Source organism: Salipiger bermudensis (assembly GCF_019801965.1).
Taxonomy (GTDB): Bacteria; Pseudomonadota; Alphaproteobacteria; order Rhodobacterales; family Rhodobacteraceae; genus Salipiger; species Salipiger bermudensis_A.
Genome location: NZ_JAHVIA010000005.1, coordinates 1 through 56,628, shown reverse-complemented (window position 1 = coordinate 56,628; position 56,628 = coordinate 1). Strand labels below are relative to the sequence as shown.

Here is a 56,628-nt window from a genome sequence, read left to right as displayed (position 1 = left end):
CACCCGGCCTCGCGCTTCGTGGCCGAGTTCATCGGCGAGACCAACCTGCTCACCGGCGAGCTGCGCGGCACCGACGGCAACGCGGTGGTGATGGACTGGTTCGGCACGACGCTCCGCGGCCACGCCCCGGGTGGCGTGCCGCAGGCTGGCGAGTCGATCACCGCCTCGGTGCGGCTCGAGCGGCTGGGCTTCCACGCCGAGCGCCCGGCGACCGCCAACGCGGTGCAGGGCAGGGTGGTCGGCAAGACCTTCCTCGGCAGCCGCATGGCGCTCGACCTGATGGTCGAGGAGGCCAATGGCGCCACGCTCAAGGCCTATGTCGACGCCGATACCGGCCAGTCGGTGGGCGAGGCCCCGGTCTGGATCGGCTGGGACGAGAGCAGCATGGCGGTGCTGCGCGACTGAGTGCGGGGCGCAGGTTGGGAGACTGGAAAGGCGGGCCGTGTGGTCCGCCTTTTTCTTGTGAAGCCGAGGGTGGCCGTCGCGCCCATCGCCGGCGCGCGGGATGGCGATCTGCGTGGAGAACCTCTCGATTTATCCGAGCCAGATCCGAAAGACCTCGACAGGTCGCGCAGGTGTCACCAAATCGCCAGCCCGTCGGGGCGGGCCGGCGATGGGCGCGGCGGCTTGCTGCCTTGATTCCGCGCCGCGTGCATGGATCGAACGCTACGAGGATCGTCAAAAAAGCAAAAGCGGACCCGAGGGTCCGCTTCTCCATCTCTCTGTCGAGAAGGCCGGCTCAGCTGGCGCGGCGCTCGTCGAAGCTCAGCGCGATGAACTCGGGCATGTGATCGCCCATGCCCACCACGTTGTTGTCGGACTTGGAGCCACGGCCACGGCCGCGATCCGAACGGCCACGGTCGGAGCGACCCTTGTTGCCGTCGTTCTTGTCCGATGCGCTCTTTTCGGAGCTGACCTTTTCCGATTCAGCTTTTTCGGGCGCGGCCGTCTCGACCGGAGCCTCGGTCGCGGGGGCCTCTGCCACGGCGGTCTCGGCCGGTGCGGCGCTCTTGTCGGACTTGCGCGAGCGCGAGCGGGTGCGCTTCGGCTTGGCCTCGGTCTTCTCTTCGTCGGCCGCGGCGTCGGACGCCTCGGGCGCCTTCACGCCCGGCAGCTCGACGCGCGGGATCTCCTTCTGGATGAGCTTTTCCACATCCTCGAAGTTCTTCTCGTCGCGCGGGACCACGATGGTGAAGGCCTTGCCCTCGCGCCCGGCACGACCGGTGCGGCCGATGCGGTGCACGTAATCCTCGGCATGGCCGGGGACGTCGAAGTTGAACACGTGGCTGACGCTCGGCACGTCGAGGCCGCGGGCCGCCACGTCGGAGGCGATCAGCAGCCGGATCGAGCCGTCGCGGAAGCCGTCGAGGGTGCGCATGCGCTGCGACTGGTCGAGGTCACCGTGGATCGGCTCGGCGTTGTAGCCGTATTTCTTCAGCGACTTGGCGACGATGTCGACATCGACCTTGCGGTTGCAGAAGACGATGGCGTTGGTGCACTTCTCACCCTCGCGGTCGATCAGCGTGCGCAGAACCTTGCGCTTCTCGCTGCCCTCGCGGTCTCGGCGCGACGCCTTGAAGAACACGGCACCCTGCTCGATGGTCTCGGACGCGGTGGCCTGACGGGCCACCTCGATGCGCTCGGGGTTCGACAGGAAGGTGTTGGTGATGCGCTCGATCTCGGGGGCCATGGTGGCCGAGAAGAACAGCGTCTGGCGGGTGAAGGGCGTGAGCGAGAAGATGCGCTCGATATCCGGGATGAAGCCCATGTCGAGCATCCGGTCGGCCTCGTCCACCACCATGACTTTCACGTCGGTGAGGATCAGCTTGCCGCGCTCGAAATGGTCGAGCAGGCGGCCGGGGGTGGCGATCAGCACGTCGACGCCCTTGTCGATGAGCTGTTCCTGTTCCTTGAAGCTCACGCCGCCGATCAGCAGCGCCTTGGTGAGCTTCACGTATTTGGCGTAGGTGTCGAAGTTCTCGGCGACCTGGGCGGCCAGTTCGCGCGTCGGGCAGAGCACGAGGCTGCGCGGCATTCGGGCGCGGGCGCGGCCCCGGGCCAGCGCGGTGATCATCGGCAGCGTGAAGCTGGCGGTCTTGCCGGTGCCGGTCTGGGCGATGCCGAGAACGTCCTTGCCCTCGAGAGCGTGGGGGATGGCGCCCGCCTGGATCGGCGTCGGCGTCTCGTAGCCCGCTTCTTCGATGGCCTTGAGAACCTTGGGGTTCAGGTTGAGATCAGAAAACTTTGTCATGCGTGTCCGTTTTGGGGTGCGGACACTGAGACTTGGCCCGCGCGTATGGTCCTGGATCGGGCCCGTCTGGCCCCATGCGTGATGGCGAATGCGATCCCGATGTGGCGCCTTTTACCGGAATCAGCGGGGAAACGTCAATCAGCGTGCCATTTCAGAGGGAAAATCGTGGGCTGAAGGGGACAGTCGCCCGTGGGTTGTTCGGAAAACTGGGACAGTTGCGCCCGACTGGCCGCATCCGCCGCGGCCCTGCGGCTCATATGCCGGGGAAATGCCGCTGGCGCAGGGCGGCGAGTTCCATGCGGTGGCGGCGCAGCAGGCCGCGCTGCGAGAGCTGCTCGAGCAGGGCGGGCCGGGCGGTGCAGACCTCGTCGTAGAACAACCGCAGCGCATCCTCGCCGCCCGCGTCTTCGATCATCGCGAAGAGCGTATGGAGGTTGACCGCGCCTTCGCCGCGGGTCTGCGGCTTGAGCTCGGCGCGGTAGGAGCCCTGCGCCAGGCGGAAGCGGTAGAGGCGCAGGAAATGCTGCCAGTCGGCGGCGTGGAAATGGCCGAGCTCGAGGCTGGTCAGCTCGACCTGGCCGGGATTGGTCTGGCCGTCGAGCTCGACATTGTGGATGCGGATCTTGAGGCCCTTGGTGCCGGCGCGGAAGAACAGCTTGCCGGCGACATGGCTCAGGAATCCGCCCGAGAGATGCGCGCCCCAGGTGGGAAAGCAGGCTTCCGCCGCCTGCTGCCGTTGGGTCTGGTCTAGGGGGAAGGCCTTGAAGGCGGTCTCGTCGTCTGCGCCCAGCGGGGCCAGCGCCTCGACCGGGCGGACGCGGGCGCAGAGGCAGCTTTCGGGCAGGGCGGCGAGGGTCTCGGCGACCGGCCGGGAGGGCAGCAGGAACTCGTCGGTGTCGATATGGGCGAGCCAGTCGACCTCCGGCTTGCGGTTGTTGGCGTGGCGCGCGTTGGCGCCTTGCCGGACCTGATGCTTCTTCGGCCGCCCGTTGCGCTTGGCCCACCAGGCGTCATCGGTGCGGAAGACCCGGATCTTGGGGTGGGCGGCGAGCCTCTCCTCCGCCTCAGGCGAGTCGTCGTCGAGATAGAGATAGAGCCGGTGCGCGCCGAGCTCGATATGCCAGGCGGCGAAATCGAGGATCTCGGGAAGCGATGCGTTGGTGGTGGTGACCGTGCCCCAGCGGGTCATGGCAGCGGCCCGAAGACGCGGGCCACCGCCGCGTCGGGATCGAAGGCACGGGTCAGCAGCATGTCGTGGGCGGCGAGGCGGGCGCGCAGCCCGGGCGTATCGGCGCAGACCTCGTCGAACAGCATCCGGAGCCCGTCCGCGCCCTCTTCTTCCGCAAGGAAGGCGATCAGGTTGGCCTGGCCCATCTCGGACCGCTCCGAGCGCGCCCGGTAGGAGCCCTGGGTGCGCCGGAAGGCGAGGTGATCGCGGAAGTGATCCCAGCTCGGGGCGTGCAGGTGGGCGAGGTGGATGCCCTCGAGCTTGGCGCGGTTGCTGGCATCCTCGCCGCGGTATTTCAGCGTGTGGATGCCGAGCCGGGTCTCGGGGATGCCGGTGCGGGCGAAGACCTTGCCCGAGGTGTGGCTGAGGAAGCCGCCATAGAGATGCAGCCCGAAGGTCGGGTAGATCTCCTGCAGCACCGCCTTCTTGCGCCCGGCATGGTGATGGGTGCGCTTGAAGTGCTGCGGCCAGCCCTCATTGACTGCCAGCGCCTCGGCGGGGGCGACCCGGGCCAGCGCGTGGCCGCGCGAGACGGCGGCGAGGATCTCGCAGATCGGCTTGTCGGGGAGCAGGAATTCGTCGGCATCGATATGGCCGAGCCAGTCGAGGCTGCCGCCCGTTTCGCGCAGGGTGCGGGTGGCGTTGTGGGCCTGGCGCAGCTGGTGGGCTTCTGGCCGCTCCTTGCCGGTGTCCCGCCACCACGCCGCGTCGCAGCTTGTGACGTGGATCTTCGGGTGGCGGGAGAGGAAGGCGGCGGTCTCGGGCTCGGGGGCGTCGAGATAGATATGCAGCGCGTGGGCGCCGAGGGCGAGGTGATGCGCGGCGAAACGCGCGATGACGGGCAGCGGCGCGCGGATCGTCGAGACCAGCCCCCAGCGCAGGGTATCGGCCGTCAGCGTGGCCGCCGCGGCAGGGACGGGCGCCGGGTTGCCGGGGCGCTTGGCGGGCTCGGCGGCCTGCGTCTGACGGGCCTTGCGGCTGCGCATGGTCATCAGACGGCGAAACAGCGTCCGGTCGTCGTGGATCAGTAGATCAAGCAGGTGATGGGCGAGGGGCCGGATCACCGGGTCGGCCTCGGCCTCCATCCAGAGCCGCCCGATCATGTTGACGTCGAGCCCGCCATTGACGATCGAGTAGGCATCCATCTCGAGCGGCAGCCGGCCGCCGGCCTTGCGGTCGAGCGCGAAGGGGCGGTCGGCGGGCTGACCGGAATAGAGCCGCTCGGATTCGTAGAGCTTCATGGTGCCGAAGAGCACGGTCAGCGCCAGACCCACCGAGCGCTGGGTGGCGGTGAGGCCGTGATCGCCGAAGGTGGTGATGGCGGAGACCAGCCAGCGTTGGTCGAGATTTTCGAGCAGGTGCGCGCCCTGTTCGGCCCAGAGCCTGTGAAAGAGTTCGGGCAGGTGAGCGGGGAACTCGCGCTTGCGCAGGTGGGCAATGAGCAGCCCGTTGAGGAAGACCAGCTCGCTCTGGCCCTGCAACTCGCGGCGCAGGTCGAAGCGCTTGCGGTGATAGCTGGAGCGGAAGGGGCGATCCTCGGCGGGATCGTCCTCGGGGTTGCCGACGATCTGCAGGGCCAGCGGCGCGAGATCGAGATCGGCGGGCGGCGGGGCCTCGCCCTCGGCATAGGTGATTGCATCGCGCCGGCCCTCCATCTGGGTCAGCACGGCATCGATGCCGCCGGGCCATGTGGGGCGCCTGTCGCTGCCGCTCTCGGACGTGCTCTCGGGCTCGGCCCCGCTCGGGGCCGTGGTCTCGGCGTCGGTTTTGGCGTCGACCGGGGGCACGGCTTTGCTGTCTGCCCCGGTTGCGGCTCCGGGGGCTGTCCCGGTCTCGGTGTCGTCGCTGCGGTCGGTCCTGCTCATGGCGCGGAGAGTGGCGCGGGACGGCGCGCCACGCAATCGTGGCGGCGCGCTCTCCGGGCGGTTTACCGGCGGGTGTGGTGCGGGGGGGACGCGGGCGCTAGAGCCGCTCGTAATCGCCGAGCATGGCCGGGCAGCCGCGATGCGCGTTGGTGAGGCCGGCGCTCGCGCCGTTGTGGATCAGGTGCCAGGTTGGCTTGTAGCCCGGCGCCTGCGCCCGCGAGTAGGAGCAGCCGCCCGGGGTGACATAGGTCTGGCCCTGGTATTCATCGCCGGGATGCGGGTTGGCCGCGTCGGCGCGCAGGCTGCGATTGGTCGTGCTGGTGAACCAGGAGCCGGCCTCCGCGGCGGGCGGCAGCGCCATGAGCGGCAGGGCGAGCGCAAGGGAGAGGGCGAGGGGCGTCGAGCGGCGGGTCATGGGGGGGCCTCGTGTTGGGTGGGGGCCGGGCGAGGATCGGCGCAAGGCGTAAACGCGAGCTGTAGAATTACAATGCGAGGCACTTCCGGTCGCCGTTTCGCCGCGCTGCCGCAGCGGCGGGGCGCAGGCATGCGGCTGCGGGCTTGGCAAAGGCGGCGCTTTGGGGCAGAGCAGGGAGCATGAGCACCACCTCCTTCACCCTCCACGCCACCGACGGCAAGGCGCGCACCGGTGTGATCTCGACCCCGCGTGGCGAGATCCGCACCCCGGCCTTCATGCCGGTGGGCACCGCTGCCACCGTCAAGGCGATGCTGCCCGAGCAGGTCCGCTCCACCGGGGCCGACATCCTGCTGGGCAACACCTATCACCTGATGCTGCGGCCCACCGCCGAGCGCATCGCCAAGCTCGGCGGGCTGCACAAGTTCATGAACTGGGAGCGTCCGATCCTGACGGATTCGGGTGGCTTCCAGGTGATGAGCCTCGCCGATCTGCGCAAGCTCACCGAGGAGGGGGTCAGCTTCCGCAGCCATATCGACGGCTCCAAGCACATGCTCACCCCCGAGCGCTCGATGGAGATCCAGCGGCTGCTCGGCTCGGACATCGTCATGTGCTTTGACGAATGCCCGGCGCTACCCGCCGACCGCAAGCGGCTCGAGCAGAGCATGCGCCTGTCGATGCGCTGGGCCGAGCGCTCGCGGGAGGCCTTCGGCGACCGGCCCGGCCACATGCTCTTCGGCATCCAGCAGGGCGGGCTCGAGGCGGATCTGCGCCAGGAGAGCGCCGAGGCGCTGAAGGCGATCGGCTTCGACGGCTACGCCGTGGGCGGGCTCGCGGTGGGCGAGGGGCAGGAGGCGATGTTTGCCTGCCTCGACCATGCGCCCGAGCACCTGCCGGTCGACAAGCCGCGCTACCTGATGGGCGTGGGCAAGCCCGACGACATCGTCGGCGCCGTCAAGCGCGGCATCGACATGATGGATTGCGTGCTGCCGACCCGCTCGGGGCGCACCGGGCAGGCCTTCACCCGGCGCGGTGTGGTCAACATCAAGAACGCGCGCCACGCCGACGATCCGCGGCCGCTCGACGAGCAGTGTACCTGCCCGGCCTGCACCGGCTATTCGCGCGCCTACCTGCACCATGTCTACCGCTCGCACGAGATGATCTCGGGGATGCTGCTGACCTGGCACAACCTGCAATATTTCCAGGACATCATGGACGGGATGCGCGGTGCCATTGCCGAGGGCCGGTTCGAGGCCTGGGAGGCGGATTTCCACGCCGGCCGCGCCGAGGGGGATATCGAGCCGCTCTGAGGGGCGGTCCACGGGCTGCGGGGCGGGCGGATTGCCCGGCGCGTGGCTCATGGACTTTTAGGGTGTCCTGCAGGGGCCAACGCCTCGTGGCGGGCCTTCCGGGGAAAGAGCGGCAAGGGGCGTATCGGCGCTTGCTGTCGGACGCCTTGTCGGAGGCTCGGAGGACGCTTGCCCGGGGGAAGCTCTAGGACTCGGCGAGGGCCCAGCCCGAAGACGTGACAGGGCTGGCGGGATGGCACTAGGCCGAGCGCGCAATGCCGTCACCTCGGTGCCGGACAGCGCCGCGCACCCCCCCCTGGCTCAGTGGCAAGTGTCATCCGGCCGAACCCGCGAGCACCCGACCTCAGTGCCCGACCGAAGCGCCCTCGGCCCGCAACCGACTGCCCTCAAAACAAAAACGCCGGGCGCTGGGCCCGGCGTTCTGTCATTCTGTAGGAGGCTGGGCTCAGCTGCCCTGGCCCTGCGGTGCTGCCGCGGCCTGCTGCTGGGCCGGTGCTGCCGCCGGAGCGCCCTTGCCGCGCGACGACAGCGGGTCGTCCTGGCGCTGCACGGAGCCTTCGAAATGGGCGCCGCTCTCGATCGCGATGGTCTTGTGGATGATATCGCCCTCGACCCGCGCGGTGGCGGTCAGGCGGACCTTCAGGCCGCGCACGCGACCGACGATGCGGCCGTTGATGACGACGTCGTCGGCGACGACCTCACCCTTTATCGTGGCGCTCTCGCCGATGGTCAGCAGGTGGGCGCGGATATCGCCCTCGACCGTGCCTTCGACCTGGATGTCGCCGGTGGTCTTGAGGTTGCCGGTGATGTGCAGATCGCTCGACAGCACCGACGCCGGCGGCTTCGCCTTGGGCGGAGTGGCCGGCTTGAAGTCGCCGCCGGATGCGCGCGGGGCTTCTGCGGCCGGCTTCGGTGCGTTGTCCTCGGCCTTGGGGCCGGGCTCGTTGATCTTGCTTTTAGAAAACATCGTTTGCAGCCTTGATGTAGATCATGGGGTTCACGGGTTCGCCTCCGACGCGAACTTCGTAGTGAAGATGCGTCCCGGTCGACCGTCCGGTATTTCCCATATCACCAACACGGTCCCCGCGCGAGACCCTTTGGCCGACCTTCACGCGGATTTTGGACATGTGCGCGTAGCGGGTCTCGATTCCGAACTCGTGCTTGATCTTCACCAGGCGACCGTAGCCCGACATCCAGCCGGCATGGGTCACCACGCCGTCTGCGGTGGCGTAGATCGCGGTGCCGTGCGGCGCGGCGAAATCGGTGCCGGCATGCAGGCGGCCCCAGCGGCGGCCGAAGCCCGAGGTGAAGCGGAACGGATCTTTGAGCGGCACCGCGAAGGGGGCCTTCTCGGCGGCGATGCGGTAGAGGTTGAGCTTGTCCATCTCGCCGAGGATGCGGTTGGCGCGCTCCATGTCGGCAGAAGGCTCCTCGCCGCGGGTCGAGAAGGTCAGCGGGGTCAGCGGGCCGCCCTGGCCGGAATAGCCGCGGCGGACCTGGCTGATGATGCGGTCGGGATCCATGCCGGCATCGGTGAACATCTTGTCGAGCGGCTTGACCGAGACCGTCATCGCCTCTTCGAGCTGGCGGAAGATGCGATCGTTCTTCTCTTCCATCAGGCGCAGCTCGGTGGCCATCTCGTCGGCGCGCACCAGCGCGTCCTGCGCATCGGCGACCACCTGGTCGCGCTCCTCGGCGGTGCGGGCCAGCGCCTCTGCCAGCAGGTCGAGCGTGCCGTCGGCATCCTCGGCCCCGGCGACGGCGATGTCGCCGCCCTCGATCTGTGTCTCGAGCGCGGCGAGGCGCTCGTTGATCTCTTCGCGCTCGCGCATGGTGTCGCGCAGCGTGGCCTGGATCACGTCGATCCCGGTCTCCAACTCGCGGCGGCGGGCCTCGCTGTCGAGCAGCTTGCCCTGCATCGCCGAGACCTGCTCGAGCGCGGTGCTGAAGCGCTCCTGCGCCGCCAGCGACTCCGCGGTGCGGGTGTCGCGCTCCTGCGAGAGCTCGTTGAGCCGGCGCTGGTAGGTGATCTGGTCACGCTTGGCCTGCTCGCGGAAATTCCCGGCGCTGATGCTGTCCATCAGCAGGATCGCGGTGGCGACGATGGTCCAGGCGACCAGCAGGCCGGCACCGAGTGCGGCGACCGCCTGCGTCTCCGACCGAAGCCGGATGAAGCGTGTGTCGGTGTCTGATTTCAGAAACACCCGACGTTCTGGAAAGACGCGCTCGAGCAGCGCATGGGTTCTGATCGCGAAACGCGTTCTCACCGTTTTTGTCCCCTGTTCCCGTGCAAGTTCCAACGCGCCGGTTCCCCACCCGACGTCTGGCCATTGGGGTAAAGAGACCGCGACATGATCGCAACAATTTTGGGCTTCCTGTGCTTTTTCTGCGGCGGAATCGCGCTGGACTGGCGAAAAACCGCCGACCTCAACGGGTTCCGGGTGCTCAATTTTCCGTCATTGTTGCCCGGATCGTTTGCCTGCGAGCGGTCATTCTTCGGCCAGCGGCCAGTAAAAATCGAGCGGCAGGCCGGCCTCGGCGCGTTTCTCGTCGTTGAACGGTGGCTTGAGCGTGCTGTGAAAATAGCGTCGCACGAGATCGTGGAACACGTCCTTCGGGTCGAGCTCGTGACGGCCGCAGAGGAAGTGGAACCACTTCGAGCCGTAGGCCACGTGGCCGACTTCTTCGGCATAGATTGTTTCCAACGCGGCGACGGCATCCTCGGCCTTGGCGCGGCGGAACAGCTCGATCATGCCGGGCGTGACATCGAGCCCGCGCGCCTCGAGCACCATCGGCACCACGGCAAGCCGGCCCATCAGGTCTTCGGCGGTGTCCTCGGCGGCGCGCCACATGCCGGCATGGGCGGGCAGGGCGCCGTAGTAGCTGCCCTGCGCCTCGAGGCAATCGCACATCAGGTTGAAGTGTTTCGACTCCTCGTCGGCCGCCTTCACCCAGTCATCGTAGAAGCCGAGCGGAAAGCGGGTGTCGGTGAAGCGGGCGATGATGTCCCAGTGCAGGTCGACGGCGTTGAGCTCGATATGCGCCACCGCGTGCAGCAGCGCGATGCGGCCCTTCTCCGAGCCGGGCTTGCGCTTGGGGACATCGCGCGGATCGAGCAATTCGGGCGCATCGGGGCGGGAGGGGCGCAGCGGCGGCTGCGCCGTGCCGAGGGGGATCGGCGTGCCGGCCTCGCGGGAGGCGCGCCAGGCGCGTGCATGGGCATGGCTCAGCGCGGTCTTTTCGCGCCCGTCGGCGGTGGTGAGCACCTCCACCGCCATCTCGCTCAGCGTCTTCGTCATGCCGGCCTGTCCTTTCCTGTCCGCGATCCGTCTTGTCAGAGCGCCTTGGCGGCCTCGAGCACCTCGGCGGCATGGCCCGGCACCTTCACCTTGCGCCATTCCTTCGCGATCTTGCCCTCGGCATCGATCAGGAAGGTGCTGCGCTCGATGCCCATGAAGGTCTTGCCGTACATTTTCTTCTCCTTGAAGACGCCATAGGCCTCGCAGACATCGGAGCCCTCGTCGGAGAGCAGCGGCACGGTCAGCTCCTTCTTCTTCATGAACTTCTCGTGGCTGGCGAGACTGTCCTTCGACAGGCCGAAGACCTTGATGCCGGCGGCCTCGAACTCGGGCAGCAGGGCGCTGAACTCCTGGTTCTCCTTGGTGCAGCCCGAGGTGTCGTCGCGCGGGTAGAAAAACAGCACCACGGCGGCCGGGCGCAGGGCGGAGAGGGTGACGTCTGCGCCGTCGGTCGAAGGCAGGGTGAAATCGGGGGCGGTATCGCTCATGGGCAAGGCTCCGGTCTTGCTGTTTCTCTATTGCTGACCTTCGGTGTAGAACGCCTTGAGCACAAAGCAAAGCAACGGGCCGGATCGCCAGTGACCACCGACAGAGACGAGACGCCGGAACCCGCCGCGCCGGCCCCCCGCGCGCCACGGCGGAGGCGCGTGCGTCGGCTTGCCAAGGGCGCAGCCCTGCTGGCACTGCTGGCGCTGGTTCTGGGCGTCGCCGGGCTGGTGATGGTTGGGCGGGCGGTTTCGGCGCCGGACTGGCTGCGCGAGCGCATCGAGGACCGGCTCAGCGAGGCGCTGCCGGGGCTGACCATCAATTTCGGCGACATGGCGGTTCTGGTGGAGCGCGACGGGCTGGCGCGGGTGGTGCTATCCGACGTGGATCTGCAGACCAGCGAGGGTGTGCCGGTGGCGACGCTGGCAGACCTGCGCGCCGGGCTCGATCCACTGCCGCTGCTGCGCGGCGAGCTGCAGCTCGGCCGGGTGAGCCTCGCCGGGGCCAGCATGAGCTTGCGCCGCGACGAGACCGGCAAGGTCGGGCTTGCGCTCGGCGACGCGTTTGCCTCCGGCACGCAGGCGCCAGACATCCCGACGCTGATCGCGCAGGTCGACGCCGCGCTGTCGGATCCGCGCTTCGAGAGCCTGCGCCGGATCGAGGCGGAGGCGCTGACCATCCGCTACGAGGATGCCCGCGCCGGACGCGGCTGGACCGCCGATGGCGGGCGTCTCAGCCTGAGCCGTGAAGACGGCACGCTGCGGCTGGCGGGCGACGTGGCGCTGCTCGGCACCGGCGACGTGGCCGCGACTCTGGCGATCAGCGCCGAGAGCGTGATCGGCGCGCAATCGGCGCGCTTCGGGATGAATCTCAGCGCCCTGCCGGCGCAGGACATCGCCACCCAGAGCGCGGCGCTGGCCTGGCTCGGTGGCCTCAGGGCGCCGATCTCGGGGGCGCTGCGGGGCGCCATGACCGAGACCGGCGATCTCGGCGCGCTGAACGCGACGCTTCAGATCGGCGCCGGCGTGCTGCAGCCCAACGCCCGCACCCAGCCGATTCCGTTCGACCTGGCGCGGACCTATTTCTCCTACGATCCCGCGCGCTCGGAGCTGAGCTTCGACGAGATCGCGGTCGCGAGCGCCGTCGGCACGGTGATCGCCGACGGTCGCGCGGTGCTGCGCGGCGCCGAGGCGGGCCTCCCCGACGGCATGACCGGGCAGTTCCGGGTGAGCCGCTTCGAGGCGGATGCGGAGGGCATCTTCGACAGGCCCTTCACGCTTGACGGCGCCGAGCTCGACTGGCGTCTCGGCTTCGCGCCGTTCCATTTCGAGCTGGGCCGGTTCCGCAGCACCGATCCGGCGTTGCCGCTGCGCCTCTCGGGCGCGCTGAGCGCCGAGAGTGACGGCTGGCGGCTGGCGCTCGACGGGCGGCTCGAGGAGATGGATCACCAGACGCTGCTGTCCTACTGGCCGGAGCGCATCCAGTCGAAGCCGCGCAAATGGGTGGCCGACAACGTCCATGCGGGCGGCATCGAGCACGGCATCTTCTCGGTGCGCAAGGCGCCGAACGAGAAGCCCGAGACCTATATCGACGCGCGCATTACCGGCGGCGCGCTGACCTATGCCCGCAACCTGCCGCGCCTGACCGAGGCCGAGGGCCAGCTGACGATCTACGACCACCGGCTCGCGGTCACCGTCGAGACCGCCAAGGTCACCCCGCCAGAGGGCGGCGTGCTCGAGGGGGCGGGCAGCCGCTTCGTGATCCGCGACATGCGCGAGAAGCCGGCCACCGGCGAGCTGACGCTGAAGGCGGAGGGCCCGCTGGTGGCGGCGCTGTCCTATATCGACAGCCCCAAGCTCGAGATCATGCGCAAGGCCGGCCGGCCGGTGGCGCTCGGCGAGGGGACCGCGGAGGTCGAGGGCACCATCGTCATGCCGCTGAAGAAGGGCGTGAAGCGCGAGGACATGGCGATCGACCTCACCGGGACGCTGCGCGACGTGGTGAGCGATCAGGTGGTGCCGGGCAAGACCCTCGGCGCCGAGCGGCTTGCGCTGGCGGTGGACGATGCACAGGTGGCGATCTCGGGCGCGGTCGATTTCGACGGCGTGCCCTTCGAAGGCAGCTGGACGCAATCGCTGGAGCCGGGGGCGGGCAGCCGGGTCGCGGGCGAGATCGTGCTCTCGGAGCCGGTGGCGCAGGCGCTGGGCCTGACACTGTCGCCGGGGACGATCTCGGGGCAGGGGCGCGCGGCGCTGAGCATCGATCTCGCGCCGGGCGAGACGCCGCGCTTCGCGCTCAGCTCGTCGCTGGCCGGTGTGGGGCTTGCGCTGCCGCAGATCGGCTGGCGCCTGTCGCAGCAGCAGACCGGGGCGCTCGAGGTGACGGGGGCGCTGGGCAAGCCGGTGCAGATCGAGCGGCTGGCGCTGTCGGGGGCCGGACTCGAGGCCGAGGGGCGTGTGCGGCTCAACCCCGACGGCAGCTTCGGACGGCTCGAGCTGCCGCGTCTGCGGGTCGGGGGCTGGCTCGACAGCTCGGTAGTGCTGACGGCGCAGGGCCGCGGTGCGCCGCCGGCGATCACACTCAGCGGCGGTCGGGTCGACATGCGCAGTGCGCCGTTCGGGCAGGGCGGCGGAGGCGGCGGCAGGGCGACCGGGCCGATGCAGATCAGCCTCGAGAGGCTGCAGGTTTCCGACAGCATCGCGGTCACCGGTTTCGAGGGGCGCTTCCGCGATGCCGGCGGGCTGACCGGCGATTTCACCGCCGATCTCGGACGGGCCGAGATCGAGGGCGCGCTGGTGCCGCAGAACGGCGGCAGCGCCATCCGCATCCGCGCCCGCGATGCCGGCGACGTTCTGGCCGGAGCGGGGGTGTTCAACAACGTCAAGGACGGCACCTTCGACCTGACGCTGGTGCCGGTGCGCGGGCAGGACGGCACCTATGACGGCAACCTGGTGATCCGCGAGACCCGGCTGCAGGACGCCCCGGCGATCACCGGCCTGCTCGACGCGATCTCGGTGGTCGGGTTGCTCGACGAGCTGAACGGCGCGGGGATCTACTTCTCCGAGGTCGAGGCGCGCTTCCGGCTGAGCCCGCGTCAGGTGGTGCTGACCCGCTCCAGCGCAATTGGCCCCTCGATGGGCATCTCGATGGACGGGTTCTACAACCTCGCCGACAAGCGGATGGACATGCAGGGCGTGCTGTCGCCGATCTACATCCTTAATGGCATCGGGCAGCTCTTCGCCCGCAAGGGCGAGGGGCTCATCGGCTTCAACTTCAACCTGCGCGGCGCCGCCAGCGATCCGCAGGTCTCGGTCAATCCGCTTTCGGCCTTCACCCCGGGCATCTTCCGTGACATCTTCCGCCGCCCGCCCCCGAGCGTCAGCCAGTAAGACCATTCCCGACCCGAGAGGATCCATGCACCTGAGCGATTTCGATTTCGATCTGCCCGACGAGCTGATCGCGACCCGCCCCGCCAACCCGCGCTCCTCGGCGCGTCTGCTGGTGGCCGAGGGCGACACGATCACCGACGCGGTGGTGGGCGACCTGACGCAGTGGCTGCGCCCCGGTGACCGGCTGGTGCTGAACGACACCAAGGTGATTCCGGCGCGGCTTTCGGGGCATCGCACGCGCGAGAGTGCGCAGGGGGTGACGCAGGCGCAGATCGAGATCACCCTGCTCGAGCCGCGCCCGGGCGGGCTCTGGGCGGCGCTGGTCAAGCCGCTGAAGAAGCTGCGCGAGGGCGAGACGGTGGTGTTCTCCGAGGCGCTCTCGGCGACGCTCGAGGCGCGCGAGGAGGGGCAGGGGCTCATGCGCTTCAACCTCGAGGGCGAGGATTTCGACGCCGCGCTGGCCGAGGCCGGCGCCATGCCGCTGCCGCCCTACATCGCCGCCAAGCGTGCCGCCGATGCGCAGGACAAGCGCGATTACCAGACCGTCTGGGCCGAGAAGAAGGGCGCCGTGGCCGCGCCGACCGCCAGCCTGCATTTCGACGCGGAGCTGCTGGCCGCGCTCGAGACGCACGGGGTCGCGTTCACCAAGGTGACGCTGCATGTCGGCGCCGGCACCTTCCTTCCGGTCAAGGTCGATGATGTGACCACCCACAAGATGCATGGCGAATGGGGCGAGGTCAGCGAGGCCGCCGCCGCCGAGATCGCTGCCACCAAGGCGGCGGGCGGGCGGGTGATCCCGGTGGGCACCACGGCGCTGCGCCTTCTGGAGACCGCGGCGCGCGACAGCGGCGCCATCGCGCCGTGGCAGGGCGTCACCGACATCTTCATCTACCCGGGCTTCGCCTTCCGCGTCACCGACGCGCTGATGACCAACTTCCATCTGCCGAAATCCACCCTGATGATGCTGGTCTCGGCGCTGATGGGGCGCGAGCGGATGATGGGGATTTACGAACATGCCATCTCGGAGCGCTATCGTTTCTTCTCCTACGGCGATGCGTCTTTGCTGATTCCTTAGGCGCTCTGTGCTTGCGTTTGACGGGGCGTGATGCGACGGCTCTGGCGAAACGGAATCGCCGCATCGCGCGAGCACGACGCTGGACGCAAGACGACGCAAGAAGGGGAGCCGCCATGCTCGACGTTCTGAAACATTCCTGGGCGCTGCTTCTCGGGATGCTGCTGCTGATGCTGGGCAACGGTCTGCAGGGCTCGCTGCTCGGTGTGCGCGGCTCCGGCGAGGGCTTCTCGGCCTTCTCGATGTCGGTCGTCATGTCGGCCTATTTCGCGGGCTTCCTGATCGCCTCGCTGCTGACGCCGGGGATGATCCGCCGCGTCGGCCACGTGCGGGTCTTCGCCGCGCTGGGCTCGTTCATCTCGGCGGTGCTGATCCTCTACCCCTCCTTCCCCCATCCGGTGGCCTGGACCATCGAGCGCATGATCATCGGCTTCTGCTATTGCGGCGTCTACGTCACCGCCGAAAGCTGGCTCAACAACTCGACCTCGAACGAGAGCCGGGGCCAGGCGCTCTCGGCCTACATGATGGTGCAGATGCTGGGCATCATCGCGGCGCAGGCGATGCTGCTGGTGCCCGATCCCTCGGGCTTCCTGCTCTTCGTCATTCCCTCGGTGCTCGTTTCCATCGCATTCGCGCCGATTCTTTTGTCGGTGAGCCCGACGCCGGCCTTCGCGACCACCAAGCGGATGAGCCTGCGTGAGCTCTACGGCGTGTCTCCGCTGGGCTTCGTTGGCATCTTCCTGCTGGGCGGCGTGTTCGCCGCGCAATTCGGCATGGCGGCGGTGTTCGCGGCAGAGGCCGGGTTGCGGCTGACCCAGATCTCGATGTTCGTCGCCTCGTTTTATGTCGGCGCGCTGGTGACCCAGTATCCGCTGGGTTGGCTCTCCGACCGTATGGACCGCCGCCAGCTGGTCGCCGTGGTGGCGCTGATCGGCGGCATCGCCGCGGTTTTCGCAACCGTCATGACCGGCCAGTTCGTCGTCGTCCTGGCGGCCGCTTTCGTCATCGGCGGGGCGTCCAACCCGCTCTATTCGCTGCTGATTGCCTATACCAACGACTATCTCGAACATGATGACATGGCCGCCGCCTCGGCCGGCCTGCTCTTCGTCAACGGGGTGGGCGCGATCGCTGGCCCGATCATCACCGGTTACGCCATGCAGGTGTTCGGACCGGGGGCCTATTTCGCGCTGATCGCGGTCTTGCTGCTGAGCCTCACCGGCTACGCCTTCTTCCGCATGACCAAGCGCGCGGCCCCCTCGGTGGACAGCACCAGCGCCTATACCGCGGTCTCGCCGAGCGCCTCGCCGGTCGCCGTCGCGGTGGCGCAGGAAGTGGCCATCGAGACCGCGGAGGCCGAGGCGGAAGCGGAGGCCGATGCCCTGCGGGAGGCCTCCTGAGGGGCCTCGCACTGCCGGAATGTCGTAATTGACAGAATATTTTACTTTTGCTCGGTTCTAAGTGGAATGTAACCTTTACATGACGCTCGAACAGGGGCGAGGCGAGAAGGAGCATGTGGCCATGAAGGGGCCCGAGGAGATACTGACATTCTGGCTCGACGAGGTCGGAGAAAAGCGCTGGTACGCGCAGGACGAGGCGCTCGACGCCCGCGTGCGCGAGCAGTTCGAAGAGACCTGGGAAGCCGCGATGGAGGGCCGCTTCGGCCTGTGGCTGACCTATCCGAGCGGGGCGCTGGCCTATATCATCCTGCTCGACCAGTTCCCGCGCAACATGTTCCGCGGCAGCGGTCGGGCCTTTGCCTCCGACGAGATCGCGATGGCGGCGGCGAAGCAGGCGATCTGGCGCGGCTGGGATCTCAAGATCGATGAGCCGGCGCGGCAGTTCTTCTACCTGCCGCTGATGCATTCCGAGAACCTCTGCGATCAGGATCGCTGCATCCGGCTGATGAAGGAGCGGATGCCCGAGAGCGGCGCATCCAACCTGCTGCATGCCCGCGCCCACCGCGAGGTGATCCGCGATTTCGGGCGCTTCCCGACCCGCAACGCGGCGCTGGAGCGCGCCTCGACCGCGGCGGAGCGCGCCTATGTCGAGGGCGGCGGCTACGGCGCCACGGTGCGCAAGCTGCAGACCGAGGCCGCCTGAGCCCTCCGTTAGCGACGGACAACTTGGGCTTTTCATTTCGGCAGGGCCCGTGCGATGGTGATCGCGCGGGCCCTTTCGCTGCGCCGTCCAAGGCGCTTCGCGGGGGAGCACGGAGGATTCCCGCTGCCCGGCTTTGCTTTGCGTTGAAGCATTCCGGAAAATGGTTTAATGCCAAACTAATTTGACACGGACGGAGAGAGCCATGGCTTCGCAAAGCTTCGACATGATCGTGATTGGCGCGGGACCGGGCGGCTATGTCGCCGCGATCCGCGGCGCCCAGCTCGGGCTCAAGGTGGCCTGCGTGGAGCGCGAGCATATGGGGGGCATCTGCCTCAACTGGGGCTGCATCCCGACGAAGGCGCTGCTGCGGTCTTCCGAGATCTACCACTTCATGCACCGCGCCAAGGAATACGGCCTTTCGGCCGAAAAGATCGGCTTCGATCTCGACGCGGTGGTCAAGCGCTCGCGCGGCGTGGCCAAGCAGCTCAACTCGGGCGTCACCCATCTTCTGAAGAAGAACAAGGTGACCTCGATCATGGGCGACGCCAAGATCACCGGGAAGGGCAAGGTCTCGGTCAAGACCGAGAAGGGCACCGAGGAGCTCACCGCCAAGAACATCGTGATCGCAACCGGCGCCCGCGCCCGCGAGCTGCCCGGCCTCGAGGCGGATGGCGATCTGGTCTGGACCTACAAGGCGGCGCTGCAGCCCAAGCGCATGCCGAAGAAGCTGCTGGTGATCGGTTCGGGCGCCATCGGCATCGAGTTCGCCAGCTTCTACCACACGCTCGGCGCCGACACGACGGTGGTCGAGGTGATGGACCGCATCCTGCCGGTGGAGGACGAGGAAATCTCGAAATTCGCCAAGAAGCAGTTCGAGAAGCAGGGGCTCAAGATCCGCGAGAAGACCATGGTCAAGAAGCTCGACCGCGGGCAGGGCAAGGTCACCGCGCATATCGAGCAGAACGGCAAGACCACCACCGAGGAGTTCGACACGGTGATCTCCGCCGTGGGCATCGTCGGCAATGTCGAGGGGCTCGGTCTCGAGGAGCTGGGCGTGAAGGTCGAGCGCACCCACGTGGTGACCGACAAGCACTGCCGCACCGGCATCGAGGGCGTCTATGCCATCGGCGACGTGGCGGGCGCGCCCTGGCTGGCGCACAAGGCGAGCCACGAGGGTGTCATGGTGGCGGAGCTGATCGCCGGCGGCCATCCGCACGCGGTCGATCCCGACAGCATCGCCGGCTGCACCTATTGCCACCCGCAGGTGGCGAGCGTGGGCCTGACCGAGGCGCAGGCCAAGGAGGCCGGCTACAAGGTCAAGGTCGGTCGCTTCCCGTTCATCGGCAACGGCAAGGCGATCGCGCTCGGCGAGCCCGAGGGCATGGTCAAAACCGTGTTCGACGAGAAGACCGGCGCGCTGCTGGGCGCCCACATGGTCGGCGCGGAAGTGACCGAGCTGATCCAGGGCTACGTTGTGGGGCGCCAGCTCGAGACCACCGAGGAAGACCTGATGAACACCGTCTTCCCGCACCCGACCCTGTCGGAGATGATGCACGAGAGCGTGCTCGACGCCTGGGGCCGTGCGATCCACTACTGATCCGGTTCTGATCCGGGGGGCGGAAGATTTTTCCTGCGAAGGATCTTCGGCCGCTCGGTGCCTGACGCAAGACATGGGCCAAGACTTTTCGGATGAAAAGTCTTGGCCTTCTTGTATGTGCCGCTCAGCGCCGGGCGAAGAAGGCCTTGACGCGCGGTGCCAGCCAGTCCCAGAGCGCCGGGGCGCCGTGCCGGATCCTGGGGCCCATACGGGCCTCGAACACCTCATGGGTGACGTTGTAATCGTCCCAGCTGCCGCCGCCGGACGCGAGGTTGAGATTGGGCGGCTGGAAGCGGTCGAGCGACTTGGCGAAGCGAGCGTCCGGGGTCTCGTTGGCCTCGAACTCGTGCCAGAGCGCCAGCAGCTCGGCGCCCTGCGGGTCGGGCAGCAGTCCGAAGAGCCGCTCCGCCGCGGCGGTCTCCTCGGCCTCTTTCGCGGCCTCGTCGACCTCGCCGAAGAACGGCGCATCGCCGGCGTCGATCTCCACGAGATCGTGGATCAGCAGCATGCGGATCACCCGCTCGACCGAGATGCCTTCGGGTGCGTGCTCGCCCAGCACCAGCGCGAAGAGCGCCAGGTGCCAGCTGTGCTCGGCCGAGTTCTCGAACCGGCCGTCATGGTTGCGGGTGGCGCGGGTGATCGCCTTGAGGCGGTCGGCTTCCATCAGGAAGGCCATCTGGGCGTCGAGCCGGGTGGGCTCGCTCTGAGCATCGAGCCGCGCGGTCTCGATCTGGGGGGAGGTCATCGGGCCGGTCTCCGTCGGTCTGGGATGAGCCGCCGGCCCGGATCACCGGGCGCTCAGGCGCCCTTTTCGCGGGCGATCTCGGAGAGCCGGTCGGTGATGAAGCGGCGCGCGCGCTGCTCTGCGAGGCGCACGCGCACGGAGGTCAGGAAGGCCTCCTCGAGCGTCGTCGAGGAGGCGCCGATGACCTTGGCCACTTCCATGTAGAAGCGCTCGTCGCCGGTGGCCTTCATCACCTTGAAGGTGTCTTCGGCCAGCTTGTCGGCAAGCTCCTGGGTCAGGGACATCGGCGGCGGTTCCTCAGCGGGTGCTCTCGGTCAGGCGACGCTTCACGTAGCCGGTCACGCCGTCGATCATGGTCTCCATGTGGGGCTCTTCGAAGAAGTGCCCGGAGCCCTCGATCTCCTCGTGGGTGATGGTGATGCCCTTCTGCTCCTTGAGCTTGTTGACCAGCGCGGTGGTGTCAGCCGGCGGCGCCACGCGGTCGGCGGTGCCGTTGATGATCAGGCCGGAGGCCGGGCAGGGGGCGAGGAAGGTGAAATCGTACATGTTGGCCGGCGGCGAGACCGAGACGAAGCCAGTGATCTCGGGGCGGCGCATCAGCAGCTGCATGCCGATCCAGGCGCCGAACGAGAAGCCCGCGACCCAGCAATGCTTGGAATTGTTGTTCATCGACTGCAGGTAGTCGAGCGCCGAGGCCGCATCCGACAGCTCGCCAACGCCTTGGTCATACTCGCCCTGGCTGCGGCCGACGCCGCGGAAGTTGAAGCGCAGCACCGTGAAGCCCATGTTGTAGAAGGCATAGTGCAGGTTGTAGACGACCTTGTTGTTCATCGTCCCGCCGAATTGCGGATGCGGGTGCAGCACGATGGCGATCGGCGCGTCGCTTTCCTTCTGCGGGTGGTAGCGGCCTTCGAGGCGGCCTTCGGGTCCGGGAAAAATCACCTCGGGCATAGGTGCGGTCTGCTCCTCAACAGGTGCCCGGCGGCTTGACGCCTGATCAGGGGCACTTTAGAACGTTTCTAAATTCCGGTCTTGGGCCGGGGGTCTCCGATTGCAGATAGGCAATTGGTCTGGCAAGGTCAATCTTTGCCGGTGGTGGGCGGCCTTGCAGGCCGCGGGCCGCTGCGGGATTGCGCGGGTCCGGGGCCGGGCCTATGACGGTCGCGATCTGTTGGGGCCGGGGATCTGCGGCCGATGAGATGGAGGGCAGGGCGTGAAGCTGAGTACCAAGGGGCGCTACGCGATGGTCGCGCTGACCGATATCGCGATGCAGCCGGAGGGCGTTCTGGTGACGCTGGGCGACATCTCGAAACGGCAGGACGTGTCGCTGCCCTATCTCGAGCAACTCTTCGTCAAGCTGCGGCGCGCCGGGCTCGTCGAGTCGGTGCGCGGCCCGGGCGGCGGCTACCGGCTGGCGCGGCCGCCCTCGGAGATCCGGGTGGTCGACATCCTCGGCGCCGTGGACGAGACCGTCGATGCCATGCACAAGGGCGCCGGCGCCTCGGGCGCGACCTCGGGCAGTCGGGCGCAATCGCTCAACAACCGGCTGTGGCAGAGCCTCTCGGCGCATGTCTACGTGTTCCTGCACCAGACGCGGCTGTCGGACGTGGTGGGCAATTCGCTGGCCCCGTGCCCGGCGGTGCCCTCGCTCTTCGCGGTGGTGGACGAGGCCTGAGGCCCGGGCGTCCGGGAAGAGAGGGGGCCGGGAAGAGAGGGGGCGCTGCCCCCGTCCGCGCAAGCGCGGACTCCCCCGAGGTATTTTTGAACCAGAGAAGATCATGGGGCCCGCTGGCTGGCCCGGCTAGGAGCTAGATTTGACGCGCGCCTATCTCGACTGGAATGCCACCGCTCCGCTGCGCCCCGAGGCGCGGGAGGCGATGATCGCGGCGATGGACGTGGTGGGCAACCCGTCCTCCGTGCATGCGGAGGGCCGCGCCGCCAAGGCGCTGATGGAGCGGGCGCGTGGCCAAGTCGCGGCGGCGTTCGGGGCCGAGGGGGCGGATGTGATCTTCGTCTCGGGCGCCACCGAGGCGGCGGCGCTGGCCTGTGCCGGACGGGGGCTGGTCGGCGCGCCGGTGGAGCATGATGCGGTGGCGGCTTGGGTCGAGCCGTCGCTTGCGGTCGACGGGCGTGGCCAAGTGCAGGTGAGCGCGCCGGAGCGGACCGCGCTGCAGGCGGCGAATTCCGAGACCGGGGTGATCCAGGAACTGCCGCAGGGGCTGGCGGTGGTCGATGCCACGCAGGCCTTCGGCAAGATCCCCTTCGCCTTCAACTGGACCGGCTGCACCGCGGCGCTGGTCTCGGCCCACAAGCTCGGCGGGCCCAAGGGTATCGGCGCGCTGGTGGTGAGGCGCGGCACCGACCTTCAGGCGCAGCTCCGGGGCGGCGGCCAGGAGATGGGCCGGCGCGCCGGCACCGAGAATCTGATCGGCATCGCCGGCTTCGGCGCGGCGGCGGAGGCCGCGGCGCGCGACCTCGAGCGGGGCGTCTGGGAGCGGGTCGAGAAACTTAGAAGCGTTCTAGAAAATATCGTTGCAGACGGCGCGAAAGAGACTATTTTTGTCGGGAAGGACGCGCCGCGCCTGCCGAACACCTCCTGCTTCGCCTTGCCCGGCTGGAAAGGCGAGACGCAGGTGATGCAGATGGACCTGGCGGGGTTTGCCGTGAGCGCGGGCTCGGCCTGCTCCAGCGGCAAGCTGCGCCCGAGCCATGTGCTGCAGGCGATGGGCCATGACGAGGAAACCGCGCGCTGCGCGATCCGGGTCAGCCTCGGGCCGCAGTCGCGCGAGGAAGAGGTCCGGGGCTTTGCGGAGGCCTGGCTGAAACAATACCGGCGGCGGACGGGCTGAGCGACGCGCGCGCGACGCTTGTGGCTGCCGAGCCTGACGCGAGGGGCTAGACCGGCCCGCGTCGTCGAGGAGAGCGCCGCAAGGCGTAACGAGATGACCGCGCTGGTAGGCGCAGGGTGAAATGACCGCGCCGGTAGGCGCGAGATGAGAACAGGCGGCGCCCGGCGCGCCGATGGACGCACGAGACACGCGCAGGACGCGTGATGACAGGAGAAAACGCATGGCAGCCTTTGACAACGTGACGGTCAAGGAAGGTGTCGAGAAGGAGACCGTGGACGCGGTCGAAGCGATCTCGACCTACAAGTACGGCTGGGACACCGACATCGAGATGGAATACGCCCCGATGGGCCTCGACGAGGACATCGTGCGGCTGATCTCGAGCAAGAACAACGAGCCGGAATGGATGACCGAATGGCGCCTCGAGGCCTACCGCCGCTGGCTGACCAAGAAAGAGCCCGACTGGGCGATGGTCGAGTATCCGGAAATCGACTTCCAGAAGCAGTATTACTACGCTCGCCCGAAGAGCATGGAGACCAAGCCCAAATCGCTGGACGAGGTCGATCCCAAGCTGCTGGCGACCTATGAGAAGCTCGGCATCCCGCTCAAGGAGCAGATGGTGCTGGCCGGCGTCGAGGGCGCCGAGGATGCGCCGGCGGATGCCAACGCGCCCGAGCGCAAGGTTGCCGTCGACGCCGTCTTCGACAGCGTCTCGGTGGGCACCACCTTCCAGAAGGAGCTCGAGAAGGCCGGCGTTATCTTCTGCTCGATCTCCGAGGCGATCGAGAAGCATCCGGAACTGGTGAAGAAGTATCTCGGCTCGGTGGTTCCGGTGTCGGACAACTTCTACGCCACGCTCAACAGCGCCGTGTTCTCGGATGGCTCCTTCGTCTACGTGCCGCCGGGTGTGCGCTGCCCGATGGAGCTGTCGACCTATTTCCGCATCAACGCCGAGAACACCGGCCAGTTCGAGCGCACGCTGATCATTGCCGACAAGGGCTCCTACGTGTCCTATCTCGAGGGCTGCACCGCGCCGCAGCGCGACACCGCGCAGCTGCACGCGGCGGTTGTCGAGATCATCGTCGAGGAAGATGCCGAGGTGAAATACTCCACGGTGCAGAACTGGTTCCCCGGCGACGAGAACGGCAAGGGCGGCATCTACAACTTCGTCACCAAGCGCGCGGATTGCCGCGGCGACCGGGCGAAGATCATGTGGACCCAGGTCGAGACCGGCTCGGCGGTGACGTGGAAATACCCGTCCTGCATCCTGCGCGGCAACGAGAGCCAGGGCGAGTTCTACTCGATCGCCATCGCCAACAACCATCAGCAGGCCGACACCGGCACCAAGATGATCCACCTCGGCAAGGACACCAAGAGCCGGATCGTGTCGAAGGGCATCTCGGCGGGCGTGGCGCAGAACACCTATCGCGGTCTCGTCTCGATGCACCCGAAGGCGAAGAACTCGCGCAACTACACCCAGTGCGACAGCCTGCTGATCGGCGACAAGTGCGGCGCCCACACGGTTCCGTATATCGAGGTCAAGAACAACTCCTCGCGCTGCGAGCACGAGGCCACCACCTCCAAGGTCGATGACGACCAGCTGTTCTACTGCCGCCAGCGCGGCATGGACGAGGAAGAGGCCGTGGCGCTGGTGGTGAACGGCTTCTGCAAGGAAGTGCTGCAGGCGCTGCCGATGGAGTTCGCCATGGAAGCGCAGGCGCTGGTCGCCATCTCGCTCGAAGGCTCGGTGGGCTGACATTGGGCACGGGTGGGCGGCAAGCCCACCCTCTCGGGAGAGACCGGAGATGATCCAGCAACTCGCCATCCAGTCGCTTGGCACCGGCATCGGTGTCTTCATCGGCGTGCTGATCGGGCTTGGCATCCGCAGGCGCAAGGGCAAGACCGAGGGCCTGCTGGGCGGCTCGGTCCTGCTCACGGCGAGCGCGGCGGCAGGGCTCGCCATGCTCGTCATGATGGCGATGAAATATTTCACCGCCGTCTGAGATTTGTCCTGCAAGGGGCTGGAGAGAAACGATGATCGTGACCACGACCAACAGCATCGAGGGCCATCGCATCACCGCCTACAAGGGGGTGGTGGTTGGCGAGGCGATCATGGGCGCCAACGTGATGCGCGATCTCTTCGCCTCGGTGACCGACATCGTCGGCGGCCGCTCGGGCGCCTATGAGCGCAAGCTGCAGGATGCCCGCGAGGTCGCCTTCAGCGAGCTCGAACAGCGCGCGGTGGCGGCGGGCGGCAACGCCGTGGTGGGTGTCGATATCGACTACGAGGTGGTCGGCAACTCGATGCTCATGGTCTCGGCCTCCGGCACGGCGGTGGTGATCGAGTGACGGCGACCGCGACCATATCGCGGCCGGAGCTGACCATGCCCGAGCCCGAGGCGGCGCTGCTGCGCGAGGCCTATGGCCGGGCCGAGGTGATCCTCGAATACGGCACCGGCGGCTCGACCGTGGTGGCCTCCGAGCTGCCGGGGCGGACCGTCTTCGCGGTGGAGAGCGACCGGGACTGGGCGCAGATGATGCGGGGCTGGTTCTCGGAGAACCCGCCGGTCGAGGGCACCGAGGTCGATGTCATCTGGTCGGATATCGGTGCCACCAAGGAGTGGGGCCATCCGGTCGACGAGTCCGAGTGGCGGCGCTGGATGCGCTACCCGCTCGAGGTCTGGGAACTGCCCGAGTTCCGCCAGCCTGACGTGGTGCTGGTTGACGGGCGGTTCCGCGAGGGCTGCGCGCTGGCCGCCGCCTTCCTGGCCGAGAAACCTCTGACGCTGCTCTTCGACGACTACGCGCAGCGCAAGCATTACCACAAGGTCGAGGAGTTCCTCGGCCACCCCGAAATGACCGGCCGCATGGCCCGGTTCGAGATCACCCCGCAGCCGTTCCCTGTGAAGCGCCTGCTGCGGATCATGCAATTGACGATGCGGCCCTGAGGCCGGAAAGAGGAAGATCGGCCCGCGGCCGACAGGAGAAAAACATGCTGGAAATCAAAAACCTGCAAGTGAAACTTGAAGAAGAGGACAAGCAGATCCTCAAAGGCGTCGACCTCACCGTCGAGGCCGGCAAGGTGCACGCCATCATGGGCCCGAACGGCTCGGGCAAGTCGACCCTGTCCTACGTGCTCTCGGGCAAGGACGGCTACGAGGTCACCGGCGGCTCGGCCGAGCTGCTCGGCGAGGATCTGCTCGACATGGAAGCCGAAGAGCGCGCCGCGGCGGGCCTCTTCCTGGCGTTCCAGTACCCGGTGGAGATCCCCGGCGTCGGCAACATGACCTTCCTGCGCACCGCGGTGAACAGCCAGCGCAAGGCGCGCGGCGAGGAAGAGATGAGCTCGACCGAGTTCCTTAAGGTCGTTCGCGAGAAGGCCAAGAGCCTCAAGATCGACGCCGAGATGCTGAAGCGCCCGGTCAACGTGGGCTTCTCCGGCGGTGAGAAGAAGCGCAACGAGATCCTGCAGATGGCGATGCTCGAGCCCAAGCTCTGCATCCTCGACGAGACCGACTCCGGCCTCGACGTCGACGCGATGAAGCTGGTCTCCGACGGCGTCAACGCGCTGCGCAGCGAGGGCCGTGGCTTCCTCGTCATCACCCACTACCAGCGCCTGCTCGACCACATCAAACCGGACGTGGTCCACATCATGTATGACGGCCGCATCATCAAGACCGGCGGCCCCGAACTGGCCCTCGAGGTCGAGACCCAAGGCTATGCCCACCTGATCGAAGAGGAGGCGTAAATGGCTCTTCCGCAACCGAAACAGGACGCGACCGAAGCCCGCATCGCGGCGCTTTCGCTGCCCGAGGGCGGCTGGTCGGCGCCGGCACGCAAGGACGCGCTGGCCCGTCTGCGCGCCATGGGGCTGCCCCACGCGCGCGACGAGTACTGGAAATACACCCGCCCCGAGACGCTGGTCAGCGCCGAGGCGCCCAAGGCGTCGGTGTTCGACAGCGGCGAGGCGCCGATCTTCGGTGAGCGCGACCGCCTGAAGATCGTCTTCGTCGATGGCGTGTTCGATGCCGAGGCATCGGACGAGCTGGCGCTCGAGGGTGTCGAGATCGCCCGCCTCGCGGAGGCGACGGATATCCACTGGGCCAAGGATCTCTACGGCACGCTGGAAACCAACGGCCAGACCCCGGTCGAGCGTCCGCTGGCGGCGCTCAACACCGCCTTCGCCAGCGACGGCATCCTGATGCGCGTCACCGGCAAGGTCGCCAAGCCGATCAACCTGATCTATCATCACAAGTCGGAGAGTTCCGACGCGATCCTGCACCACGTGGTCAAGGTCGAGGAGGGCGGCGACGTCACCATCCTCGAGAACGGCCCGGCGGCGGCACGGTTCAACAAGGTGATGGAAGTGGACGTGGCCGACAATGCCGGCTTCCACCACGTGCGCACGCAGGGCCGCGATCACGAGCGCCGCGCGGCGACCCACATTTTCGGCCGCCTTGGCACCGAGAGCACGTTCAAGACCTTCACCTTGACGGTCAACGGCGTGATGACGCGCAACGAGTGCGTGCTCGAGCTCAACGGCGATGACGCGGTGGCCCACGTGGCCGGCGCTTGCATGGGCGATGGCGATTTCCACCACGACGACACGGTGTTCATCACCCATGACGCGGTGAATTGCGAAAGCCGGCAGGTCTTCAAGAAGGTGCTGCGCAACGGTGCCACCGGCGTGTTCCAGGGCAAGATCCTCGTCAAGCCCGACGCCCAGAAGACCGACGGCTACCAGATCTCGCAGTCGCTGCTGCTCGACGATGACAGCCAGTTCCTCGCCAAGCCGGAGCTCGAGATCTACGCCGATGACGTGGCCTGCTCGCACGGCTCGACCTCGGGCGCGATCGACGAGGACGGCCTGTTCTACCTGCGCGCCCGCGGCCTGCCGCGCGGCATCGCCGAAGACCTGCTGACCATCGCCTTCATCGCGGAAGCGGTGCAGGAGATCGAGGACGAGGGTCTGCAGGAAGAGATCGTCGAGCGCGTCGAAGCCTGGCTGCTGCGGCGCCGCGGCTGATGTCGCTCTCGCGCGAAATCCTGGCCACCTACCGGGGGCCGGGAAAGGTTGTCGCGCGGCTCCTCTCGCAGGGGCCGCGCGAAGACCGTGCGCTGATGCTCGTCATGGCGGCCTGCGCGCTGTTCTTCATCGCGCAGATGCCGGCCCTGTCGCGGCAGGCGCATCTGGAAGACACCGAGCTCAACCCGCTGCTGGGCGGGGCGCTGCTGGCGTGGCTCGTGCTTGCGCCGCTCCTCTTCTACCTCATTGCCTTCCTCAGCCACCTCGTTGCCAAGCTCTTCGGCGGCAAGGGCAGCGCGTATGGCGCGCGGCTGGCGCTGTTCTGGGCGCTTCTGGCGGCAACGCCGCTGGTGCTGCTCAACGGGCTGGTGGCCGGGCTGATGGGGCCGGGGCTGCAGCTCACCATCGTCGGGCTGGTCTGGTTCGCGGTGTTCCTCTGGTTCTGGCTCTCGGGCCTCGCTGCCGCGCAGAAGGCTGAGACCGCATGACGCCGGCCGGTGTTCTCCGTCTGGCCTGGCAGACCGTCACCGCTCCGCGCGACGTGGCGCAGCTCTTGATCGCGACACGGCTCAGCCACGAGGCCATCCTGACCGCGATGGCGCTGGTGGTGGCGCTGAACGCTCTGGTGATGGGCGTTCTGCAGCTCGGCATGGGCGCGGGCGCGCTGCCCTTCGTGATGAGCCCGGTGCTCTTCGGCGCGCTGCTCGCAGCGATGCTGATGGTGTCGGTGATGGTGCTTACCGGGGTCGGGCGGCTCATGGGCGGCACCGGTCGGGCCGAGGATCTTGCCGTGCTGCTGGCCTGGCTGCAGGCGGTGCGGGTTCTGTGGCAGGTGATCGTCGCGCTGGCGGCGCTGCTGGCGCCGGCGCTGGCCTCGATCCTCGCGGTGCTCGGCTTCCTCGCTGGCATCTACATAATCCTGAATTTCCTCGACGTGGCTCATGGCTTCAACAACCTGCTGCGGGCACTCGCCGTGCTCGTCATCGGCGGGCTTGTGCTTGTCATGGCGATGAGCCTGCTCGTATCCCTGATGGGCATAAGCCCCAACGCGATGGCGATCTGATGTATGACGTGACCGAAATCCGCAAAGACTTCCCGATCCTCTCCCGGGAGGTGAACGGCAAGCCGCTGGTCTATCTCGACAACGGCGCCTCGGCGCAGAAGCCGCAGGTGGTGATCGACGCGGTGACGCGCGGCTATGCCGAGGAATACGCCAACGTCCACCGCGGCCTGCATTACCTGTCGAACCTCGCCACCGAGAAATACGAGGGCACACGCGGCATCATCGCCCGCTTCCTCGGCGCGAAGGACGAGGAGGAGGTGGTCTTCACCTCCGGCACCACCGAGGGCATCAACCTCGTGGCCTATTCGTGGGCCATGCCGCGCTTCGAGCCGGGCGACGAGATCGTCCTGTCGGTGATGGAGCACCACGCCAATATCGTGCCCTGGCATTTCCTGCGCGAGCGGCAGGGCGTGGTGATCAAGTGGGTCGATGTCGACGAGACCGGCGCGCTCGATCCGCAGAAGGTCATCGACGCCATCGGGCCGAAGACCAAGCTCGTCGCGATCACCCAACTGTCGAACGTGTTGGGCACCGTGGTCGACGTCAAGACGATCTGTGCGGCGGCCCGCGAACGCGGCGTGCCGGTGCTGGTCGATGGCTCGCAGGGCGCGGTGCACATGCCGGTGAATGTCGAGGAGATCGGCTGCGATTTCTACGCCATCACCGGCCACAAGCTCTATGGCCCCTCGGGCTCGGGCGCGATCTGGATCCGCAAGGAGCGGATGGCCGAGATGCGGCCCTTCCTCGGCGGCGGCGACATGATCCGCGAGGTCCACAAGGAGTGCGTCACCTATGCCGATCCGCCGATGAAGTTCGAGGCCGGCACGCCGGGCATCGTTCAGCAGATCGGCCTCGGCGTGGCGCTCGAATACATGATGCAGCTCGGCATGGAGAACGTGGCCGCCCACGAGGCGCGCATCGCGGCCTATGCCCAGCAGCGGCTCGCCGGGCTGAACTGGCTGCAGGTGCAGGGCCATGCGCCCGGCAAGGCGGCGATCTTCTCCTTCACCCTCGACGGTGCGGCCCATGCGCATGACATCTCGACCATTCTCGACAAGAAGGGCGTCGCGGTGCGCGCGGGCCACCATTGCGCCGGTCCGCTGATGGATCACCTGGGCGTCTCGGCCACCTGCCGCGCCTCCTTCGCGCTTTACAATACCGAGGCCGAGGTCGACACGCTGATCGACGCGCTGGAGCTGGCGCACGAGCTCTTTGCCTGAGACGTGACGTTTGTCGCCCGAAACCGACATCCCGCGTCGGTTTCGGGCAATCGGTCTGGACAGGCCGCGCGCCCCTGATAGCCTCTCCCCGATCACACCGACACGGGAGAGACTGCATGGGGCCGGTCACGGAAGCCGACGAGATTTCGCGCATTGCCTTCGGGTTCATGGGATCGCAGGCGCTGTTCACGGCGCTTGACCACGGGGTCTTCACCGTGCTGGCCGAGGGGGCGCTCGATGCCGAGGCGCTGGCGGCGCGCACCGGGCTGCACCGCGACCGCGCCGAGACGCTGCTCACCGCGCTGGCGGGGCTCGGGCTGTTGACCGTCTCCGAGGGGCGCTTTGCCAATGCGCCCGCCGCCGAGGCCTTCCTGGTGAAGGGCGCGAAATACGATTTCGGCGATTACCTGCGCCTGCAGGTCGGCAAGCAGATGTACGGGCTCATGGGCCAGCTGGGCGACGCGGTTTCGGGGACGCTGGGCGAGGGGGCCACGGCGTCCTACGAGCAGTGGTTTTCCGATCCCGAGCAGGCGCGGCTTTATTCCGAGAGCCAGCACGCGGGCTCGCTCGGCCCGGCGCGACAGCTCGCCAAGCGCATTGATCTCTCGCAGGCGCGGCACCTGCTCGACGTGGGCGGCGGCACCGGCGCCTTCGCCATCACGCTGTGCAAGGCGTTTCCCGAGCTCTCGGTCACCATCGTTGATTTCCCCAATGTCGCGGCGCTCGGCCGGCGCCACGTGGAGGGGGCGGGGCTCTCGGACCGGATCGCTTACGTCGAGGGCAACGCGCTCGAGACCGACTGGCCCGGCGGGCAGGACGCGGTGCTGATGTCCTACCTGTTCTCAGGTGTGCCGGGGGCGGCGCATGAGGGTCTGCTGCGCGGCGCCTTTGAGCGGCTGGTGCCGGGTGGGCGCATCCTGATCCATGATTTCGTCGTCCATGCGGACCGCAGCGGCCCGCCTTTGGCGGCGCTCTGGCAGCTCCAGCACACGGCATTTACCCCCGAGGCGCGCTCGATCGATGCCGAGGGGCTGGCGGCGGATCTGCGGGGGGCCGGCTTCGCGGAGGTGACGGTCTCGGAGATGATCCCCCAGATGACGATGCTGGCCGAAGCGCGCCGCCCGGCGTGAGCGCAGGAAAGCGGCGCGGCGCGAGAATTCCCGATTGCGGGCCGCTTTGCTTTGCACTATCACCCCGGCGCAGGCACCCGTAGCTCAGCTGGATAGAGCGCTGCCCTCCGAAGGCAGAGGCCATAGGTTCGAATCCTATCGGGTGCGCCATTTTCCTTCACGCGACCCCTTCATAGAGGTCCTTTCCGGCGCAACTGCGGTGCAGCCTCTCCGGTGCGCGAAATGCTTCCTGACATCTCGCTTGAAGAGCTCCGCTGGCCCGGGCTCCAACCCGTCCGGTCGCGGCGCGTCTTTCGGGGGCCGCAAGCCGTGATGACAGACTCACCCTGGAGCGCCATACCGCCGTCCCCACGCCGTTGACCGCCGTGGCGCGAGCGGAATTGATCCCGGTCCGCCTTAAGCCGTTGTGTCTGTCGCCCTCAGCGCCGATGCTCCGCGCATGGCTTCCGAGACGGACTTCTCCCACGCCCTGCTGACCGGCGCCGCGCGGCGGCACATCCGGGTGTTTCAGATACACCAGTTTCTCGATCGTTTCGCGATGGGGCTGACGGTCGCCGTCGTCGCTCTGGCGCTGACCGATCGCGGCATGGACCTGTTTCAGATCTCGCTTCTCTTCGGGATCTACTCCGTCACGACGATGACGATGGAGCTGCCCTTCGGAGGACTGGCCGACACGATCGGGCGCAAGCCGGTGTTCCTGGCGGCGGTGGTCGCCAGCCTGATCTCGCTTGCGCTCTTCCTGTCGACCCGCGATTTCCATGTGCTGGAGCTGTCGTTTGCCTTCATCGGACTTGGCCGCGCGCTGCGATCCGGCACGCTCGATGCCTGGTTCGTGGAGACCTTCAGGGCGGCTGCGCCAAACGTGGATGTCCAGCCAGCGCTCGCACGGGCGCAATGGGCCAATGCGATGGGGCTGGCGGTCGGCGCGGTTCTGGGAGGCGCGCTTCCCGATCTCTTCGGTGCGGTGGCGGAGCGCCATGGCGCCAGTGTCTACGATGTCTCCTACGTGGCGAGCTTCGGGGTGATGCTCGGCGTGCTCGTCTACACCCTGCTGATCATCGCGGAGCCGCCACGGCCACTTGATCCCGGGGCCCTCAGGCAGGGGTTCGCCACGGTGCCGCAGGTCATCAGGGACGCGGGCCGCCTTGCGTTGCGGCATCCGGCGCTGTCGGTGCTGCTCACGGCCCTGGCATTCTTTCTCATGGCGACCAACCCGGTCGAGGTGATCTGGCCGACTTATGCAAAGCCGATGCTGGATGAGGGCCACGCAAACACTGTCATCGGGGTCCTAACCGCGACCTACTTCTTCTCGATCGCGCTCGGCGCCTGGCTGTCTCCGCGCGTCAGCCGACTCTTCAGGCGGCGGCACGCCGTGACCCTCGCGGCAGCGTTCGCCTGCCTGGCGGGCATTCAGGTTGCCCTGGCGCTGCAGGAGGGGATCGCCGGCTTCGTGCTGGTCTTCATCGCCTATTCCATCGTCCTCGGCGTGTCCGAGACCCCGGCCAGCAGCGTGCTGCACAGATGCGTGGAAGACCGCCAGCGATCCACGATGCTGTCTCTGAGATCGCTGATACAGCAGCTCGGGGCCGCACTGGGCTTGGTCCTGGCGGGCGCCATCGCCGATCTCTACTCGACACAAGTGGCCTGGCTCGTCGGCGCCGTGTGTCTCGTCATCGCCGTGGTCCTGACCGCGATCCTCGCCAGACGGCTCGGGGCGGAGGCCGCGTAGCAGGCGCGCCCGTGGAGCGCCGCCATCGCGGCTGGAAAGTCGCCCTTTAAGCTCCGGGTCCTTCGGCACGGGATCCATGTCGTCGGGCCGAGGGGCTCTCCGAAGCGTGGCAGGCTGGGACGGGCGGCGCGATCTGGTCCAACTTTTGAGCATTGCGACGGGCAACGCACCGCGGAGCGCGGCCCGGCATCCAAAGGCCCGCGTTCCACCCAATTCTCGCCTTACAGCGGTGGGATGCCGTCAAGAGACATGACGTGAAAGCCGACTCTCCCTTGGCCAGCTCAACAGATTTCGAGATCATCTCCCTCGGTGTCCTGCCCCGGATCGACACCACCGAGGGCAACGACACCGCCGAGAACGCCGATGCGCTTCTCGGGACGCACGGCTCTGTCGATGATCCGCTGTTCGACCAGGTGCAGACGCTCACCGCGCTCGACACCTCCACCGGCGACGCGGGCGCCTATGACAGCGACAACAGCGGCGGCGATGACCAGTTCTCTGTCGATGGCGGCCCGGCGCGGACCTTCGACAGCGTTGCGGTCTACAACGCCACGCTTGTCTATGCCGACGGCACGACCGCGACCATCACCGCAACGGTATTCCAGGACAGCGACGGCAACACCTACCTCGCGCCGGAGGAGACCGCCAATGCCGATCAGGACGCGCTGACCGCCAAGCCCATCCTGATGCTGACGCTCGACTCCGTCGCGTCCGCGACCGGCGACATGGCTGCCACCCGCGAGCAGGCCGATTTCGGCACCGCGGTGGACGGCACTTCGGGCGATGACAGCATCGCGCTCGGCTACACCGATGCCGATGGCGACGCGGTGACCACGGGGAGCGACGCCATCGACGGCGGCGACGGCAACGATACGATCTCCGGGGGCGGCGGCGACGATTTCATCGACGGCGGCGCGGGCGACGACTCGCTCACCGGCGGCGCCGAGAACGACATCCTTCTGGGCGGCAGCGGAAACGACACGCTCACCGGCGGCGCGGGAAATGACACCCTGCTGGGCGGCGACGACAATGACAGCCTGATCGGCGGCGACGGGGAAGACAGCCTCGTCGCCGGCGCGGGGCAGGACTCCCTCTACGGCGAGGGCGGCGCCGACTATGTCGAGGGCGGCGCAGGCGATGACAGCGTCACCGGCGGGGATGACGACGACACCCTGACCGGCGGCACCGGCACCGACTCGCTCTGGGGCGATTCCGGTTCCGACACCTTCCTCATCCGCGACACCGACGGCACCGGCTTCATCTATGCCGGCGAGGATGGCGACCCGCTGCCGCCGGACACCGACACGCTCGACTTCGAGGCAAGCGGCGCCGACGGGGCCACCGTCACCTTCGGCGGCTGGGAATACGGCACCTACAGTTTCGGGACGGCCACCGGCCAGTTCTACGAGGTCGAGGCGGTCTCGGGCTCGAAGAACGCCGACAGCATCGATGCGAGCCTCTCGCCGGCCGACATGAGCCTCTCGGGCAACCAAGGCGACGACACCATCCTCGGGGGCTCCGGGGCCGACACGATCTCGGGCGGCACCGGCAATGACAGCCTCGGCGGCGGCGGCGGCGACGACCTGCTGACCGGCGGGGATGGCGACGATGTCTTCACCTACCAGCCCGGCGACGGCGCCGACACCATCACGGATTTCGGCAGCGGCAACACCGGCACGATCCGCGACGGAGACGCCACCAACAACGATCGCATCGAACTGTCATCCTTCTACGACTCGCTGGTCGAGCTGCGCGCCGACTTCGAGGATGACGGGCTGCTCAACCAGTCCAACAGCCTCGAGAACGGTGGCTCCGTCGACTATTCCGACAACGCTCGCTTCGGCGCGGGCGATGCGCTCACCGTCCAGGGGGCCGATAGCAGCGCCTTCACCAACGAGAGCACCGGCGTCGTCTGTTTCGGCGCCGGGACCCGCATCCTGACACCTTCTGGAGAGGTCGCGATCGAGACGCTCCAGCGCGGCGACCTGGTGATGACCGAGGACGCGGGCGCCCAGCCGGTGCTCTGGATCGGCCGGACCCGCCTCGACGCCGCCCGGCTCGCGGCCGCGCCGCGCCTGCGCCCGATCCGCCTGCGCCGGGACCTGACCGGCGCGGCCCGCGATCTGCTGGTGTCTCCGCAGCACGCGATGCTGGTCGACAATCGCCTCGTCCGCGCGACCCACATGGTCAAGGCAGGCTGGTGCGGGGCGCAGGTGGCCAGGGGGCGCAAGGAGATCGAATACATCCACCTTCTGCTGCCGTGTCACCAGCTGATCCGCGCCGAGGGGGTGCTGAGCGAATCCATGTATCCCGGCCCGCAGGCGCTGGCCGGGCTGAGCTTCGCCGCCCGCCGCTCGCTTCACGAGGTGCTGCCGAACCCGGCCTGCTACGGGCCGCCGGTGCGTGAGATCGCCGCTTTCCGCGCGCTCTCGGGCACCCCGGGACGTCTCCGCACGTTGGCAAGTCAAGTGCAGAGGCTGAGCGCGTGATGCTGGTGAATGCGCCACCTGCGGGGGCAGTCTCTTAGGCTCATCCTGACACTTGGCGCTCGGGGGAGCTGACGCGGCTGAGCGCCAGGTCGACGCTCGGATAGCGGGAGCGGGCGGGGCGGCCGTCACAAAAAGCGATGCCGCTGGTCTGATCGTGCCGGCGACGCCGGCGTCTCAAAATGGCATAGTCTTCGCTGCGGGCGCAGTACGCAGACTGAACCCCAGGCTTTCCGTTTTGGCAAACGGCCCTTCAGGCTGCGCTCGCACCTTGCCTCGGCGGCAAGACATCTCATGCCACGGCGCTACAGCCTCGGCGCGCAATCCCTCGGGGGCGCCGGCTGCAGCGCCAGCAGCTCGGCCAGCCCGCAATTGCCGCGCACCAGATCCTCGAGCGTGACGAGATCGAGCTCGTGGTAGAAGGCCTCGAGCGCGCGCTGGATATAGCTGCGCAGGCGGCAGGTGCCGACAAGCGGGCAGCTGTTGGTCTCGGCGTCGAAGCACTCGGCGAAGGGGATCTCGGACTCGAACAGCCGGAACACCGCCCCGATCGACACCTGCGACAGCGCCCGGGCCAGCCGGATGCCACCGGCGCGGCCGCGCTGCGCCTCGAGATAGCCCTCCGCATGCAGGCGCTGCACCACGTGGGCGGCGTGGTTGGTCGAGCAGTTGCACAGTGCCGCGATCTCCGCCGTGCGCAACAGCCGGTCGGGGTTCAGCGCGCAGGCCATCAGGATCCGGGCCGCAAGGTTGGTACGGGTTGTCAGGCGCATGACGTCCTCCTTCGTCACGATCCTTATCTTGTGAACAGGATGCAGAATTTCCTTGAGCCAGATCAAGTACGGCGGCGAGCTTTGGCGCTAAAGCCGCATTCCAAATGCGGATTATCACGATGACAGCCCCCGCCGAGCCCTCCCGTCTCCCCGAGCCGCCCGAGCCCGAGAGGCGCGGCATCCTGCTGGCGCTGCTGCCGGCCCTGACCTGGCCGCTGCAGGCGGCGGTGATCGCCTGGGTTCTGGGCGGGCTGCTGACCGATCCCGCGCAGGTTCCGGCCCTGGGCGCCGCGGCGGCCTTCCTCGCGCTGGCCGCGCTGCGCGCCGGGTGCGAGGCGCTGGCGCAGCGGGTGCTGTCGGAGGCCGCGGATGCCCGCATCGTGGCGCTGCGTGCGGAAATCGTGACGCGCGAGGCCGGCTCGGCCGATGCCGCGCGCCATGGCGGGGCGGGCGCGATGGCGGCGTTGGCGGGGGAGAAGCTCGAAGCCTTGCGGCCCTACCTGACACGCTACCGCCCGGCGCGGCTGCGCGCGATGGTGATGCCGCTGGTGATCCTCGCGCTCGCGCTCTGGCACAGCTGGGCGGTGGCGCTGATCCTGCTGCTCGCGGGACCGCTGATCCCGGTCTTCATGGCGCTGGTCGGCTGGGCGGCGAAGGCCGCGAGCGAGCGCCAGATGGTCGAGATCGGGGCGCTCAGCGACCTGCTGGTCGACCGGCTGGCAGCGCTCTCCGACCTGCGCCTCATCGGTGCCGGGGGGCCGCTGGTGACGGGTTTTGCCGAGGCCTCCGAGCGCCTGCGCGACCGCAGCATCGCGGTGCTGCGCATCGCCTTCCTGTCCTCGACCGTGCTCGAGCTGTTCTCGGCGCTCGGGGTGGCGATGGTGGCGATCTGGGTCGGGTTCACGCTGCTGGGAGAGCTTGGCTGGGGCAGCTGGGGCGCGGAGCTTTCCCCGGCGGCGGGGATCTTCCTGCTGCTGCTGGCGCCGGAGTTCTTCCAGCCGTTGCGCGATCTCGCCGCCGCCTGGCACGACAAGGCCGGGGCCGATGCGGTGCTGGCCGAGGTCGAGGCGTGGCGCGCAGAGCCGCGCGCGGCGCGGCTTGGGCAGGGCGTGGCGCTGCCACCCTCGGGGCCGCTGCCGGTGTTGCGGCTGAGCGGACTCTGCCATCACGGCATCCGTTACCCCGAGCTTGAGATCTCTCCCGGCGACACGGTCGCGATCACCGGGCCGAGCGGGGCGGGGAAATCCACGCTGCTGAGGCTCATCGCGGGGCTGGAGCGCCCCGAAGAGGGCGTGATCACGTTGGGTGCTGCGCCGCTCGACGCGGCCAGCGCCGACGTGTGGCGCGGGCGCATCGGCTGGATGCCACAGGCGCCGCATTTTCTCGCCCGCAGCCTGCGCCACAATATCGGCTTCGGTGCTTCGGTGGCGCCCGAGGCGGCGCATCTTGGCGGCGTGCTCGAGGCGCTGCCGCGGGGGCTCGACACAATGCTGGGCGAGCGCGGCGCCGGGCTCTCGGGCGGCGAGGCACGGCGGGTGACGCTGGCGCGGGCCATGCAAGGTGCGCCGGGGCTGATCCTCGCCGACGAGCCCACCGCCGATCTCGACGCCCAGACCGCCGCCGCGATCACCGAAGCGCTGCTGGCCTTCGCTCGGCGCGGCGGCACGCTCGTTGTCGCGACCCATGATGGCGCGCTCGCGGCACGCCTCTTGCGGCAGGTGAGCCTTGGGCCGGCGGCGGGAGGTGATGCATGAAGAGACTTCTTCAAATCATTGCATTGATTGTGAAATACGAGCGGAAAGCCTTCCTTCTGGGGCTCCTACTGACGGTCACGGTGCTGGCGATGGGTGTCGCGCTGCTGGGGCTGTCGGGCTGGTTCATCACCGCCTCCGCCGCCGCCGGCATGGCCGGGCTCGGGATCCTGTTCAACGTCTTCGCGCCGTCGGCCATGGTCCGTTTCCTTGCCCTCGGGCGCACCGCCGCGCGCTATGGCGAGCGGCTGCTGACCCACGATGCGACCCTGCGCGCGCTCTCCGATCTGCGCATCCGCTTGCTCGAGGGCCTGCTCACCAGGCCGCATCGCGAGCTCGAGAAGCTCCGAGCCAATGCCTTCCTCAACCGCGTCACCGCCGATATCGACGCGCTCGACGGCGCGCTGCTTCGGCTGGTGCTGCCGGCATTCGCGGGCTGGGTCGTGATCACACTCACGGGGGCGCTGCTCTGGTGGCTGGTGCATCCGTCGATCGGGCTGGTCGTGGGGCTGGGATACCTGCTCCTGCCGACGCTGGTGTTCCTGATCGGACAGCGCATCGCGCGCCGGCCCTCGCGGCAGGTCGAGGCGGCGTTGATGGCGAGCCGGACCCGGCTCATCGACCTGATCGCCGGGCGCGATGACCTGACCATGTATGGCCAGCTCCAAGCGGTGGCGGCGCATGTGCAAGGCGCGTTCGAGCGCCATTCCAGGACCACGCGGAAGCTCGACCGGATCCAGCGGCGCACCGGGCTCGGGCTCGACCTTATCGGTGCGGCGCTGACCGCTAGCGCGCTCGGGCTTGGCGCGCGGCTGGTGCAGGCGGGAGAGATCAGCGCGGCGCAGGCGGCGATCGGGGTCTTCGCGGCGCTGGCATTGGCCGAGACCGTGGCTCCGGTGCGCCGCGCGCTGGCCGAAATCGGCGGTATGGTGATGGCGGCACGGCGGGTGTTGCCCTCGGTCGCGGCGGAGGCGCCGGAGGAGCGCAGCGTGCACGTGTCCGAGGGCGCGGTGCTGGAGATGAGCGGCGTCGGCTATCGCCGCGGCGGCTCGGCGGCCGCGCTGTTCGCGCCGGTCAACCTGACCGTCGCGCCGGGCGAGACCGTGGCACTTGCGGGCCCGAGCGGCAGCGGCAAGAGCACGCTGCTGTTGCTGGCCGCCGGGGCGTTGGCGCCTGCTGAGGGGGCGGTGCGCTGGGGCGGCCGTCCGGTCGCGGAGTTGTCGCAAGACAACCGCGCGCACAGCATCGCGCTGGTGCCGCAGCGCCATGCGCTGATCGCGGGGACGGTGGCCGAAAACCTGCGACTCGCCGCGCCAGCGGCTGGCGACGCGACGCTCTGGGAGGCGCTCGAGAGCGTCTGCCTCGCGGAGACCCTCCGCGCCCGTGGCGGGCTCGACCTGCGGCTCGGCTTCCGAGGCGTCGGGCTCTCGGGCGGTGAGGCGCGGCGACTGGTGCTGGCCCGCGCGCTGCTCCGGCGCCCGCAGCTCCTGCTGCTCGACGAGCCGACCGAGGGGCTCGACGATGCCACCGCCCGCGCCGTGATGGCCGGGATCCGCGCCGCGCTGCCGGAGGCGGCGATCCTGATGGCCGCGCATCGCGCGGCCGAGCTCTCCTGTGCCGGAACATGCCTGCAGGTCGCGCCCGAAAAAACCGCTCACCGGCCTGATGCCGCGTCCGTGATGCGGAATTTGATCCGGATCAAATACGGATCGTGAATGCAGAATATAACGGCGGATAATTCGCATCGTGGATGCGGAATAACTGCCAAGGAGTCCAGTTATGGAGATCGGGCTGGTCGAGCTGTCGCGCCTGCAATTCGCGATGACGGCGATGTATCACTTTCTCTTCGTGCCGCTGACGCTGGGTCTGTCGATCCTCGTGGCGATCATGGAAACCGTCTACGTCATGACGAACCGCCCCATCTGGCGGCAGATGACGAAATTCTGGGGCACGCTGTTCGGGATCAACTTCGTTCTCGGCGTTGCCACCGGCATCACCATGGAATTCCAGTTCGGCATGAACTGGTCCTACTACTCCCACTATGTCGGCGACATCTTCGGCGCGCCGCTCGCCATCGAGGGGCTGATGGCCTTCTTCCTCGAGGCGACCTTCGTGGGGCTCTTCTTCTTCGGCTGGGACAAGTTGAGCAAGGTGGCGCACTTGATCGTCGCTTGGCTGGTGGCGCTCGGGTCGAACTTCTCGGCGCTGTGGATCCTGATCGCCAATGGCTGGATGCAGAACCCGGTGGGGGCGGAATTCAACCCCGACACCATGCGCATGGAGATGACCTCGTTCTTCGAGGTGCTGTTCAACGAGGTGGCGCAGGCCAAGTTCGTGCACACGGTCTCGGCGGGCTATGTCACGGCTTCGGTCTTCGTGCTCGGCGTCTCGGCGCTCTACCTGATCCAGGGCCGGCACAAGGATCTCGCCCGCCGCTCGATCGCGGTGGCCTCGTCCTTCGGGCTTGCGGCGGCGCTCTCGGTGGTCGTTTTGGGCGACGAGTCGGGCTACTCGGCCAGCCATACCCAGAAGATGAAGCTCGCGGCCATCGAGGCGATGTGGGAGACCCACGAGGCCCCGGCGCCCTTCACCGCCATCGGCTTTCCCGACCAGGAGGCGCGTGAGACGCATTATGCGCTCGAGATCCCCTGGGTGATGGGGCTGATCGGCACCCGCAGCCTGAATACCGAGATCCCCGGCATCAACGAGCTCGAGGCGCGCTCGGAAGAGATGATCCGCGAGGGGCTCATCGCCTACGACGCGCTGATGACCATCCGCGAGCTGCGCGATGCCACGCCGCCAGAGGTGCGCGCCACCTTCGAGGCGCATTCCGATACGCTGGGCTACGCCATGCTGCTCAAGCGCTATGTCGACGATCCGCGCGACGCCACCGAGGAACAGATCGCTTTGGCGGCGGAAGACACCATTCCCGGCGTTGCGCCGCTGTTCTGGGCCTTCCGCCTGATGGTGGCGCTCGGCTTCAGCTTCATCGCGGTGATGGTGTTCTTCTTCATCCGGGCGTCGTTCTACCGGATGCGCTTTCCGCGCTGGTCGCTCTACGCGGCGGTCGCGATCATCCCGACACCGTGGATCGCCGCCGAGCTGGGCTGGTTCGTGGCCGAGTTCGGACGCCAGCCCTGGACCGTCGACGGCGTGCTGCCCACGGCGCTCAGCGCCTCGTACCTGAGCATCGCCGATCTGCTGATCACGCTGGCGGGCTTCGTCACCTTCTACTCGGTGCTCTTCGTCATCGAGATGGGCCTGATGGTGAAATACATCCGCAAGGGCCCGTTCCAGGACGTGCCCGAGACTGAGGCCTGGCAGGCGCGCCACGAACACCGGTTGCGCACCCATGACGGGCAGGGCCCCTTTGCCACCAACCCCGCGGAGTAAGCGACATGATCCTCTATGAACTGATCGATTTCGACACGCTGCGCGTGATCTGGTGGGCGCTTCTGGGCGTGCTGCTGATCGGCTTCGCGCTCACCGACGGGTTCGACATGGGCGTGGGCGCGCTGCTGCCCTTCGTCGCCCGCTCGGATGTCGAGCGCCGCGTGGCGATCAACACCGTGGGCCCGGTCTGGGAGGGCAACCAGGTCTGGTTCATCCTTGGCGGGGGCGCGATCTTCGCCGCCTGGCCGCCGCTCTACGCGGTGAGCTTCTCGGGCTTCTACCTCGCGATGTTCGTGGTGCTCGCCGCCTTCATCGTGCGCCCGGTGGCGTTCAAGTACCGCTCCAAGCGCGACAGCGCGACCTGGCGCAAGAGCTGGGATTGGGCGCTCTTCGCAGGCGGCGCGGTGCCGGCGCTGCTCTTCGGCGTGGCGGTGGGCAACGTGCTGCTGGGGGTGCCGTTCCACCTGACGCCCGATCTGATGCCGATGTATGACGGCAACTTCGCGATGAAGTTCCTCGGCCTGCTGCGCCCCTTCGCGCTGCTCTCGGGCGTGGTCTCGCTGTCGATGCTCTTGATGCACGGGGCGGCCTGGCTGAGCCTGAAGACCGAGGGCATGGTCGCGATCCGCGCCCGGACCATCGGCACCGTGGCGGGCATGGTCGCGGCAGGCGCCTACGCGCTGGCGGGGCTGTGGCTGGCCTTCGGCGTCGACGGCTTCGCGCTGACGGGCGAGGTGGTGGCCAACGGGCCGTCCAACCCGCTCTATTCCGAGGTTTCGCGCGGCGGCAGCTGGCTCTCGGCCTATGCCGAGCGGCCGTGGATCGCCATCGCGCCGCTCATGGGCTTTGTCGGCATCGCCATGGCGGTGCGCGGCCTGCGTGAGGGCTACGAGGTCTCGACGCTGCTCTGGTCGAAGCTCGGTATCTTCGGGATCATCGCCTCGGTGGGGCTGACGATGTTTCCGTTCATCCTGCCCTCGACCGTCGATCCGAACAGCTCGCTGACCGTCTGGGATGCCTCGAGCTCGCACCGCACGCTGTTCATCATGCTGGTGGTCACGGCGATCTTCATGCCGCTGATCCTCGCCTACACCGCCTGGGTCTACAAGGTGCTCTGGGGCAAGGTCACCGAGGACGACGTCACCGCCAATTCCCACTCCGTCTACTGAGAAGAGGAGAGACATCATGTGGTATTTCGCCTGGATCCTTGGCCTTCCGCTGGCCGCGCTCTTCGCGGTGCTGAACGCGATGTGGCTCGAGCTGCGCAGCGATGCCTGCCTCTCCGAAGAGGGCGATTGCCCGATGGGAGAGCACGAGCACTGAGATCATGCTGGGCATCGTCCCGCCTCGCATGCAAGCGGGGTCCGGGCGCAGGCCGTCCGGGCCCCGCGGCGGATTCCGGCTCAGCTCCGCGCGCCGATCACCAGCGCCACGCCGACCACCAGAAGCACCAGCCCGAGGATCTGCAGCGGCGCCACGCTGGTGCCGCGCAGCGTGTCGAAGCCGAGCCCCGCGACCACCTGCGAGGCGACCAGCGCCGAGATCGTCAGGGTCGCGCCAACCTGCGCATAGCCGGTGAGGCTGGCGAAGACGAAGAGGGTGCCCAGGAGCCCCGGCACGAGGAAGATCCACCAGCGCCCGCTTGCGAGCCGGGCGAAGGCCTCGGGCCCGTCCACCGCCAGCGCGGTGACGCTCAGCACCACCAGACCCACCGCCGAGTTCAGCCAGAGCGCCACCCAGATCGAGCCCGAGACGGTGCGCGCCTCGAGCATCAGCGCGTTTTGCAGCACCAGCGCGCTGCCGGCGGTGACCAGCAGCAGCAGGGTGACGAGAAGGGTCATTCCGGCACCTCGCGGGCGTCGAGCGCCAGCTGCATGAAGGTGAGGTCGAGCCAGCGCCCGAATTTGCAGCCGACCTGCGGCATTTCTCCGGTGACGGTGAAGCCGAGCCTGCGGTGCAGCGCGATGGAGGCGGCGTTGCCGCTCTCGATGCCGGCCACCATGACATGCTTGTTGAGGCCGCGCGCCCTTTCGATCAGCGCCGTCATCAGCACGCGCGCGAGCCCTTGTCCGCGCGCCTCAGGGTGGATGTAGACCGAATGCTCGACGGTGTGGCGGAAGCCCTCGAAGGCCCGCCAGTCGCCGAAGCTGGCATAGCCCAGCACCGCGCCGCCGGCGTCGCGTGCCACCAGCACCGGGTAGCCCTGCGCCTGCCGGGCCTGCCACCAGTCGCGGCGGTTGGCGAGATCGACCGGCGTCTCGTTCCAGATCGCCAGCGTGTTGTGCACCGCGTCGTTGTAGATCTCGAGAATGCCCGGAAGATCCGCCTCGGAGGCGTCGTCGATCTGCGGGGCGGTGGCGGAAAGGCTTGGATCGGGAAGCATTTGTCTAATATATTAGACGCCATGAGCACAGGTCTAGCCCGAAAGATCCAGGATGAGCGAAAGCGGCGCGAATGGTCGCTGACCGAGCTTGCGGAACGGGCAGGGGTCTCGCGCGCGATGATCCATCGTATCGAGGCCGACGAGAGCAGCCCTACGGCGGCGGTGATCGGGCGGCTCGCGGGGGCCTTCGGCATGACGATGTCCGAGATGCTGGCCGAGCCGGTGACCGGCGCCTCGCGGCTGTCGCGGGCGCGGGATCGCGAGGTCTGGCAGGATCCCGAGACCGGCTATGTCCGCGAGGTGCTCACGCCCCCGGTCGAGGCCGGACGGCGCAAGCTGGAGATCGTCAAGGTGACGCTCCCGGCGGGCGCGCGGGTGAGCTTTCCGCCGCAGAGCTTCGGCTTCCTGATGGAGAGCATCTGGGTTCAGTCGGGCGAGCTGACCTTCGAGGAGGGCAAGGAGGTCTGGCAGGTGGGGCCGGGCGATTGCCTGACCCTCGGCACGCCACGGCGCTGCAGCTTCGTCAACCGCAGCGACGCGCCCTGCAGCTACGTGGTGGTCGTTGCGCGGATCTGAGGCCCGCCGCTCGGGCGCGACGGGCCGGGGCCGCTCGGCTCAGCGCACCACCAGGACGGTCTGCGGCGCGTGGCGCACCACGCGGGCGGCGTTGGGGCCGACGAGATAGTCCTTCAGGGCCGGGCGGTGGGCGCCCACCACGATGACCTCGGCGTCGAGCTCCTTCGCCGCCTTGATGATCTCGTGGTAGATCGTGCCCTGCGTCACCTTCACCTTGCCGAGCAGGTATTCGGGGATCGCCGCCTTTGCCCATGCGGTGAGCTTGTCGCGGGCCTCGGCCTTGATGGCGTTGGCCTGATCTGGCCCGAGATAGGAGCCGACCATCGCCATCCCCGAGCCGGGGATGACGTTGACCACGTGTAGCGTGGCGCCCTCGTCCTTGGCCATGCGCACCGCCGCCTCGGCCACGTGGCCCGATTCCGGCAGATCGTTGATGTCCACCGCCAGCAGGATCGTCTGGTACATTGCCTCTCCTCCTCAGAAGGCCGGTTGCGTGGCGCGCGGGCGCTGGATCATCACGATCCCCGCCAGCAGCAGCAGCGCCGGAATGAAGAACCATTCCTTCGCGATGCGCTCGTTTGCGACCTCGACCGCCGATATCACCACCGGGTTGTCGCCGTAGTAATCATACTCGGTGCCGAGCTGATCGAAGAGCGGCGTGCCGGGGAAGGGCTCGTCGAGCAGCAGCCGTCCGTCCTCTTCCATCACCGTCAGGCCCTGATCGGCCAGCGCCGTCTCGGCATCGCCCGCGACCGCCGGGATGACGACGGTGGTCGGGCGCAGCTGCCCGGTGTCGAAATCGGGGCCCTCGACCAAGACGCGGATCTCGGCGCCATCGGGCTCCTCGGCCATCAGCTCGAGCGCCGCGCCGCCGGAGGCCGAGACATAGGGCTCCTCGACCATGTCGAGGAAGAAGCCCGGCCGGAACAGCATGAAGGCGATGAAGAGCAGCACCGCGCTCTCCCAAATCCGCGACTTGGCGATGAAGTAGCCCTGCGTCGCGGCGGCGAAGAGCAACATCGCCAACAAGGCGATGAAGAACACGAAGACCGCGTGCCCGAAGCTCACGTCGATGAGCAGCAGGTCGGTGTTGAAGATGAACAGGAAGGGCAGCAGGGCGGTGCGGATGTCATAGCCGAAACCCTGCAGACCGGTCTTGATCGGGTCGCCGCGCGAGATCGCCGCCGCCGCATAGGCGGCAAGGCCTACCGGTGGCGTATCGTCGGCGAGGATGCCGAAGTAGAACACGAACATGTGGACCGCGATCAGCGGCACCACCAGCCCCACCTGCGCGCCGACGCTGATGATGACGGGCGCCATCAGCGAGGACACGACGATGTAGTTGGCGGTCGTCGGCAGGCCCATGCCGAGGATCAGCGAGAGTACTGCCACGAGGATCAGCAGCACCATCAGGTTGCCGCCCGAGATCACCTCGATCACCGTGCCGATGACCTGGTGCGCGCCGGTCAGCGAGATGGTGCCCACGATGATGCCGGCGGCGCCGGTGGCGACACCGATGCCGATCATGTTGCGCGCGCCGAGGATCAGACCTTGCACGAAATCGCCCCAGCCGGCGCGCGCCTCGACGCCGACGTCATGGCCGCGGAACATTGCCTTGAGCGGGCGGTGGGTCAGCGCGATGATGATCATGAAGAAGGTGGCCCAGAAGGCCGAGAGCGCCGGCGACAGCCGGTCGAGCGTGTCGGTCCGCACCATCAGGTTCCACACCAGGATGAAGATCGGGATGGCGAAGTAGAGTCCGCCGATCAGCGTCGGGGTCAGGCGCGGTGCCTTGGGCGGCGCGTCTGGATCGGTGTCTTCCTTGATCTCGGGCAGGCTCGCCGCGATCTTCAGCAGCACCAGGTAGATCACCGCGACGAGGGCCACGGCGGCATAGATCGAGTTGCCCATGATCGGCTCGAGCAGGGTGCGCAGGCCGATCATCAGGAAGGTCAGCGCGCCGAGCAGGATGAAGCCCGACAGGAACAGGATCAGGATCATCAGCACGCCGATGCGCCGGCCCGGTTTCTCGAGCCCCTTGAGCCCCATTTTCAGGCTCTCGAGATGCACGATGTAGAGCAGCGCGATGTAGGAGATCACCGCCGGCAGGAAGGCGTGCTTGACCACGTCGATATAGGGAATGTTGACGTATTCGACCATCAGGAAGGCCGCCGCGCCCATGACGGGCGGGGTCAGCTGGCCGTTGGTCGAGGAGGCCACCTCGACGGCACCGGCCTTCTCGGCCGGGAAGCCGATGCGCTTCATCAGCGGGATGGTGAAGGTGCCGGTGGTCACGGTATTGGCGATCGACGAGCCCGAGATCATGCCGGTCAGCATCGACGACAGCACCGAGGCCTTGGCCGGGCCGCCGCGCAGCGCGCCCAGCAGCGCGATGGCGACTTGGATGAACCAGTTGCCGCCGCCGGCGCGGTCGAGCAGGGCGCCGAACAGCACGAAGAGGAAGATCATCGCGGTCGAGACGCCGAGCGCCACGCCGAAGACCCCCTCGGTCTGCATCCAGTAATGCCCCAGCGCCTTCGACAGCGAGGCGCCGCCGTAATTGGTGATGTTGCGGGCCCATTCCGAGTAGCCGCCGAAGAAGGCGAAGGCCACGAAGATACAGGCGATGATCACCAGCGGCAGGCCGAGCGAACGGTAGACCGCGATCATCAGGCAGATCATGCCGATGGCCGACATGGTGATGTCGGTGGCGCTCCAGAGGCCGGGGCGGCTGGCGATCTCGAAGCGGAAGACCACGAGGTAGAGACAGGCCGAGACGCCAAGCACCAGGAGCGCCCAGTCATAGGCGGGGATGCGGTCGCGCGGGGCGGTCTTGGTCAGGGGAAAGGCCATGGTGGCGAGCGCCAGCGCGAAGGCCAGGTGCACGAAACGGGCCTGCGCCACGATATTGGCGAAGATGCTCATGCCGGTGGCCTGCGCGAGCATGCCCGGGATGCGCGAGGCGATGTAGAGCTGGAACAGCGACCACGCGATGCAGGTGCCGATGATCAGCGTGCCCTGCCAGTTGGTCGGGTTGCGCGCGCCGGTATCGGCCTCCGCCACCATGTCGTCGGCAGTGCGTTCCGTTGACGGTTGATCCACCATCGCCCAGTCCCCCTGTTGAAAGGATATATTTTATGTTTTTGAGCGGGTTGCGCTGTTTCTCTCGCGCAGCCTCAGAGCTTTGTGCGGGCGCCGGAAGAGCCGGCGCCCGCGGGCAAGCGTGCCCTTATTCCATCAGGCCCAGCTCTTTGTAGGCCTTCTCTGCACCGGGGTGCAGCGGCGCCGACAGACCATCCTGGACCATCTGTGCCGGATCGAGATTGGCGAAGGCCGGGTGCAGCTGCTGGAAGTCCGAGATGTTTTCCATCACCGACTTGGCAACAACGTAGACCACGTCTTCCGGCACCTCGGAGGAGGTCACGAAGGTGGCGCCGACACCGAAGGTGGTGGTGTCTTCGTCATTGCCCGCGTACATGCCGCCGGGGATGGTGGCGACGCGGTAGTAGGGGTTGTCGGCCACGAGCTTGTCGATCGGCTCGCCGACCACGTCGATGAGCTTCACGTCGCAGGTGGTGGTGGCTTCCTGGATCGCCGCCGCCGGGTGGCCCACGGTGTAGATCATCGCGTCGATGTTGCCGTCGCAGAGCTGCTGGGCCATCTCGGAGCCCTTGTACTCGGTGGCGAGGGCGAGATCGTCCATGCCGATGCCGAAGGCGTCCATGACGACTTCCATCGTGGCGCGCTGGCCGGAGCCCGGGTTACCCACGTTCACACGCTTGCCGGCGATGTCCTCGAACTTCTCGACGCCGGCATCGGCGCGGGCGAGCAGGGTGAAGGGCTCGGGGTGGACCGAGAACACCGCGCGCAGCTCGGGGAACGGGTTGTCGGAGAACTGCGAGCTGCCGTTATAGGCGTGGTACTGCCAGTCGGACTGGGCCACGCCGAACTCGAGCTCGCCGGCCTTGATGGTGTTGATGTTGTAGACCGAGCCGCCGGTCGATTCGACCGCGCAGCGGATGCCGTGCTCCTTGCGGCTCTTGTTCACCAGACGGCAGATCGCGCCGCCGGTCGGGTAGTACACGCCGGTCACGCCGCCGGTCCCGATGGAGATGAACTGCTGGTCCTGCGCGCTGGCTGCCGCGCCCATGACGAGCGCGCCAGACAGGACGGCGCCGAAGAGGGTGGTTTTCATCAGATCGTTCTCCCTGTGATCTTGATTGAATTTGTGCTGATGATAGTGCCCAGAACTAAGCGAGGATGCAAACAGGGCAAGATTGCCGATGCATGACCCCGCGTCAGGCTCAAGGATGGTCCGCGATGTCTCATATTTTCCCGCGTCACACCAAGTCTCTCCCGCCGGTCGTTTCCCGCGGCGAGGGCGCTTATCTCTACGATTCCAATGGCAAGGCCTACCTCGACGGCTCCGGGGGCGCGGCGGTGTCCTGCCTCGGGCACAGCGATTCGAAGGTCGTTGCGGCGATGCAGGCGCAGCTTGGGCAAGTGGCCTTCGCGCATACCGGCTTTTTCACATCCGAGCCCGCCGAGCGCCTCGCGGACAGGCTGATTTCGCTGGCGCCTGAAGGGCTTGACCGGGTCTACGTGGTCGCCGGCGGGTCCGAGGCGATGGAGTCGGCGCTGAAGCTGGCGCGGCAGTACTACCTCGAGAAGGGCGAACCGGCGCGGCGCCACATCATCGCGCGCCGGCAGAGCTATCACGGAAACACTCTCGGCGCATTGGCGACCGGCGGGAACATATGGCGCAGGGAGCCTTTCGCGCCGCTGCTGATCGACGTGCATCACGTTGCCCCGTGCTACGCCTATCGCGGCATCCATCCCGGCGAGACCGAGGAGCAATACGGCGCACGGCTGGCGCTGGAGATCAAGGAGAAGATCGAGGAGCTCGGCGCCGAGAACGTCATGGCCTTCGTGGCCGAGCCGGTGGTCGGCGCGACGGCGGGAGCGGTGCCCTCGGTTCCGGGCTATTTCAAGCGCATCCGCGAGATCTGTGACGCGAACGGCATCCTGCTGATCCTCGACGAGGTGATGTGCGGCATGGGCCGCACCGGCACGCTCTTCGCCTGCGAGCAGGATGGCGTCTCGCCCGACATCTGCGCCATCGCCAAGGGTCTGGGCGCGGGCTACGCGCCGATCGGGGCGATGCTGTGCTCGGCGGAGATCTACGCCGCCATCGAGAACGGCTCGGGCTTCTTCCAGCACGGCCACACCTATCTCGGCCACCCGACCTCCTGCGCCGGCGCCAACGCGGTGCTCGACCGGCTGGTGGACGACAAGCTGGTCGAGCGGGTGGCACCTGTCGGGGCGATGCTGCGCGGTGCGCTGGAAGAGCGCTTCGGCCAGCACGCCAATGTCGGCGACATCCGGGGCCGGGGGCTGTTTCTCGGCATTGAGCTGGTGGCGGATCGCGACACCAAGGCGCCGCTCGATCCCGCGAAAGGGGTGGCGGGCAAGCTCAAGAAGGCGGCCTTCGCCGAGGGTCTGATCTGCTACCCGATGAGTGGCACCATCGACGGCGCCAATGGCGACCACATCCTGCTCGCGCCGCCCTTCATCCTCAGCGAGGATCAGGTGGGCGAGCTGGTCGACAAGCTCGACGCCGCGATGAAGGCGGTGCTGGGCTGACGGAGGTCCCCGCGGGCGGGCTTTGAGGGCAGGGCGCGTCTGCGCTCTGCCGGGGGGGGGCTTCAGTTCAGGTCTTCGAGCAGACGGCCGTGCTTGCGGGTCTCCTCGAGCACGTCGCCGAACGTTGTCATGCCGCGGGCCTGAAGCATCGGCAGCATCATCACCAGCACCTGCGCCGTGGCATGGGCATCGCCGAGCGCCGTGTGGCGCAGCTGCGGCGGGATCTCGACGCCGAGCCGCTCGCAAAGCGCATCGAGCGTGTGGGTCTGGCTGGCCCCGAACAGCACCGCCGAGAGCAGCACGGTGTCGAGGATCGGGTGATCCCACTCGACCCCCATGCGGGCGCGGTGGCGGCGCAGGAAGGCCATGTCGAAGGGCGCATTGTGCGCCACTATGACCGAGCCCTTAGCGAAGCGGTGAAAGCGCCGCCCGGCCTCGGCGATGTCGGGCTGGCCCCGCACCATCGCGTCGCTGACCTGGTGCACCTTCGTGGAGCTGGGCGGGATCGGGATGCCGGGATCGACCAGCTGGTCCATCACCTCGCCGGGCACGATGCGCCCGTTCAGCACCCGCACCGCGCCGATCTGCACGACCTCGTCCTTGTGCGGCAGAAGCCCCGTGGTCTCGGTGTCGAACACGGTGTAGCTCAGCGCCGCCAGCGGCGTCTCCTCGACCGCCTCGGGGGCATCGTGGGTCAGAAGGTCGAAATCATAGACCAGCGGGCGCTCGGCCTCGGGCGCCATGTGGGTCTGGGCGCCGTCGATCACCATCATGTAGCCGCCGCCCTCCATCGGTTTCAGCCGCGCCGAATAGCTCTGCGCGCCGTCGACACCCTCGGCCACGAAGCTCACCTCGCGGCCGGTCTTGTGCAGCGTCTTCACCGCCGCATCGAGCCCCTTGGCCTCGAAGAAATCGGACAGCGGCGCGTTCAGGCGCGGCACGTGCAGCTGCGCCAGCACCTCCGCCGCCTGGCCGTCGTAGAGCACGATCTGGCCGCGCGGGTTCACCAGGATCATCGCCACCGGGATCTCGGTGAGCAGGGCGGTGAGGCGCTCCTTCTCACGCGCCAGCCGCTCGGTCTCGAGCGCGATCTTCTGGGCGGTGTCCATCGTGCTGTCGGTGAGCCGCTCGGAGACCGCGTGGGCGGCATGGGCGAGATCGCCGAGATAGCGCGCCGATTGCAGGTCGACCTCGCGGGCGACGCCGGCATGGGCGCGCACCCGCATCTCGGCGGCGAGCTTCTCGATCGGCTTGGCGACGTTCTCGTCGAACAGCAGCCAGATCCCGGCGGTCAGCGCCAGCAGCGCCAGCGCCGAGAGGATGCCGGCGAAGACGAAGCCGTTGGCGGGGGTGGTGTCGAGCGCGCGGACGTAGCCGAACCCCAGCGCGATGCCCACCGCCACGCTGCCGCCGAGGCCCAGCAGCACGAAGAACAGGAAGATCCGCAGCCGCAGGCTCAGCTTGGTGATCATGCGGTGCCCTCCGGCGCGTCGCAGACCGCCGCGACGATGGCGTCATCCGCACCCGCCTCGCGCCAGACCGGCGCGCCGCCGTCGCCTCCTGCCGGGTCGGCGCGGCGGTGGTTGACGCAATCGACCATCATCTCGACCGACTGCACCGGCTGCCAGCGTGCGAAGAAGTAGAGATCGGCGAGATAGAGCCCCTCGGTCTCGCTATTGGCGCGGCGGGTGCCGTGATCGACGGCGATGAAGCGGTCGACCATCGGCACGGCGTAGGTCCAGGGGCGGTAGAGCGCGCGCGACTCATGCACCTGGGCCACGGTGAAGCCCTCGGGCAGCGCCTCGGCGGTGCGCCCGTACCAGCCATACTCGCTCGAGATCGTGGTGGCGATCATCGCCACGCCCGCGCCCACCGGCGCCAGCCAGCGTGGCAGCCGTCCGCCGAAGACCTTGTTGAGCAGCATGATGGCGCCCGCACCGGCAAAGCCCGCGACGAAAACGGCGATCAGTTCCAGAAACATTCTTCTCCTCCCAGAGAGCGGGCCCTAGCCCAGCATGCCGCGCCCGTGCCCGAGGGCCGATTGCAGCGACTTTATCACCACGAAGGCATCGCGCAGATGACTTCGCTCAAAATCCGACAGGTCGGCGGGGGCGAGGTAGTTGTCGGGCGCCTCGCCGCGCTTCACCTGTGCCGCCTGATGCTCGAGACGGGTCTCGGCGATCAGGTCGTAGGCGTCGAGCAGATCCTGCCCGCCCGAGCCCGAGAGCTTGCCCGCCGCCACCGCCGCCTCGAGGCGGGCGCGGGTGTTGACCTCCGCAAGCTCGCCCTGCAGCGCGTAGACCCGCGCCAGATCGACCACCGGCACCACGCCGTTATGCTTGAGATCGACGGTGTTCTTGTGCTCGCCCGAGCGGATCGTGGCGAAGCCGCGCAGAAGGCCAAGGGGCGGCGTGTGCTTGAGCGAGTTCGAGATCATGTGGGCCACGAAGATCGAGTTCTTCGCCGCCGCCGCCAGCGTCTCGGCCTGCAGCTCCTCGTAAAGCGCCTTGGTGCCGCCGATCGGGCGCAGGTCGAACATCACCGAGGCCAGCATCTGCGCCTTGGGATCGGGCTTCTTGATCCAGTTGGTGAAATACTGCCGCCATGTTCCGACGCGCTGGCACCATTGCGGGTTGGTCGCCATCATCTCGCCGGGGCAGTAGTAGTAGCCCGCAGCATCGAGCCCGTCGCTGACGAACTTGGCGAGCTCCGCGAAGTAGCGCAGGTCGTCGTCGCTGGCGGCATTGTCGAGGAACAGGCAGTTGTCCTGATCCGAGATGCCGGTCTGCTCCTGACGCCCCTGCGAGCCGCAGGCAAGCCAGAGATAGGGCACCGGCGACGCGCCGAGCGTCTCTTCGCCAAGCGCCAGCAGGCGGCGGGTGGCGGTGTCGGCGATGTCTGTGATCAGCCGCGTCACCACCTCGTGGCGGTTGCCGCTGGCGACGAGCTGCGCCAGAAGCTGCGGGATGCGCGCGGTGACCTCGGCCATGCGGGCAGGGCTCTCGGCGCGGGCGATCTCGGCCACCAGCTCGGCGGAGCTGACCGCCTGGAAGCGGGTCAGGTCGGTCTGGGTGACCATGCCGACAAGCTTGCCGCCCTCGCTCACCGGCACGTGGCCGATATTGCGCTCCATCATCATGTGCAGCACGTCCGAGCCGATGGCAGAGGGCGGCAGGGTCATCGGATCGACGGTCATCACGCGCGCCAGCGGCGTGTCGAAGGGCAGGCCGGCGCCCACCACCTTGCCCGAGACGTCGCGGACGGTGAGGATGCCGAGAAGCCGCTCGGCGTCGGTGACGCAAACCGAGGAGACGTGGCGCTCGGCCATCGCTTTCGCGGCCTCCTGCACGGTGGCCGAGGGCGGCAGGGTCAGCGGCTTGGGGGCCATCAGCGTCTCGACCCGGCTGTGGGCGAGGTCGGTCTTGCGCGGCTTGGCGCCGCGCGAGCGGTCGAAGAAGCGCTTCGAGGCCGGGTGCTCGCGCACCAGCTCGTTGAAGGCATAGACCGGCAGCATCAGCAGCAGCGTCTCCTCGACCGTGCGGGCCGAGGTGGCGGCGATGCCGTCGCGCGCCAGCCCGCGCTCGCCGAAGGAGTTGCGCGGCCCCAGCAGCGAGACCACGACCTCGTTCTCGTCGCGGATCTCGACCTGCCCGGAATGGATCAGGTAGAGCCCCTCGAGCGGGTGGCCGTAGGCATAGATCGGCTCGCCGGCGGGGAGGCGGCGCTGCACGAATTGCGGCACCAGGCTTTCCAGCGCGTCGGTGTCGAGCGCGTCATACGGGTGCACGCCGCTGAGGAAGCGGAGCAGCTCTTCGGGTGCGATCGGCATGGCGGCCCTCCCGGTCAGGCGGAACGGTGGAAACGAAAATCCCGCCCCGGAGTAACGCGGGACGGGATGAAAGGGTAGGGGAAAGGCCGCCGCGCGGCCTGACCCTTGAGGCTTAGTGGTCCTGGGCTGCGCCCGCGCCACGCGGCACGCGCACGCTTTCCACCAGCTCGCTGATCTCCCGCGGGATCGGTGCCGTCATCTTGGAGACGGTGAACGCGACCGCGAAGTTGATCACCGCACCCACCGCGCCGAACGAGGTCGACTTGATGGTGCCGAGCAGCGGATCGGCATCGGTGAAGGCGTTGGTGTCGGGGATGAAGAACCAGCCCTTGTGCAGGAAGATGTAGATCAGGGTGGTGAGCAGGCCTGCCAGCATGCCGGCAACCGCGCCCTGCTTGTTCACCTTCGAGAAGATGCCCATCATCAGCACCGGGAAGATCGACGCCGCCGCGATACCGAAGGCCAGGGCCACGGTCTGTGCTGCGAAGCCCGGAGGGTTGAGGCCCAGCCAGGTCGCCACCGCGATGGCCACCGCCATTGCGACACGCGCCGCCATCAGTTCGCCCTTCTCGCTGATGTTCGGGGTCAGCTGACCCTTCATCAGGTCGTGGCTCACCGCCGAGGAGATCGCGAGCAGCAGGCCGGCGGCGGTGGAGAGCGCGGCGGCGAGGCCACCGGCAGCCACCAGACCGATCACCCAGCCCGGAAGGTTGGCGATCTCGGGGTTGGCGAGAACGAGGATGTCACGGTTGAAGTTGGTGAGCTCGTTGCCCTGCCAGCCTTCTGCCGCGGCACGCTCGGCCATCGCGTCGGACGCATCGTTGTAGTACTGGATGCGGCCGTCGCCGTTCTTGTCTTCCCAGCCCAGAAGGCCGGTCTGCTGCCAGGTCTGCATCCAGTCATAGGTCGGATCGCTCTCGATCTGCTCGATCGATACGGCCTGACCCTCGACACCTTCCGGCCAGAACTGCTGGGTGATGTTGAGGCGCGCCATGGCACCCACCGCCGGGGCGGTCAGGTAGAGCAGGGCGATGAAGACCAGCGCCCAGCCGGCGGACCAGCGTGCGTCGGCCACCTTCGGCACGGTGAAGAAGCGCATGATGACGTGCGGCAGACCGGCGGTGCCGATCATCAGCGACAGGGTGAAGAGCACCATGTTGAAGGTGTCACCGTTGTGCGCGGTGTACTCGGCGAAGCCGAGATCGGTCACGATGCCGTCGAGTGTCGCCAGCAGCGGCTCGCCCGACGTGGAGTCGCCGAACAGGCCAAGGGCCGGGATCGGATTGCCGGTGAGCTGCAGCGAGATGAAGATCGCCGGGATGGTGTAGGCGAGGATCAGCACGCAGTACTGCGCCACCTGGGTGTAGGTCACACCCTTCATGCCGCCGAACACGGCGTAGGCGAAGACGATCACCGCACCGATCAGCAGGCCGGTGGTGCTGTCGACCTCGAGGAAGCGGCCGAAGGCCACGCCGACGCCTGTCATCTGGCCGATCACGTAGGTGGTCGAGGCGATGATCAGGCAGATCACGGCCACCAGGCGCGCGGTCGGGCTGTAGAAGCGGTCGCCGATGAACTCCGACACGGTGAACTTGCCGAACTTGCGCAGGTAGGGCGCAAGCAGCAGCGCCAGCAGCACGTAGCCGCCGGTCCAGCCCATCAGGAAGGACGAGTTGTCATAGCCGACGAAGGCGATGAGGCCCGCCATCGAGATGAACGACGCCGCCGACATCCAGTCGGCCGCGGTCGCCATGCCGTTGGTGACCGGGTGAACGCCGCGACCGGCGGCGTAGAATTCCGACGTGGAACCCGCGCGGGCCCAGATCGCGATGCCGATGTAGAGCGCAAACGACGCGCCCACGAACAGCAGGTTGATGGTAAACTGATCCATATCGACTTACTCCTCGTCCACGCCGTGCTCTTTATCGAGCTTGTTCATCCGGAAGGCGTAGAAGAAGATCAGCGCCAGGAAGACCAGGATGCTGCCCTGCTGGGCAAACCAGAAGCCCAGGTCGGTGCCGCCCACCGTGATGCCCGAGAGCATCGGGCGCAGCAGGATGCCGAAGCCGAACGAGCAGATGGCCCAGATGATGAGGCTAACGATGATGATGCGCAGGTTGGCCTTCCAATAGGCCTCGCCGCTCGATGTGTGATCCGCCATGAGCGGGTCCCTCCTCTCCTTGATGTCCCGGCCGCCCCCGTCCCGAGGTGCGGCCCTGCGGCGGCCCTCAGTGGGCCGTCGCGTCCTCCACGATCGCGCCGAGATCGGCGGCGATCTTGTCGATGGCGCCCATCGCGTCGATCCGCGACAGCGCCCCTTTCTCCTCGTAATAGCCGATCAGCGGCGCGGTCTGGGCGTGATACGCCTCGAGCCGGCTGGCCACGGTCTCGGCCTTGTCGTCGGCGCGCCGCTTCATCTCGGTGCCGCCGCACTTGTCGCAGACGCCCGCCTTGGCGGGCTGCTTGAAGGCGTCGTGATAGCCCTCGCCGCACCCGCCGCAGGTGTAGCGGCCCGAGATCCGGGTCACCATCGCGGCGTCATCCACCTCGAGGCTGACCGCAGCGTCGATCTTCTGGCCGGTCTCGGCAAGAAGACGGTCAAGCGCCTCGGCCTGCACGGTGGTGCGCGGGAAGCCGTCGAGGATCACGCCCTTGGCGCAATCGGGCTCGGCGAGCCGGTCGCGCAGGATGGCGATGACGATCTCGTCGGAGACCAGCCCGCCGGCTTCCATGACGGCCTTGGCCTGCTTGCCAGCCTCGGTGCCCTGGGCCACGGCGGCGCGCAGAAGGTCGCCGGTCGAGAGCTGCACGAGGCCGAATTTCTCTTCGAGCATGCGCGCCTGGGTGCCTTTCCCGGCCCCCGGAGGGCCGAGAAGGATGAGCACGGGGGCGGCGGTCATGGTTTGTCCGTCCATCTCAGATCACCCCTTGTTGGCGCGGTTTTCGATGAGGTCGTCGACCACCGAGGGATCGGCGAGGGTCGAGGTGTCGCCGAGGGCGCCGTAGTCGTTCTCGGCGATCTTGCG

The 56,628-nt window shown here is 67.9% G+C and carries 51 protein-coding genes and 1 tRNA gene (1 of these 52 only partly in view); 29 read left to right on the top strand and 23 right to left on the bottom strand.

Annotation, left to right across the window (positions count from 1 at the left end; genetic code table 11):
- Positions 1-405, top strand: the final stretch of a protein-coding gene (locus KUV62_RS12115) for an ABC transporter ATP-binding protein (RefSeq protein ID WP_222603976.1). It extends 678 nt beyond the left edge of the window; only the last 405 of its 1,083 coding nucleotides appear in the window; its start codon lies off the left edge, out of view; its stop codon occupies positions 403-405.
- 334 nt (positions 406-739) lie between these two features.
- Here KUV62_RS12115 and KUV62_RS12110 read toward each other — a convergent pair whose 3' ends face one another.
- The 4 genes from KUV62_RS12110 to KUV62_RS12095 all read right to left on the bottom strand — a co-directional run bounded on the left by KUV62_RS12110 (position 740) and on the right by KUV62_RS12095 (position 5,759).
- The gene (locus KUV62_RS12110; RefSeq protein ID WP_222603975.1) at positions 740-2,251 is read right to left on the bottom strand and encodes a DEAD/DEAH box helicase; all 1,512 of its coding nucleotides are present in this window, start codon (positions 2,249-2,251) and stop codon (positions 740-742) included.
- A 253-nt stretch (positions 2,252-2,504) separates the two neighbouring features.
- Positions 2,505-3,440, bottom strand: coding sequence for a glycosyltransferase family 2 protein (locus tag KUV62_RS12105; RefSeq protein ID WP_222603974.1), 936 nt, complete (start codon positions 3,438-3,440; stop codon positions 2,505-2,507).
- Entirely contained in the window at positions 3,437-5,344 is a 1,908-nt protein-coding gene (locus KUV62_RS12100) for a glycosyltransferase family 2 protein (RefSeq protein WP_261395606.1), read from the bottom strand. Before KUV62_RS12100 ends, KUV62_RS12105 begins: the two co-directional genes overlap by 4 nt.
- Before the next feature lie 97 nt (positions 5,345-5,441).
- Positions 5,442-5,759: a hypothetical protein gene (locus KUV62_RS12095; RefSeq protein ID WP_222603973.1), complete on the bottom strand. Its 318-nt coding sequence runs from the start codon at positions 5,757-5,759 to the stop codon at positions 5,442-5,444.
- A 179-nt stretch (positions 5,760-5,938) separates the two neighbouring features.
- On the opposite strand from KUV62_RS12095, the gene tgt reads away from it, so the two are divergent.
- Complete coding sequence (tgt, locus tag KUV62_RS12090; RefSeq protein WP_222603972.1) at positions 5,939-7,066, top strand: tRNA guanosine(34) transglycosylase Tgt; 1,128 nt, start codon at positions 5,939-5,941, stop codon at positions 7,064-7,066.
- A gap of 445 nt (positions 7,067-7,511) precedes the next feature.
- On the opposite strand, the gene KUV62_RS12085 is transcribed toward tgt, so the two are convergent.
- From KUV62_RS12085 to KUV62_RS12070, 4 genes are all read right to left on the bottom strand, one after another.
- Complete coding sequence (locus tag KUV62_RS12085; RefSeq protein ID WP_222603971.1) at positions 7,512-8,033, bottom strand: polymer-forming cytoskeletal protein; 522 nt, start codon at positions 8,031-8,033, stop codon at positions 7,512-7,514.
- Positions 8,023-9,333, bottom strand: a complete 1,311-nt coding sequence (locus KUV62_RS12080) for a DUF5930 domain-containing protein (RefSeq protein ID WP_222603970.1) — start codon at positions 9,331-9,333, stop codon at positions 8,023-8,025. The genes KUV62_RS12085 and KUV62_RS12080 overlap by 11 nt, the downstream gene beginning before the upstream one ends.
- A 222-nt stretch (positions 9,334-9,555) precedes the next feature.
- Complete coding sequence (locus KUV62_RS12075) at positions 9,556-10,365, bottom strand: ferritin-like domain-containing protein (RefSeq protein WP_222603969.1); 810 nt, start codon at positions 10,363-10,365, stop codon at positions 9,556-9,558.
- A 35-nt stretch (positions 10,366-10,400) separates the two neighbouring features.
- Complete coding sequence (locus tag KUV62_RS12070; RefSeq protein ID WP_222603968.1) at positions 10,401-10,853, bottom strand: peroxiredoxin; 453 nt, start codon at positions 10,851-10,853, stop codon at positions 10,401-10,403.
- Between the two features lie 159 nt (positions 10,854-11,012).
- On the opposite strand from KUV62_RS12070, the gene KUV62_RS12065 reads away from it, so the two are divergent.
- The 5 genes from KUV62_RS12065 (at position 11,013) to lpdA (ending at position 19,009) form a co-directional block, all read left to right on the top strand.
- A complete protein-coding gene (locus tag KUV62_RS12065; RefSeq protein WP_315901583.1) occupies positions 11,013-14,240 on the top strand; it encodes a DUF3971 domain-containing protein in 3,228 nt (1,075 codons plus the stop codon).
- Positions 14,241-14,265: 25 nt separating this feature from the next.
- A complete protein-coding gene (queA, locus tag KUV62_RS12060; protein WP_222603966.1) occupies positions 14,266-15,315 on the top strand; it encodes a tRNA preQ1(34) S-adenosylmethionine ribosyltransferase-isomerase QueA in 1,050 nt (349 codons plus the stop codon).
- A gap of 113 nt (positions 15,316-15,428) precedes the next feature.
- The gene (locus KUV62_RS12055) at positions 15,429-16,709 is read left to right on the top strand and encodes an MFS transporter (RefSeq protein ID WP_222603965.1); all 1,281 of its coding nucleotides are present in this window, start codon (positions 15,429-15,431) and stop codon (positions 16,707-16,709) included.
- Between the two features lie 121 nt (positions 16,710-16,830).
- Positions 16,831-17,412, top strand: a complete 582-nt coding sequence (locus tag KUV62_RS12050) for a DUF924 family protein (protein ID WP_222603964.1) — start codon at positions 16,831-16,833, stop codon at positions 17,410-17,412.
- A gap of 202 nt (positions 17,413-17,614) precedes the next feature.
- The gene (gene lpdA / locus KUV62_RS12045) at positions 17,615-19,009 is read left to right on the top strand and encodes a dihydrolipoyl dehydrogenase (protein ID WP_222603963.1); all 1,395 of its coding nucleotides are present in this window, start codon (positions 17,615-17,617) and stop codon (positions 19,007-19,009) included.
- Positions 19,010-19,133: 124 nt separating this feature from the next.
- On the opposite strand, the gene KUV62_RS12040 is transcribed toward lpdA, so the two are convergent.
- Genes KUV62_RS12040 through KUV62_RS12030 form a run of 3 tightly spaced genes read right to left on the bottom strand, consistent with a single transcriptional unit; the run spans position 19,134 to position 20,705 of the window.
- Positions 19,134-19,754, bottom strand: a complete 621-nt coding sequence (locus KUV62_RS12040; protein ID WP_222603962.1) for an HD domain-containing protein — start codon at positions 19,752-19,754, stop codon at positions 19,134-19,136.
- 53 nt (positions 19,755-19,807) lie between these two features.
- On the bottom strand, positions 19,808-20,038 hold the full coding sequence (locus KUV62_RS12035; RefSeq protein WP_222603961.1) for a hypothetical protein: 231 nt from the start codon (positions 20,036-20,038) through the stop codon (positions 19,808-19,810).
- Positions 20,039-20,051: 13 nt separating this feature from the next.
- Positions 20,052-20,705, bottom strand: coding sequence for an alpha/beta hydrolase (locus KUV62_RS12030; RefSeq protein WP_222603960.1), 654 nt, complete (start codon positions 20,703-20,705; stop codon positions 20,052-20,054).
- 262 nt (positions 20,706-20,967) lie between these two features.
- On the opposite strand from KUV62_RS12030, the gene KUV62_RS12025 reads away from it, so the two are divergent.
- The 15 genes from KUV62_RS12025 to KUV62_RS11955 all read left to right on the top strand — a co-directional run bounded on the left by KUV62_RS12025 (position 20,968) and on the right by KUV62_RS11955 (position 35,257).
- The gene (locus KUV62_RS12025) at positions 20,968-21,429 is read left to right on the top strand and encodes an Rrf2 family transcriptional regulator (RefSeq protein WP_222603959.1); all 462 of its coding nucleotides are present in this window, start codon (positions 20,968-20,970) and stop codon (positions 21,427-21,429) included.
- A gap of 139 nt (positions 21,430-21,568) precedes the next feature.
- On the top strand, positions 21,569-22,603 hold the full coding sequence (locus tag KUV62_RS12020) for a cysteine desulfurase family protein (protein ID WP_222603958.1): 1,035 nt from the start codon (positions 21,569-21,571) through the stop codon (positions 22,601-22,603).
- A gap of 220 nt (positions 22,604-22,823) precedes the next feature.
- Entirely contained in the window at positions 22,824-24,356 is a 1,533-nt protein-coding gene (sufB, locus tag KUV62_RS12015) for a Fe-S cluster assembly protein SufB (RefSeq protein WP_222603957.1), read from the top strand.
- A gap of 49 nt (positions 24,357-24,405) precedes the next feature.
- The gene (locus KUV62_RS12010; RefSeq protein WP_222603956.1) at positions 24,406-24,603 is read left to right on the top strand and encodes a hypothetical protein; all 198 of its coding nucleotides are present in this window, start codon (positions 24,406-24,408) and stop codon (positions 24,601-24,603) included.
- Positions 24,604-24,634: 31 nt separating this feature from the next.
- Positions 24,635-24,949: a heavy metal-binding domain-containing protein gene (locus KUV62_RS12005; RefSeq protein WP_222603955.1), complete on the top strand. Its 315-nt coding sequence runs from the start codon at positions 24,635-24,637 to the stop codon at positions 24,947-24,949.
- Between the two features lie 35 nt (positions 24,950-24,984).
- Positions 24,985-25,548 (top strand): hypothetical protein, encoded by a 564-nt coding sequence (locus KUV62_RS12000; RefSeq protein WP_222603954.1) that lies wholly within the window; start codon positions 24,985-24,987, stop codon positions 25,546-25,548.
- A 44-nt stretch (positions 25,549-25,592) separates the two neighbouring features.
- On the top strand, positions 25,593-26,348 hold the full coding sequence (gene sufC / locus KUV62_RS11995; protein WP_222603953.1) for a Fe-S cluster assembly ATPase SufC: 756 nt from the start codon (positions 25,593-25,595) through the stop codon (positions 26,346-26,348).
- Positions 26,349-27,626, top strand: coding sequence for a Fe-S cluster assembly protein SufD (sufD, locus tag KUV62_RS11990; RefSeq protein ID WP_222603952.1), 1,278 nt, complete (start codon positions 26,349-26,351; stop codon positions 27,624-27,626).
- Complete coding sequence (locus KUV62_RS11985; RefSeq protein ID WP_222603951.1) at positions 27,626-28,114, top strand: YIP1 family protein; 489 nt, start codon at positions 27,626-27,628, stop codon at positions 28,112-28,114. The genes sufD and KUV62_RS11985 overlap by 1 nt, the downstream gene beginning before the upstream one ends.
- Positions 28,111-28,689 carry a YIP1 family protein gene (locus tag KUV62_RS11980; RefSeq protein WP_222603950.1) on the top strand — a complete coding sequence of 193 codons (579 nt, stop codon included), beginning with the start codon at positions 28,111-28,113 and terminating at the stop codon, positions 28,687-28,689. Before KUV62_RS11985 ends, KUV62_RS11980 begins: the two co-directional genes overlap by 4 nt.
- Entirely contained in the window at positions 28,689-29,909 is a 1,221-nt protein-coding gene (locus tag KUV62_RS11975) for a cysteine desulfurase (RefSeq protein ID WP_222603949.1), read from the top strand. The genes KUV62_RS11980 and KUV62_RS11975 overlap by 1 nt, the downstream gene beginning before the upstream one ends.
- 116 nt (positions 29,910-30,025) lie before the next feature.
- The gene (locus tag KUV62_RS11970; protein ID WP_222603948.1) at positions 30,026-31,039 is read left to right on the top strand and encodes a methyltransferase; all 1,014 of its coding nucleotides are present in this window, start codon (positions 30,026-30,028) and stop codon (positions 31,037-31,039) included.
- Between the two features lie 73 nt (positions 31,040-31,112).
- A tRNA-Arg gene (locus KUV62_RS11965) sits at positions 31,113-31,189 on the top strand.
- Between the two features lie 289 nt (positions 31,190-31,478).
- The gene (locus KUV62_RS11960) at positions 31,479-32,768 is read left to right on the top strand and encodes an MFS transporter (protein WP_222603947.1); all 1,290 of its coding nucleotides are present in this window, start codon (positions 31,479-31,481) and stop codon (positions 32,766-32,768) included.
- Between the two features lie 254 nt (positions 32,769-33,022).
- Complete coding sequence (locus KUV62_RS11955) at positions 33,023-35,257, top strand: Hint domain-containing protein (protein WP_222603946.1); 2,235 nt, start codon at positions 33,023-33,025, stop codon at positions 35,255-35,257.
- A gap of 302 nt (positions 35,258-35,559) precedes the next feature.
- On the opposite strand, the gene KUV62_RS11950 is transcribed toward KUV62_RS11955, so the two are convergent.
- On the bottom strand, positions 35,560-36,027 hold the full coding sequence (locus KUV62_RS11950) for an RrF2 family transcriptional regulator (RefSeq protein ID WP_222603945.1): 468 nt from the start codon (positions 36,025-36,027) through the stop codon (positions 35,560-35,562).
- 119 nt (positions 36,028-36,146) lie between these two features.
- On the opposite strand from KUV62_RS11950, the gene KUV62_RS11945 reads away from it, so the two are divergent.
- The 5 genes from KUV62_RS11945 (at position 36,147) to cydX (ending at position 42,494) form a co-directional block, all read left to right on the top strand.
- Positions 36,147-37,781 carry an ABC transporter ATP-binding protein/permease gene (locus KUV62_RS11945; protein WP_222603944.1) on the top strand — a complete coding sequence of 545 codons (1,635 nt, stop codon included), beginning with the start codon at positions 36,147-36,149 and terminating at the stop codon, positions 37,779-37,781.
- Positions 37,778-39,493 (top strand): amino acid ABC transporter ATP-binding/permease protein, encoded by a 1,716-nt coding sequence (locus KUV62_RS11940; protein WP_222603943.1) that lies wholly within the window; start codon positions 37,778-37,780, stop codon positions 39,491-39,493. Before KUV62_RS11945 ends, KUV62_RS11940 begins: the two co-directional genes overlap by 4 nt.
- 64 nt (positions 39,494-39,557) lie before the next feature.
- A complete protein-coding gene (locus KUV62_RS11935) occupies positions 39,558-41,171 on the top strand; it encodes a cytochrome ubiquinol oxidase subunit I (RefSeq protein WP_222603942.1) in 1,614 nt (537 codons plus the stop codon).
- Between the two features lie 5 nt (positions 41,172-41,176).
- On the top strand, positions 41,177-42,340 hold the full coding sequence (cydB, locus tag KUV62_RS11930) for a cytochrome d ubiquinol oxidase subunit II (RefSeq protein WP_222603941.1): 1,164 nt from the start codon (positions 41,177-41,179) through the stop codon (positions 42,338-42,340).
- A gap of 16 nt (positions 42,341-42,356) precedes the next feature.
- Positions 42,357-42,494 carry a cytochrome bd-I oxidase subunit CydX gene (cydX, locus tag KUV62_RS11925; RefSeq protein ID WP_222603940.1) on the top strand — a complete coding sequence of 46 codons (138 nt, stop codon included), beginning with the start codon at positions 42,357-42,359 and terminating at the stop codon, positions 42,492-42,494.
- 80 nt (positions 42,495-42,574) lie between these two features.
- Here cydX and KUV62_RS11920 read toward each other — a convergent pair whose 3' ends face one another.
- Together KUV62_RS11920 and KUV62_RS11915 are read right to left on the bottom strand one after the other, a co-directional pair.
- Entirely contained in the window at positions 42,575-43,012 is a 438-nt protein-coding gene (locus tag KUV62_RS11920) for a DMT family transporter (protein ID WP_222603939.1), read from the bottom strand.
- Positions 43,009-43,554, bottom strand: a complete 546-nt coding sequence (locus tag KUV62_RS11915; RefSeq protein ID WP_222603938.1) for a GNAT family N-acetyltransferase — start codon at positions 43,552-43,554, stop codon at positions 43,009-43,011. Before KUV62_RS11915 ends, KUV62_RS11920 begins: the two co-directional genes overlap by 4 nt.
- A 21-nt stretch (positions 43,555-43,575) precedes the next feature.
- Between KUV62_RS11915 and KUV62_RS11910 the strand changes: the two genes are divergently transcribed.
- Positions 43,576-44,130 (top strand): helix-turn-helix domain-containing protein, encoded by a 555-nt coding sequence (locus KUV62_RS11910; protein ID WP_222603937.1) that lies wholly within the window; start codon positions 43,576-43,578, stop codon positions 44,128-44,130.
- Between the two features lie 39 nt (positions 44,131-44,169).
- Here the strand turns inward: KUV62_RS11910 and KUV62_RS11905 are convergent, their stop codons facing one another.
- From KUV62_RS11905 to KUV62_RS11895, 3 genes are all read right to left on the bottom strand, one after another.
- A complete protein-coding gene (locus KUV62_RS11905; protein ID WP_222603936.1) occupies positions 44,170-44,595 on the bottom strand; it encodes a universal stress protein in 426 nt (141 codons plus the stop codon).
- A 12-nt stretch (positions 44,596-44,607) separates the two neighbouring features.
- Entirely contained in the window at positions 44,608-47,235 is a 2,628-nt protein-coding gene (locus tag KUV62_RS11900) for a TRAP transporter permease (RefSeq protein ID WP_222603935.1), read from the bottom strand.
- 124 nt (positions 47,236-47,359) lie between these two features.
- Positions 47,360-48,325: a TAXI family TRAP transporter solute-binding subunit gene (locus KUV62_RS11895; protein WP_222603934.1), complete on the bottom strand. Its 966-nt coding sequence runs from the start codon at positions 48,323-48,325 to the stop codon at positions 47,360-47,362.
- Positions 48,326-48,450: 125 nt separating this feature from the next.
- On the opposite strand from KUV62_RS11895, the gene KUV62_RS11890 reads away from it, so the two are divergent.
- Positions 48,451-49,773 carry an aspartate aminotransferase family protein gene (locus tag KUV62_RS11890; RefSeq protein ID WP_222603933.1) on the top strand — a complete coding sequence of 441 codons (1,323 nt, stop codon included), beginning with the start codon at positions 48,451-48,453 and terminating at the stop codon, positions 49,771-49,773.
- Between the two features lie 62 nt (positions 49,774-49,835).
- Here KUV62_RS11890 and KUV62_RS11885 read toward each other — a convergent pair whose 3' ends face one another.
- From KUV62_RS11885 to KUV62_RS11860, 6 genes are all read right to left on the bottom strand, one after another.
- The gene (locus tag KUV62_RS11885) at positions 49,836-51,245 is read right to left on the bottom strand and encodes an exonuclease domain-containing protein (protein ID WP_222603932.1); all 1,410 of its coding nucleotides are present in this window, start codon (positions 51,243-51,245) and stop codon (positions 49,836-49,838) included.
- Positions 51,242-51,754, bottom strand: a complete 513-nt coding sequence (locus KUV62_RS11880) for a hypothetical protein (protein ID WP_222603931.1) — start codon at positions 51,752-51,754, stop codon at positions 51,242-51,244. Before KUV62_RS11880 ends, KUV62_RS11885 begins: the two co-directional genes overlap by 4 nt.
- A gap of 24 nt (positions 51,755-51,778) precedes the next feature.
- On the bottom strand, positions 51,779-53,602 hold the full coding sequence (locus KUV62_RS11875; RefSeq protein WP_222603930.1) for a putative nucleotidyltransferase substrate binding domain-containing protein: 1,824 nt from the start codon (positions 53,600-53,602) through the stop codon (positions 51,779-51,781).
- 112 nt (positions 53,603-53,714) lie between these two features.
- Positions 53,715-55,493, bottom strand: a complete 1,779-nt coding sequence (locus tag KUV62_RS11870) for a sodium:solute symporter family protein (RefSeq protein ID WP_222603929.1) — start codon at positions 55,491-55,493, stop codon at positions 53,715-53,717.
- A gap of 6 nt (positions 55,494-55,499) precedes the next feature.
- Positions 55,500-55,763, bottom strand: a complete 264-nt coding sequence (locus tag KUV62_RS11865; RefSeq protein ID WP_007801131.1) for a DUF4212 domain-containing protein — start codon at positions 55,761-55,763, stop codon at positions 55,500-55,502.
- A gap of 67 nt (positions 55,764-55,830) precedes the next feature.
- Entirely contained in the window at positions 55,831-56,517 is a 687-nt protein-coding gene (locus KUV62_RS11860) for an adenylate kinase (RefSeq protein WP_222603928.1), read from the bottom strand.
- Positions 56,518-56,628 lie beyond the last annotated feature (111 nt).

Coding starts and splice junctions, on each gene's coding strand:
- KUV62_RS12110 (WP_222603975.1), bottom strand. CDS start 2,251: ATGACAAAGTTTTCTGATCTCAACCTGAACCCCAAGGTTCTCAAGGCC.
- KUV62_RS12105 (WP_222603974.1), bottom strand. CDS start 3,440: ATGACCCGCTGGGGCACGGTCACCACCACCAACGCATCGCTTCCCGAG.
- KUV62_RS12100 (WP_261395606.1), bottom strand. CDS start 5,344: ATGAGCAGGACCGACCGCAGCGACGACACCGAGACCGGGACAGCCCCC.
- KUV62_RS12095 (WP_222603973.1), bottom strand. CDS start 5,759: ATGACCCGCCGCTCGACGCCCCTCGCCCTCTCCCTTGCGCTCGCCCTG.
- tgt (WP_222603972.1), top strand. CDS start 5,939: ATGAGCACCACCTCCTTCACCCTCCACGCCACCGACGGCAAGGCGCGC.
- KUV62_RS12085 (WP_222603971.1), bottom strand. CDS start 8,033: ATGTTTTCTAAAAGCAAGATCAACGAGCCCGGCCCCAAGGCCGAGGAC.
- KUV62_RS12075 (WP_222603969.1), bottom strand. CDS start 10,365: ATGACGAAGACGCTGAGCGAGATGGCGGTGGAGGTGCTCACCACCGCC.
- KUV62_RS12070 (WP_222603968.1), bottom strand. CDS start 10,853: ATGAGCGATACCGCCCCCGATTTCACCCTGCCTTCGACCGACGGCGCA.
- queA (WP_222603966.1), top strand. CDS start 14,266: ATGCACCTGAGCGATTTCGATTTCGATCTGCCCGACGAGCTGATCGCG.
- KUV62_RS12055 (WP_222603965.1), top strand. CDS start 15,429: ATGCTCGACGTTCTGAAACATTCCTGGGCGCTGCTTCTCGGGATGCTG.
- KUV62_RS12050 (WP_222603964.1), top strand. CDS start 16,831: ATGAAGGGGCCCGAGGAGATACTGACATTCTGGCTCGACGAGGTCGGA.
- lpdA (WP_222603963.1), top strand. CDS start 17,615: ATGGCTTCGCAAAGCTTCGACATGATCGTGATTGGCGCGGGACCGGGC.
- KUV62_RS12040 (WP_222603962.1), bottom strand. CDS start 19,754: ATGACCTCCCCCCAGATCGAGACCGCGCGGCTCGATGCTCAGAGCGAG.
- KUV62_RS12035 (WP_222603961.1), bottom strand. CDS start 20,038: ATGTCCCTGACCCAGGAGCTTGCCGACAAGCTGGCCGAAGACACCTTC.
- KUV62_RS12030 (WP_222603960.1), bottom strand. CDS start 20,705: ATGCCCGAGGTGATTTTTCCCGGACCCGAAGGCCGCCTCGAAGGCCGC.
- sufB (WP_222603957.1), top strand. CDS start 22,824: ATGGCAGCCTTTGACAACGTGACGGTCAAGGAAGGTGTCGAGAAGGAG.
- KUV62_RS12010 (WP_222603956.1), top strand. CDS start 24,406: ATGATCCAGCAACTCGCCATCCAGTCGCTTGGCACCGGCATCGGTGTC.
- KUV62_RS12005 (WP_222603955.1), top strand. CDS start 24,635: ATGATCGTGACCACGACCAACAGCATCGAGGGCCATCGCATCACCGCC.
- KUV62_RS12000 (WP_222603954.1), top strand. CDS start 24,985: ATGCCCGAGCCCGAGGCGGCGCTGCTGCGCGAGGCCTATGGCCGGGCC.
- sufC (WP_222603953.1), top strand. CDS start 25,593: ATGCTGGAAATCAAAAACCTGCAAGTGAAACTTGAAGAAGAGGACAAG.
- sufD (WP_222603952.1), top strand. CDS start 26,349: ATGGCTCTTCCGCAACCGAAACAGGACGCGACCGAAGCCCGCATCGCG.
- KUV62_RS11985 (WP_222603951.1), top strand. CDS start 27,626: ATGTCGCTCTCGCGCGAAATCCTGGCCACCTACCGGGGGCCGGGAAAG.
- KUV62_RS11980 (WP_222603950.1), top strand. CDS start 28,111: ATGACGCCGGCCGGTGTTCTCCGTCTGGCCTGGCAGACCGTCACCGCT.
- KUV62_RS11975 (WP_222603949.1), top strand. CDS start 28,689: ATGTATGACGTGACCGAAATCCGCAAAGACTTCCCGATCCTCTCCCGG.
- KUV62_RS11970 (WP_222603948.1), top strand. CDS start 30,026: ATGGGGCCGGTCACGGAAGCCGACGAGATTTCGCGCATTGCCTTCGGG.
- KUV62_RS11960 (WP_222603947.1), top strand. CDS start 31,479: ATGGCTTCCGAGACGGACTTCTCCCACGCCCTGCTGACCGGCGCCGCG.
- KUV62_RS11950 (WP_222603945.1), bottom strand. CDS start 36,027: ATGCGCCTGACAACCCGTACCAACCTTGCGGCCCGGATCCTGATGGCC.
- KUV62_RS11945 (WP_222603944.1), top strand. CDS start 36,147: ATGACAGCCCCCGCCGAGCCCTCCCGTCTCCCCGAGCCGCCCGAGCCC.
- KUV62_RS11940 (WP_222603943.1), top strand. CDS start 37,778: ATGAAGAGACTTCTTCAAATCATTGCATTGATTGTGAAATACGAGCGG.
- KUV62_RS11935 (WP_222603942.1), top strand. CDS start 39,558: ATGGAGATCGGGCTGGTCGAGCTGTCGCGCCTGCAATTCGCGATGACG.
- cydB (WP_222603941.1), top strand. CDS start 41,177: ATGATCCTCTATGAACTGATCGATTTCGACACGCTGCGCGTGATCTGG.
- cydX (WP_222603940.1), top strand. CDS start 42,357: ATGTGGTATTTCGCCTGGATCCTTGGCCTTCCGCTGGCCGCGCTCTTC.
- KUV62_RS11920 (WP_222603939.1), bottom strand. CDS start 43,012: ATGACCCTTCTCGTCACCCTGCTGCTGCTGGTCACCGCCGGCAGCGCG.
- KUV62_RS11915 (WP_222603938.1), bottom strand. CDS start 43,554: ATGCTTCCCGATCCAAGCCTTTCCGCCACCGCCCCGCAGATCGACGAC.
- KUV62_RS11910 (WP_222603937.1), top strand. CDS start 43,576: ATGAGCACAGGTCTAGCCCGAAAGATCCAGGATGAGCGAAAGCGGCGC.
- KUV62_RS11905 (WP_222603936.1), bottom strand. CDS start 44,595: ATGTACCAGACGATCCTGCTGGCGGTGGACATCAACGATCTGCCGGAA.
- KUV62_RS11900 (WP_222603935.1), bottom strand. CDS start 47,235: ATGGTGGATCAACCGTCAACGGAACGCACTGCCGACGACATGGTGGCG.
- KUV62_RS11895 (WP_222603934.1), bottom strand. CDS start 48,325: ATGAAAACCACCCTCTTCGGCGCCGTCCTGTCTGGCGCGCTCGTCATG.
- KUV62_RS11890 (WP_222603933.1), top strand. CDS start 48,451: ATGTCTCATATTTTCCCGCGTCACACCAAGTCTCTCCCGCCGGTCGTT.
- KUV62_RS11885 (WP_222603932.1), bottom strand. CDS start 51,245: ATGATCACCAAGCTGAGCCTGCGGCTGCGGATCTTCCTGTTCTTCGTG.
- KUV62_RS11880 (WP_222603931.1), bottom strand. CDS start 51,754: ATGTTTCTGGAACTGATCGCCGTTTTCGTCGCGGGCTTTGCCGGTGCG.
- KUV62_RS11875 (WP_222603930.1), bottom strand. CDS start 53,602: ATGCCGATCGCACCCGAAGAGCTGCTCCGCTTCCTCAGCGGCGTGCAC.
- KUV62_RS11870 (WP_222603929.1), bottom strand. CDS start 55,493: ATGGATCAGTTTACCATCAACCTGCTGTTCGTGGGCGCGTCGTTTGCG.
- KUV62_RS11865 (WP_007801131.1), bottom strand. CDS start 55,763: ATGGCGGATCACACATCGAGCGGCGAGGCCTATTGGAAGGCCAACCTG.
- KUV62_RS11860 (WP_222603928.1), bottom strand. CDS start 56,517: ATGGACGGACAAACCATGACCGCCGCCCCCGTGCTCATCCTTCTCGGC.